The organism is Streptomyces sp. HUAS 31 (assembly GCF_028198125.1).
GTDB classification, from domain to species: domain Bacteria; phylum Actinomycetota; class Actinomycetes; order Streptomycetales; family Streptomycetaceae; genus Streptomyces; species Streptomyces chartreusis.
In genome coordinates, this window is sequence record NZ_CP116353.1 from 1,882,122 (window position 1) to 1,938,502 (window position 56,381).

Sequence of the window (56,381 nt, forward strand, 5' to 3'; positions counted from 1 at the left end):
CGAGGGCGTCGGCGGCACGCACGGCGGTCATGCGCTCGGCGGCGGCGTTGAAGCAGATGACGTGTCCGTGCTCGTCGGCGACGACGAGGCCGTCAGGCAGATCGTCGGGGTCGAAGCCGAGGCCGGCGGGGTCACCGGTCCGGGACGCGGACGGCCGCGGCACCTGTTGTGCTCCCGGTGCGCTGCTCGTGCCGACACTCATCCCCGTACCCCACCTCTCACGACGGCTGAGGGGCCCCCGAGCTGGTCACCCTACTAGCTCTCGGTGACGCTGCGGCACCCTCCGGAGGCGCGCTGTGCACGGGCCGACGCATAGAGACATACGGCGGCGGCGGTGGCGAGGTTCAGGCTCTCGGCCTTCCCGTGGATCGGGACGCGCACGACGGCGTCGGCCAGCGCGCGGGTCTCCTCCGGGAGCCCCCATGCCTCGTTCCCGAACACCCAGGCGGTCGGCCCGCCCATGCTCCCCTTGTCAAGCTCGTCGTCGAGGTCGCGGTCCCCGGCTCCGTCGGCGGCGAGGATGCGCACCCCGGCCTCCTGGAGTCCGGCAACGGCCCGCTCGACGGGCACCCCGACGGCGACGGGCAGGTGGAACAGGGAGCCGACGGAGGCCCGTACGGCCTTGGGGTTGTACAGGTCGACGGAGGCGTCGGTGAGGACGACGGCCTCGGCGCCGGCGGCGTCGGCGCAGCGCAGCACGGTCCCGGCGTTCCCGGGGTCGCGCACGTGCGCGAGCACGGCGACGAGTCCGGGCCGGGCGGCGAGGATCTCCTCGAAGGGGGTGTCGACGAACCGGCAGACGCCGACGAGGCCCTGCGGTGTGACGGTGGTGGAGATGTCGGCGATCACCTGCTCGTCGGCGAGGTGCACCCGGGCCCCGGCGGCCCGTGCCTCCGCCACGATGTCGGCGTAGCGCTCCGCGGCCTCGACGGTGGTGAACAGCTCGACGAGCGTGGCTTCGTGGGCCGCCGCCTCCCGCACGGCCTGCGGTCCCTCGGCGAGAAACAGCCGCTCCTTGCTCCGGAAGTTCCGCTTGGCGAGCCGCCGGGCGGCGGAGACGCGAGGGGAACGGGGGGAGATCAGCTCGGGGCTGACGGGGGGCATGGGCTTCACCTTGGAGTTCCGGGAGTCACGAACAACAGGACCCGCAGACCTTCTCGGCCTGCGGGTCCCTTCAGTCACGTCGGCTCAGCGCCGTCGCAGCGTCACGCCGCCTTCGGGGCGTTGACGTCGCTCGGCAGCGCCTTCTGGGCGACCTCGACGAGCGCGGCGAACGCGTTCGCGTCGTTGACGGCCAGCTCGGCGAGGATCTTGCGGTCGACCTCGACGTTGGCGGCCTTCAGACCCTGGATGAAGCGGTTGTACGTGATGCCGTTGGCGCGGGCAGCGGCGTTGATGCGCTGGATCCACAGCTGGCGGAAGTCACCCTTGCGCTTCTTGCGGTCGTTGTAGTTGTAGACCAGCGAGTGGGTGACCTGCTCCTTGGCCTTGCGGTACAGGCGCGAACGCTGACCGCGGTAGCCGGAGGCGGCTTCGAGGATCGCCCGGCGCTTCTTGTGGGCGTTGACTGCCCGCTTGACGCGTGCCACTTTTTAACTCCTTGTAGCGGGGCCGTGGTTGGACTCACACGACCCGGTATCGATTGGGTCCCGGTCGGAGGTCAGGCGCGAGGACCGATGAGATCCGGTCCGCGCCCGACGTCACTTGCCGAGAAGCTTCTTGATCTTCGCGGCGTCGCCCGGGGCCATCTCGGCGTTGCCGGTCAGGCGGCGCGTCACGCGGGACGACTTGTGCTCGAGCAGGTGGCGCTTGCCGGCGCGCTCACGGAGCACCTTGCCGGAGCCGGTGATCTTGAAGCGCTTGCTGGCACCGCTGTGCGACTTGTTCTTCGGCATAGCGCCGTTCTCTCCTCGTGGGTGGCGCTCCGGTGCCCGGTCGTGAAACCGGGCACAGGTGGAGCGTCGCTCGTATATCGATTACGTCCTGGGGACTGGATGTCCCCCGGGATCACGCCTCGGCGGAAGCCTGGGCAGGTGCCTCGGTCTCCACGGCGTCCTCGGACTCCGTGGCCACCTCGGACTCCGCGGCGTTCTGCGACTTGCCGGGGTTGGCCTTCGCTTCTGCCTTGCGGGCTTCCTGCGCCTGGCGGGCCTCGGCCATCGCCTCGGTCTTCTTCTTGTGCGGACCGAGAACCATGATCATGTTGCGGCCGTCCTGCTTCGGGTTCGACTCCACGAACCCGAGGTCCTCGACGTCCGTCGCGAGCCGCTGCAGCAGTCGGTAGCCCAGCTCGGGCCGGGACTGCTCGCGACCACGGAACATGATCGTGATCTTGACCTTGTCGCCCTGCTTGAGGAACCGGACGACGTGACCCTTCTTGGTGTCATAGTCGTGCGGGTCGATCTTCGGCCGGAGCTTCATCTCCTTGATGACCGTGTGCGCCTGGTTCTTGCGCGCCTCACGGGCCTTCATGGCCGACTCGTACTTGAACTTCCCGTAGTCCATGAGCTTGCACACAGGCGGACGGGCGTTCGCCGCGACCTCGACCAGGTCCAGGTCGTACTCCTGCGCAAGCTCCAGTGCCTTGGCCAGCGGGACGATGCCCACCTGCTCGCCACTGGGACCGACAAGTCGCACCTCGGGAACGCGAATCCGGTCGTTGATGCGGGGCTCGGCGCTGATGGATCCTCCTCGGTTAGCACCACACGGCGGTCTGGCGGACAGCCGCGTATGTCTCTTTTCGACAGACCTAACCGCGCCGAAGCACAAAAAATGCCCCGGACGATCACAGGCGGGGCTCCAAGCACTACCGGAGCACCGCCGCGATGATCGCGGGGCGCGATTTCGGACGGCTCCATCGTCCGTACGGAACGATGGTGGCCGCCTGACCGGGGTGACCCGCCGTCCCGAAGGACGATCAGGTGGGAGTTCGGAGCCTCCACTTGTGGGTCGGTACATGACCGACCGGTCGAGAACCATCGTACCAAATTTTGCAAGGACCGCTCACCGGGCGGTTAGGGTCGGCCGCATGGCCACGTCGATCTGGCTCTGGTCCGCCGAGAACGTCCCTCATCATGACGTACTCGGCGAGGAGGAGCGACGGCGGGCCGCGACGCTGCGGGAACCCCTGGGGTCGTACTTCACGGCGGCCCGGGTGGTGGTGCGGACGGTCCTCGGGGATCTGCTCGGGGTGCCGGGCGGCGACATCGTGCTGGGGAACCACCCCTGCCCCGGGTGCGGGGATCCCGGCCACGGGCCGCCGCGGGTGGTGTGGCCCGAGACGTCCCTGTGGATCAGCCTGAGCCGTGCGGAGCGCCACGGCGCCCTGGCGGTGAGCACGGCCGCCGTCGGGGTGGACATCGAGACGCACCGGCCGGTCGACCTGCCGGGCCTCGGCCGTGACGCGCTCGCCCCGGCGGAGGCCGCCTGGCTGGACGGGTTCACCGAGCCGCAGGAGCGGCTGCTCGGCTTCTACCGCTGCTGGACCCGCAAGGAGGCGGTGCTGAAGGCCGTGGGGGTGGGAATGAGCGTCGATCTGCGCCGGTGGGACACCGTGCCCGGGGCCGACCGGGGCACCGTGCGGGACACGACGTCGAGCCCGGCGCGGCTGTGGGTGGTGGAGAACCCGCCGTCCCTGCCGGACACGACCTTGGCCGTCGGCCGCCCGGCAGCGGCAGCGGAGGACGACCTCACCATCAGGGCTCTCTCCGCTTCGGAGACCGGAGGGGCGGATCTCCCGGTGACCGGTGAGACTACGCTGAAGGGGTTCCGCGCCCTGAAAGAGAAGTGAGCGATGACCGACAGTACGCAGCAGCCGTCCGACTTCGACGCCATGACCCGCGACATCGCCGAGGTCCCGGCGGTCGAGGTGATCGTGACGGTCGCCGTGAATCTGATGAGCGCCGCCGCCGTGAAGCTCGGTCTGACCGACGAGGGCGACAAGTTCAAGGACCTCGACGAGGCCCGCAAGCTGGTGCACGCCCTCGCCGGACTGCTGGACGCCAGCGCGACCGAGATCAGCTCGTTCCACGCGGCGCCGCTGCGCGACGGCCTGAAGTCGCTCCAGCTGGCCTTCCGCGAGGCGTCGATCGTCCCGGACGAGCCCGGTCAGGGGCCCGGCGAGAAGTACACGGGCCCCGTCTACGGCTAGCTCATCCGCGTACGTACAGGGGCTCGCCCGGTGGCGTCGTCCCGGCCGGCAGCACTGCCAGGTCGAGACCGCGCACCAGGCGGGCCCTCAGTGTTTCGGCGGCGGCGAGCCGCTCGGCGACCGCACGCGCGGCCTGCGCGGGGGCGGCGGAGGCGTCCAGGACGAGGGCGAGGGTGCCGTCGGCCTGGCCGGGCCCCAGATGGGCGCTGAGCACGGCGGGCACCTCGGACACGGCGGCCCGGACAGCCTCCCGCACGGCCGGGTCGGCCAGCGGATCCGTGGTCGTACGCCCCTCGGCGGCCGCGAGCAGCGCCCGCCCCGTCAGCTCGTAGGTCACCGGACCGGCCATGTCCAGCACGATCGTGTCCGCCTTCTCGTGCGCCGCGGCCTCCAGGGCCTGGTGCAGCCGTACGGCGACGGGGCGGGCCTCCGGGTCCCAGCGGGCGAGGGACTCGGTGGACGTGAAGGCGGGCAGGGCGGTGCGGTCGCCGGCCTTCAGGGTGGGGACGGCCATGTCGCTGGTCTTCTCGCGGCGCAGCCCGTTCTCGTCCTCCTCGACCTCGCCGAGCACGGCGACGACCGGGACGAGCAGCCGGGCGTCCTTGAGCGCGCCCAGAACCGGGCCCTCGGCGGTGCGGTCCTCGGCCCAGGCCGCGAGCGCGGCACTCAGCCTCGGGTCGGCGGAGCCGTCGTCGTCGGAGAAGGGGGAGTCGGGAATGTTCTTGTTCGCCACGGTCGACGACCCTATCGGGGGGATACTGCTGCGATTGTGCGGCCCCGGTAACCCGCGCGTGACGCCCGGTCGCCTGAATCTGCGAATCTCTGACACGCCTCTAACGTGCGTCTCACGGCATGCACAGACAGAGCCACGACGATCGCGTGCATGGAGTCATCCAGAGCCCGCCGCGACCGTCCGCCCCGACACCGTCCCCTGCTCCACGGCGCCCTCGCGACCGTCGTCGTCGTGTGCGGTACGGCCGCGGGCACCGCGTACGTGAACACGGCGGCGCGCCCCGGGGTGCGGGCCGTATCGTCGGCGGCGACGTCGTCGCCCTCGGCGTCGATCTCGGCCGCTGCGGGTGGGGAGGCCTCTGTGGAACCGGTGGCGGAGCCGACGGTGAATCATGAAGCGCTGCTGGCGGACGCCATGAAGGCGGTGCACGTCGAGGACGGCGCCGCGGTGTCGGTGGCGGTGCTGGACCTGGATTCCGGCGCTAGTGCCACCTACGGCGACGGCGGCTTCGACACCGCGAGCATCGTCAAGGTCGACATCCTGGCCGCGCTGCTGCTCCAGGCACAGGACGCGGGGCGTGAGCTCACGGCGGCCGAGCGGTCGTACGCCATCGACATGATCGAGTACAGCGACAACACCGCCGCCTCGGCGCTGTGGCGGACGATCGGGCGGGCGCAGGGGCTGGACTCGGCGAACGGGCGCCTCGGGCTCACGGACACCGCCGGCGGGAACGACATGTACTGGGGGCTGACCCAGACCACCGCCGCGGATCAACTCGCTCTGCTGCGGCAGGTGTTCGGGGCGGCGGACTCGGAGCTGAGCGCGGCCTCGCGGGCGTATCTCACCGGGCTCATGGGGCAGGTCGCGGCCGACCAGCGATGGGGGGTGTCGGCCGTGGCCGACGGCTCCGCGTGGGCGCTGAAGAACGGCTGGCTGCCGCGCACGGCCACCGGGCTGTGGGACATCAACAGCATCGGGCGGGTGACGGTGGACGGAACCGGCTATCTGGTGGCGGTGCTCTCCGACGGCAACTCGACCAAGCAGCAGGGTGTCGCGCTGGTCGAGGCGGCGGCGCGCGCGGCGGTGTCGGTGTTCACCGGTGGGGGCGCGTCCACCGCCCCGGGCGCCATGACACCGGCCGCCTCGTAGCGGACCCGGCCACCGGCGGACTCGGCGGCTAGCGGCCGAAGCGGCCTCGGCGGCCCCGCCACACGACGACCGCCGACACCAGCAGGAGTCCGCCGGCGGTGCCCGCCAGCCATGCGGTCCAGCTCGTCGCGTCGTCGTCCGAGGACGCCGCGTCGGGGCCCGCGCCGAAGTACTCCTCGCCGTACGACGCCGCCTTCAGGTCCTCCGGCTTCATGCCGGCGGCCTTCCTGATCGCGGCTGCCGGGTCGACGAAGCCGTAGCCGCGGGAGTCGTCGCGGCCGTCGGCCGGGGCGTTGCGGGCCGTGTCCTCCAGGAGCTTCTTGATCTGGGCCGGGGTCAGGCCGGGGTGAGCGGCCTTGACCAGGGCGACCGCGCCGGAGACGAACGCGGCGGCGGCGCTGGTGCCCCAGCCCTCGTAGTACTTGTGGTCGGGGTCGGCGATGACGACCTTGTCGCCGGGGGCGCTGACCGTGGCGTACCAGCGGCGGGTGGAGAAGGAGGCGCGGGTGCCGTAGCGGTCGACGGCGGTCGCGGCGATGACGCCGGGGTAGGCGGCCGGGTAGGAGATGTGGTCGCCCTTCTCGCCGCCGTTGCCGGCCGAGGCGACGACGACGGCGCCCTTCTTCAGGGCGTACTGCACGGCCTCGTCCTCGCCGGCCTCGGGGTGGGCGGACTTGGAGTCGTCGCCGAGGGAGAGGTTGATGACGTCGGCGCCGTGGTCGGCGGCCCAGCGGATGCCTTCGGCGAGGGCGTTGCCGCGGGTGCTGCGGGCCTTGGAACGGGCGGGGTCGCCGTCCTCCAGGATCACGCGGACGGGGAGGATCTTGGCCTCGGGGGCGATGCCCATGACGCCGTCGCCGTTGTCCGCGCCGTGTCCGTGGCCGGCGATGATGCCGGCCATCGCGGTGCCGTGCCTGGCCCAGGCGCGGTCGCCGCGGTCGGCTCCGAAGCCGACCATGTCCTTGCCCTGGAGGACGTTGCCGGCGAGGTCGGGGTGGTCGCCCTCGACGCCGGTGTCGAGGACGGCGACGGTGACGCCCTTGCCCTTGGTGGTCTGCCAGGCCTCCTGCGTGTGCATGGCCTCCAGGGCCCATTGCTGGGCGCGTATGGAGTCGGCGTGCGCGGTGGTGGGCGGCAGGAGGGCGAGGCAGGCGCCGAGGAGGGCGGCGAGGGGGCCGGTGCGTCGGGTCATGAGGCGCTTCACACCACTGGTCACGGTGGCGGGGGCCGCGTCGTTCAGGCCGGTCCGCGCACCTGGGTTCGCGCCGGGGTGCGTGCCGGGGTTCATGACGACTGCTCCGTGGACGGGCCGACGTTCTTGCGCAGGGCGCGCTCGATCCGGTCGGCGAGGCCCTTTGCCTCGTGGCCGAGGCCGGCCTGGGCGACGGCCGTGGTGGCGCCGGACTCCATGGCCTCGTCGGCGGGCTGGGGCTCGTCGACGGTGCGGTGGTCGGCCCAGCCGGAGACGGCGTAGACGACGACGGGGGCGTCGGTCAGCACCGAGACGGTCCAGGAGGCGCGCTGGTCGTTGCCGAAGCCGGCGGCCTTCGTGCCCTTGGCGGCGTACGGACGGGGCATGAGGTCCGTACGGCGGTCCAGGCCCTCCTTGGAGAAGCGGCCGTCGAGCGAGCGCATCGCGGTGGCGTCGGCGTCGGTGAACAGCAGGCCGACGGTGGTGACGTAGCTCTGGGTGGCGTCGGTGTAGGTGGCGCGCAGCAGGCGCTGGCAGCCGACGGGGGCGAGGGCTTTGCGCAGGAGCGGGTCGAAGGCGCCCGTGCAGCCGCTGTCGGGGGCGACGGCGATCCGCGTCCAGATCCGGTCGGCTCCGCCGGGGCCGGCGCCCTTCCCGATCACGGTGCGGGGGAAGAGCTGGTCGACGGGTACGCCGTGCCACAGGCTTCCGGCGGCGGCGAAGGTGTCCCGGGCACCGCCGTCACCGGGTTCCCCGACCAGCCAACTCCCGGTCACGGCACCGCCGATGAGCCCGACGCCGAGCACGACACAGGCGGCGGCGACAGCGATCCGGGGCCTGAGCCGCATCCCGAGCGGACGGGGCCGCGCCTGCTCGTCGTACCCCTCGGGCTCCCCGAACGACACGACGGGCCGCCCCGAACCGGGCGCCATGGGGGCGCTCCAGGACAGGGCCGGGTCCGGCGAGAACTGTGCGGAGGACCCATGTCCCCCTGCCGAGTACGACGAACCGACCGAGCCTCCGCCGGAGCCGGTCGCCCCGTACCCGCCACCGCCCGGGGGCGCCTGCACGGGCGGACGCATGGGCGGCAGCGGCGCGGAGGCGGAACGCCGGGGGGACTCGGAGGGGGCGGCGCCGGGGTGGTGGGGGGTGCCGAGGGAACCTTGCGCGGAAGCGGAGGCCGCTCGTGGGGGTACGCCCGGGGAACCGTGCGCCGGTGCGGCGGCGGGGCGGGCGGGGGCGCCCGGCCCGGATGCGGTGCCGGGGGAACCCTGGGCCGGGGCGCTGCCCGGACGCGAGGGTGGGCTCGCCGTGCCCGGCCGGGAACCCTGGCTGCCGGATGGGCGGTTGGTGGGGTCCGTCGCGGGGATCGGGCGGAGGCGGAACGTCATTTCCGCGGCGGTCTCGGCGGGGGCGCCCGGGCGCCGCGGGTCCGAGGGACGGTCGGCGGGGCGGGGCGGCGTGCCGCCGGGGGCTGCCGGGCCGGAGCTTCCGGAGTTACGGGAGGCGCCCGTGGCCGGGTGTCGGCCGACGCTCTCGGCGCTCGGTGACGTGCCCATGGACGGACGACGGCCGAAGTTCTCGGAATTCGGCGACTCGCCCGCGGCCGGACGACGGCCGACGCTCTCGGCGCTCGGCGACGTGCCCATGGACGGACGACGGCCGAAGTTCTCGGAATTCGGCGACTCGCCCGCGGCCGGACGACGGCCGACGCTCTCGGCGCTCGGCGACGTGCCCATGGATGGACGACGGCCGAAGTTCTCGGAGTTCGGCGACTCGCCCGCGGCCGGACGACGGCCGGAGCTCTCCGCGCTCGGTGACGTGCCCATGGATGGACGGCGGCCGAAGTTCTCGGAGTTCGGCGACTCGCCCGCGGCCGGGTCGCGGACCGTGCTGCCGGCGTTCGGGGTCGCTCCCGGGCCCGGGCGGCCCGTGTCGGGTGGGGTGTCCGGGAAGCGGGCCGAGGCTCGGGGCGGGGGTGGGGCGGTGCCGGAGCCGGGGGACGGGATGCGGGCGCCCGGGTGGGGGCGAGTGTCCGAGGGGGCGGGTGTCCGGGAGCCGGTCGGGTCGGGAGCGCGTCCGTCGCCCTTGGGGTCCGGGCTCACGTCGACACCGCCCGGCACCGATCCCTCCGTTCGCGTGTCCTCGCCGCCGTCCCTGTCCTGGCCCCTCGGGTCGCCGGTGACCGGCGGACGCGGGGGTCTCGGCGGGAGGGGCGGCACGGCGGGCGGAGGCGGGGTCGACGGGCGCGGGGGGATGGGGGCGCGACGCGCTTCCGTGCTCATGCACCCCCCGTTTCCTCGTCCCCTGGCCCGTCCCCGGGCGTGGGCCGCCGCTGTCGTTCCCGGTCTGCCCCACCCGGTACGGACTCCTCCGACCAGGCACGCATACCCGTGCCGAGGGACCGTCATCCCGGCGCGAGACGCGGCCGTGGACGTTCCCACATGCGTGCGCGTCACTCTACGGGTTGAACCTGCGCGAACGGGAACCAGTCCGCGACCCCGTACAGATCTGCCCGGAACGTCCCCCTACCCTGCGGTAATCCCGTCTGGCAGGCTTCGTTCATGACTGCGCGCGCCGCCGACCGGGCCCGTTACGACCGGGCCACCGCCCATCTCGACGCCCCCCTCGCGATCGTGGACCTGGACGCCTTCGACGCCAATGCGGAGGACATGCGCCGCCGGGCCGGCGGCAAGCCGATCCGGGTCGCCAGCAAGTCCGTGCGCTGCCGGGCGCTGCTGGAACGCGTCCTCGCGAAGGACGGCTTCGCGGGCCTGATGTCGTTCACCCTGGCCGAGTCGCTGTGGCTGGCGCGCTCCGGGTTCGACGACGTCCTGCTCGCCTATCCGTCGGCCGACCACGCCGGGTTCGCGGAGCTGGCCGGTGACCCCAAGCTCGCCGCCGCCGTCACGGTGATGATCGACGACCCGGCGCAGCTGCGGCTGATCGACGCCGCCCGCAACGGCGGCCGTGAAGTCGTGCGGGTCTGCCTGGAGTTGGACACGTCCCTGAGACTGCTGGGCGGACGGGTCCGCGTCGGTGCCCGGCGCTCGCCCCTGCACTCCCCCGCCCAGGTCGCCGACATGGCCCGGGCCGTCGCCCGGCAGCCGGGGTTCCGGCTCGTCGGGATCATGGCGTACGAGGGGCACATCGCCGGCGTCGGTGACTCGGTGGCGGGGCGCCCGCTGCGGTCGCGTGCCGTACGGCTGATGCAGGCCACCGCCCGCCGGGAGCTCGCCCTGCGCCGGGCCGAGGTGGTGCGGGCCGTGCGTGCGGTGGCGCCGGACCTGGAGTTCGTCAACGGCGGCGGCACCGGCAGTGTGCAGTTCACGGCCGCCGAGGACGCCGTGACCGAGATCGGCGCCGGGTCGGGGCTGTATGTCCCGCGGCTCTTCGACAACTACACGTCCTTCAGCGGGCGTCCCGCCGCGCTGTTCGCGCAGCCGGTCGTACGCCGGCCGGGGGTCGGGGTGGTGACCGTGCTCGGCGGCGGGTATCCGGCCTCGGGTGTGGCGGGTCCCGACCGGCTGCCGGTGCCGTATCTGCCGGAGGGGCTGCGCTACGACCCGCAGGAGGGCCCCGGCGAGGTGCAGACGCCGCTGCTCGGCTCCCCCGCCGACGATCTGCTGCTCGGCGACAAGGTGTGGTTCCGGCACGCCAAGGCCGGCGAGCTGTGCGAGCGGTTCGACGCGCTGCACCTGATCGAGGGGGACAAGGTGACGGCGACCGTGCCGACGTACCGGGGCGAGGGCCACACGTTCCTGTAGCGCCGCCCCGCGGCTCAGTCCGTGGTGGACCGGATTCCCTTGGTGAGGCGGTCCATGTCGGCCAGCGGCGGCCCGTCGTCGCCCGCGTCGAAGACGTAGCGGACGACGACCGGTGACCCGGTGCCGACGCCGGAGGGGAAAGCGAGGGACTGGACGTAGCCGCCCGGTCCCTCGGCGGTGGTGACCCGCCAGCGCACGAACCAGCCGGCGCGGCCCGCCACCGAGACCGGGCCGGACCCCATGACCTTGTGGGACTCGATGCCGCCGAAGGGGCGCCGGCCGATGAGGTCGCGGTCGTAGGCGGCGTCGGCCGCTTCCCCGATGTCGGCCTTGGCGATCGCCTCGGGGGAACTCCCGTCGTCCGCGGTCGCCGTGCGCGAGGTGACCTTGCCGTGCCGGCAGAAGCCGAAGTCGGCGGGGCAGTCGTAGGTGCCGTCCGTGGTCATGAGGATGTCGGCCTCGGTGACGTTGCGCGGTCTGACCCAGCCGTCGAGCAGCGGCAGGGTGATGCCGTTGAGCTGGTCCGTGACCACCGCCGGGCCGTCGGCGGGGGGCTCGGAGGCGGACTCGGACGGGCTCGGGCTTTCCGGGGCCGGCTCGCGGTCCACGGGCTGCGAGGTCGCGAGCGTCGGCGCGGTCTCCGCCTTCCCGCCCCCGTCGTCCTCGCCGAGGACGATCACGCCCGTGACGATCGCCGTGAGCAGCACCGCCCCGGCGGCGATCAGGGCGACGGCCTTCGGGCCCTTCCCGGAGGCACCCCCGTCCGACGGCCGCCCCGGCGTCAGCGGCACCGTCGGCTGCGACCCGTACGCCGGCGGGCCGGACACCGGCGGCGTCGGGGCCGCCGGTGCCTCGGGGGCACGCCGGTGCTCGGTCCAGGCCGTGCCGTCCCACCAGCGCTCCAGGTGCGGGGCGGAGGGGTCGCGGTACCAGCCGGGCGGGGGTGTCACGCTCATTCCGGCAACTGTAGGGCGGCCTACAGCGGCGTGACGTACGCCCCCGAGATTCCGCCGTCGACCAGGAAGTCGGTGGCGTTCACGAAGGACGAGTCGTCGCTGGCCAGGAACGCGACCGCGGCGGCGATCTCCTCGGCCTCGGCGAAACGGCCGACCGGGATGTGCACGAGCCGGCGGGCGGCGCGCTCCGGGTCCTTGGCGAACAGCTCCTGCAGCAGCGGGGTGTTGACCGGTCCCGGGCACAGGGCGTTGACCCGGATGCCGTCGCGGGCGAACTGCACGCCCAGCTCCCGGGACATGGCGAGGACGCCGCCCTTGGAGGCCGTGTAGGAGATCTGGGACGTGGCGGCGCCCATCCTCGCCACGAACGACGCCGTGTTGATGATGGAGCCCCTGCCCTGCTGCCGCATATAGGGGATGGCGGCCTTGCAGCACAGGTAGACGGAGGTGAGGTTGACCTCCTGGACGCGCTTCCACGCCTCCAGGCCGGTCTCCAGGATGGAGTCGTCGTCGGGCGGTGAGATGCCCGCGTTGTTGAAGGCGATGTCGACGCTGCCGTAGGTGTCGAACGCCGTCTTGAACAGCGCCTCTACCTGCTCGGGGTCGGTGACGTCGACCTTCACGAAGGTCCCGCCGACCTCCTCGGCGGCCGCCTTGCCGCGCTGTTCGTCGACGTCACCGCAGACGACGTGGGCACCCTCGGAGGCGAGCCGGCGGGCGGTGGCGAGACCGATGCCGCTGCCGGCGCCGGTGATGACGGCGGTACGGCCGACGAGACGCCGGCAAATGTTGTCTGCGGTCACTGTGCGGGACCCTCCGTGCTGATGAAGACGTTCTTGGTTTCGGTGAAGGCGGTCAGGGCGTCCGGACCCAGCTCGCGTCCGATGCCGGACTGCTTGAACCCGCCGAACGGGGTCCAGTAGCGGACGCTGGAGTGGGAGTTGACGGACAGGTTGCCGGCCCGCACGGCCTGGGAGACGCGCAGGGCACGCCCGACGTCCCGGGTCCAGATGGAGCCGGAGAGGCCGTAGTCGGTGGCGTTGGCGAGGGCGACCGCATCCGCCTCGTCCTCGAAGGGGAGGACGACGGCGACGGGCCCGAAGACCTCCTCGACGGCCACACGCGAGCGGGCGTCGACGCCGGTGAGGACCGTGGGCGGGAACCAGAAGCCGGGGCCCTCGGGGGCCTTGCCGCGGATGCCCTCGGTGCCCGGGTCGACGTACGAACGCACGCGTTCCAGCTGGGACCTGGAGATCAGCGGGCCCATGTCGGTCGTCTCGTCGGCCGGGTCACCGACCGTCACGGCCTCGATCGCTGGGGCCAGCAGCTCCAGGAACCGGTCGTAGGCGGAGCGCTGGACCAGGATGCGGGTGCGGGCGCAGCAGTCCTGGCCGGAGTTGTCCAGGAAGGACATGGGGGCGGCGGCCGCGGCGGCCTCGAGGTCGGCGTCGGCGAAGACGATGTTGGGGCTCTTGCCGCCGAGTTCGAGGGTGACGCGCTTCAGCAGCGCGGAGCCCTTGGCGAGGACCTGCTTGCCCACGCCCGTCGAACCGGTGAAGACGATCTTCGCGACGCCGGGGTGCTCGACGAGGGCGTTGCCGGCGACCGGGCCGTGGCCGGGGAGCACCTGGAACACCCCCTCCGGAAGACCGGCCTCCAGCGCCAGCTCCGCGAGCCGGAGTGCCGTCAGCGGGGTGGTCTCGGCGGGCTTGAGGAGGACCGCGTTGCCGGCCGCGAGCGCGGGGGCGGTGCCCCAGGCGGCGATCGGCATCGGGAAGTTCCAGGGGGCGATGACGCCCACGACGCCGAGCGGTTCGAGGATGGTGACGTTCAGGCCGCCGGGGACCGGGATCTGCTGTCCCGTCAGCCGTTCGACGCCCCCGGCCGCGTAGTCGAGCAGATCGCGGACGTTGCCCGCCTCCCAGCGGGCGTTGCCGACGGTGTGTCCGGCCTCCCGGACCTCCAACCGGGCGAGTTCCTCAAGGTGTTCGTCGACGGTGACGGCGAACCGGCGCAGCAGTCGGGCGCGTTCGCCGGGCGCGAGGGCGGACCACATCGCCTGCGCCTTCGTGGCGCGTACGACCGCCGCGTCCACGTCGGCCGCGGTGGCGGCCGGGACGGTGGCGACGACCTCTTCGGTGGCCGGATTGAGTACCTGGAGCTGGTCGGACAAGAGGTGCCTCACATGCGTTCGAAGGAGCGGCGCAGCTCCCAGTCGGTCACCGCGGCGTCGAAGGCCTCGAGTTCGACGCGGGCCATGTTGCGGTAGTGGGCGACGACCTCGTCGCCGAAGGCGGCCTTCGCGATCGGGCTGTTCTCCCAGAGCTCGGCGGCCTCGCGCAGGGTCGTGGGGACGTGCTCGAAGTCGGCGGCGTAGGCGTTGCCGGGACAGGGCTCGGGCAGCTCCAGCTTCTGCTCGATGCCGTACAGGCCGGCGGCCACCAGTCCCGCCACCGCGAGGTGCGGGTTGACGTCGCCGCCGGGGAGCCGGTTCTCGAAGCGCATCGAGCGGCCGTGGCCGACGACGCGCAGGGAGCAGGTGCGGTTGTCGTATCCCCAGGCGACGGCGGTCGGCGCGAAGGAGCCCGGCTGGAACCTCTTGTAGGAGTTGATGTTGGGCGCGTACAGCAGGGAGAAATCACGCAGGGCGGCCAGCTGGCCTGCGAGGAAGTGGCGCATGACGTCCGACATGCCGCCCTCGCCGTCCCCGGCCATGGCGTTGTTGCCGGCGGCGTCCGCGAGCGAGAGGTGGATGTGGCAGGAGTTGCCCTCGCGCTCGTTGTACTTGGCCATGAAGGTGATCGAGACGCCCTCCTGGGCGGCGATCTCCTTGGTGCCGGTCTTGTAGATCGCGTGCTGGTCGCAGGTGACCAGGGCGTCGTCGTACTTGAAGGCGATCTCGTGCTGGCCGGGGTTGCACTCGCCCTTGGCGGACTCGACGGTGAGGCCGGCGCCCGCCATCTCGTTGCGGATGCGGCGCAGCAGCGGCTCGATCCGCCCGGTGCCGAGCACCGAGTAGTCGATGTTGTACTGGTTGGCCGGGGTGAGATCGCGGTAGTTCGCGTCCCAGGCCTGCTCGTAGGTGTCCTTGAAGACGATGAACTCCAGCTCGGTGCCGACGTTCGCCGTGTAGCCGTGCTCGGCCAGGCGTTCCAGCTGGCGGCGCAGGATCTGGCGGGGCGCGGCGACCACGGGCGAGCCGTCGTTCCAGGCGAGGTCGGCGATCAGCATGGCCGTGCCGGCGTTCCACGGGACGCGGCGCAGGGTGGCCAGGTCCGGGTGCATGGCGAAGTCGCCGTAGCCGCGGTCCCAGGACGACATGGCGTAGCCCTCGACGGTGTTCATCTCGGTGTCGACGGCGAGGAGGTAGTTGCAGCCCTCGGTGCCGTGGTGGAGGACCTCGTCGAGGAAGAAGCGGGCGGCGAACCGCTTGCCCTGGAGCCGCCCTTGCATATCGGGGAACGCGAGGACGACAGTGTCGATCTCACCACTGGCGACGAGGGCGTGCAGCTCCTCGACGCTCAGCGGGGGTGTGCGGTCTGCCACGGGAGAGCCTCCATTCGGCTACTTCGGTCAGCCGGGAGCCATAAGGTATTGCGCAGGACCATTGATTGGGAAGGGGGTCCGGCCATATGTCGCAGACGGGCACGGAGCACGGGGCGCCCGAAGAGCACGGGGCGCCCGGGGCCGACGACGACCGGCTGACGTCGGTACTGCGGCCGGTGCGGGCCGGCAACGGCTTCGAGGAGGCCCTGGAGCAGATCCTCCAGGTCGTCCGGCTCGGCCTGGTGCCGGGCGGCGAACGGCTGCCCGCGGAGCGCGAGCTGGCCGACCGGCTGGGGATCAGCCGGGTGACGCTGCGCGAGGTGCTGAAGGTGCTCCAGGACCAGGGCCTGGTGGAGTCGCGGCGCGGCCGCTACGGCGGCACGTTCGTCCTGCCGCGCCCCGTCAGCCCCGGCGAGGAGGAGCTGCGCCGCCGCCTGAAGGACGTCGACGTCGAGGACACGCTGCGCTTCCGCGAGGTGCTGGAGGTGGGCGCGGCCGGGCTGTGCGCGGCGCACGGGCTGGCCGAGGAGCAGGCGAACCGGCTGCGCGAGGCGCTGGCCCGCACGCACGACGCCCCGCTCGCCGAGTACCGACGGCTGGACACCCTGCTGCACCTGACCCTGGCCGAGCTGTCCGGCTCCCCCACACTCACCGCCCAGTACGCGGCCGTGCGCGCGAACGTGAACGACCTGCTCGACTGCATCCCGCTGCTGGTGCGCAACCTGGAGCACTCGCAGCGCCAGCACACGGCTCTGGTGGAGGCCGTGATCGAGGGCAACGCGGAGTGCGCGCGGGAGATCATGCGCGAGCACTGCGGGGGCACGGCGGCACTGTTGCGGGGCTTCCTCGGCTGAGCTGCGCCCGGTCCCCCGGTGCGGGTGGATTTACCGGCGATTAACGCAAGGGTATTGCGTTCGAGCGGCCGACCCGGCAAAGGTATGCATCCATTCCATTGAACCGGAGCCCGGTCGACCACCCCACCGTGCCCGGAAACGCCCGGTGTCCACCGCACGTGGGGAGTTGGCCATGTCCCTGGAATCGAAGAACACACCACCCGCCGCCCCGGAGGCGGACGACTATCTGGAGCGCAGAGCGCTGCGCCGCGGCAGCGCCGGCTGGGTGCTGCTGACCGGACTCGGCGTCGCGTACGTCGTCTCCGGCGACTACTCGGGCTGGAACTTCGGTCTGGCCGAGGGCGGCTTCGGCGGCCTGGCGATCGCCATGGTCCTCATGGGCACCATGTACGCCTGCATGGTCTTCGCCCTCGCCGAGCTGTCCTCGATCCTGCCGACGGCGGGCGGCGGCTACGGCTTCGCCCGCCGCGCCCTCGGCCCCTGGGGCGGGTTCCTGACCGGTACGGCGATCCTCATCGAGTACGTCCTCGCGCCCGCCGCGATCGTCATCTTCATCGGCGACTACGTCGAGTCGCTGGGCCTGTTCGGCCTGGAGTCGGGCTGGCCGGTGTACCTGGTCTGCTTCGCGATCTTCCTCGGCATCCACCTCTGGGGCGTGGGCGAGGCTCTGCGCTTCAGCTTCGTGGTCACCGGCATCGCCGTCGTGGCCCTGGTCGTGTTCGCGCTGGCCGCGCTGCCCGACTTCTCCATCGGCTCGCTGGACGACATCCCGGTCGACACCTCCGCGGCGGGTTCGAACTCCTGGCTGCCCTTCGGTCTGCTCGGCATCTGGGCCGCGTTCCCGTTCGGCATGTGGTTCTTCCTGGGCGTCGAGGGCGTCCCGCTGGCAGCGGAGGAGACCAAGGAACCGGCCCGTACGCTGCCGAAGGCGATCCGCTGGTCGATGGCCATCCTGGTCGTGCTGGCAGTGGTGACCTTCTTCGCGGCGGCCGGCGCACGCGGCTCGGCGGCGATCCAGGAGGCGGGCAACCCGCTGGTGGAGGCACTCCAGCCGGACGGCGAGGCGACGACACTGAGCCGGATCGTGAACTACGCGGGCCTGGCGGGCCTGGTGGCGTCCTTCTTCTCCCTGATCTACGCCGGCTCGCGGCAGCTGTTCGCCCTGTCCCGCGCGGGCTACCTGCCCCGGTTCCTGTCCCTCACCAGCCGCCGCAAGGCGCCCTACCTGGGCCTGCTCGTGCCCGGCACCATCGGCTTCCTGCTGGCCGCGGTGTCCGGCAACGGCGCGCGGATGCTGAACATCGCCGTCTTCGGCGCGACCATCTCCTACGCCCTGATGTCCCTGTCGCACATCGTGCTGCGCCGCCGGGAGCCGGAGCTGGAGCGGCCGTACCGCACGCCGGGCGGGGTGCTGACCTCCTCGGTCGCGCTGGTCCTTGCGTGCGCGGCGCTGGTGGCCACGTTCTTGGTGGACGTGACGGCGGCGGTGATCGCGCTGGTGGTGTACGGGGTGGCGATCGCCTACTTCGGCCTCTACAGCCGTAGGCATCTGGTGGCCAAGGCTCCGGAGGAGGAGTTCGCGGCGCTGGCGGCGGCCGAGGCAGAGTTGGCACGGGACTGACGTTTCGAGAGTTGAGGGAGTTGCTGTGGCCAGGCCGCTGATCGGGGTCAGCACCTATCTGGAGTCAGGTGCGCGCTGGGGTGTGTGGGAGCTGGAGGCCGCGCTGCTGCCGGTCGGCTATCCCCGGCTGGTGCAGCGGGCGGGCGGCCTGGCCGCGATGCTGCCGCCGGACGACCCGGAGCACGCGGCCGCCGCCGTGGCCCGGCTGGACGGGCTGGTCATCGCCGGCGGACCGGACGTCGAGCCGGTCCGCTACGGCGCCGAGCGCGAGCCCCGCACGGGACCCCCGGCGCGTGAGCGGGACGCGTGGGAGCTGGCCCTGATCGACGCGGCGCTCGCCGCCGGGGTGCCACTGCTGGGCATCTGCCGGGGCATGCAACTGCTGAACGTCGCCCTCGGCGGCACGCTCCAGCAGCACATCGACGGGCACGCGGAGGTCGTCGGCGCCTTCGGCAGCCACACCGTGAAGCCGGTGCCGGGCAGTCTGTACGCCGCCGCGGTACCGGAGGAGACGTCCGTACCGGCCTACCACCACCAGGCCGTCGACCGGCTGGGCGAGGACCTGATCGCGACGGCCCACGCGGCGGACGGCACGGTCGAGGCGGTGGAACTGCCGTCGGCGGAGTGGGTGTTGGGGGTGCAGTGGCATCCGGAGATGGGCGAGGACCTGCGGGTGATGCAGGCACTGGTGCGGGCCGCCGCCCGCTGACGGGCGCCTTCTACCCCCGGGTCAGCGCCAGCAGGTCGCGCGCAGGACCCACCGGCCGGTGCCCCGTCGGCCATACCGCCCGGAGGTCGCGGGCGAGGGCGACGTCCGCGAGGGGGATGCTGACCAGTCGCCGCATCGACAGCTCCTCCCCCACCGCCAGTTCACTGAGCACCGCCGGCCCCGCCCCGCTCACCGCCGCGGCCTTCACCGCGGTCGTCGACGACAACTCGATCAGCGGCCGCGCCAGACCCCCCAGCGCCGCGTCCAGCACCTGCCGCGTCCCCGACCCCTTCTCCCGCAGGATCAGCGGAGTCGCCGCCAGCTCCGACCCCTGAAGCGGCCGCCGCCGACGCGACCACAGATGCCCCGGCGCCGTCACCACGATCAGGTTGTCGTGGGCGATCACGACGGAGTCCAGCCCCGTCGGCACGGTCAGCCCCTCCACGAACCCCAGGTCCGCCTCGTCCGCCAGCAACCGCTCCGCCACCGCCGCCGAGTTCCCGGCGAGCAGGGACACCGCGGTGTCCGGCCGTTGGGCCCGCAGGGCGAGCAGCCAGCCCGGCAGCAGATACTCCGCGATCGTCATGCTCGCCGCCACCCGCAACCGCGAGTCCCGCCGGTCCCGCAACGCCTGCGCCCCGGCGTCGAACGCCTCCGCCGCCTCCACGATCCGCCGCGCCCAGTCCGTCACCAGCGCACCGGCGTCCGTGAGACGGGAGCCCCGGGGCGACCGGTCCACCAGGGCCACCCCGAGCTGACGCTCCATCGACCGGATCCGGCTGCTCGCCGCGGGCTGGGTGATCCCCAGCTCACGCGCCGCCCCGCCGAGAGAGCCGAGCCGCGCCACCGCCAGCAACAGCTCCAACCCGCCGAGATCCGGGACGCGGTGCGCCAGGGTTCCCGCGCGAAACTGCCCCTCCGCCGCCTCAGTCATAAGCCCAGTTTATGTCGCCATAGAGGCAACCTCCCTGGTGGGAGGCGACCGGCGCGACCACCCTGAGCACATGGTCACCGTCGCCCGTCACCTCGGGCCCATTCCTCGCCTCGGCACGGTCCGTCACCTCGGACCCAACTGGTACTCCGCCGTCATGGGTACCGCCGCCGTCGCCACCGCGGGAGCCGGACTGCCGTTCCAGGTACCCGGTCTGCGCCCCCTGTGCACAGCGGTCTGGGTGTTCTCCCTCCTCCTGCTGCTCGCTCTGCTCGGCGCCCGCGCCCGGCACTGGACCCGCCACCGCGACCAGGCCCGCGCCCACCTCCTCGACCCGGCCATGGCGCCCTTCTACGGCTGCCTGTCCATGGCGCTGCTCGCGGTCGGCGGCGGCGCCCTCGCCGTCGGCCGGGACTGGATCGGCTCCGCGGCGGCGGTGGCACTCGACGCCGTGCTGTTCGTCGCCGGTACGGCGATCGGTCTCGCGGCCTCCGTCGCCGTCCCGTACCTCATGGCCGTACGCCATCGGATCGAACCGTCGCAGGCCACGCCCGTGTGGCTGCTGCCGCTCGTCGCGCCGATGGTGTCCGCCGCGCTCGGGCCGCTGCTGGTGCCGCATCTGCCGCCGGGGCAGGCCCGGGAGACGCTGCTGCTCGCCTGCGTCGCGATGTTCGGGCTCAGCCTGCTCGCCACCTTGCTGATGCTGCCGCTGGTCTTCGCCCGGCTGATCACCGGCGGTCCGCTGCCCCTCGCGCTCACCCCGACCCTGTTCCTGGTGCTGGGCCCGCTCGGGCAGTCCACCACCGCCGTCGGCGCGTTCGCCGACGTCGCCCCGGGGGTGGTCCCGGCGCCGTACAGCGAGGGCTTCGGGATTCTCGCCGTCCTGTACGGCGTGCCGGTGATGGGCTTCGCGCTGCTGTGGTTCGGGCTGGCCACCGCCCATGTGGTGCGCGCCAGGCGGCACGGCATGGGCTTCGCGATGACCTGGTGGGCCTTCACCTTCCCGGTCGGCACCTGTGTCACCGGCGCCGCGGCGCTGGCCCGACACACCGGGCTCGTGGTCTACGAAGGGCTGGCCGTCGGGCTGTACGCCGTGCTCGTCGTGGCCTGGGCCGCGGCAGCCGTCCACACCGCCCGCGGGCTGCTCAGCGGCGCGCTGCTCGCAGCGCCTCGGACAGTACTCGTGGCGCCTCGGCCAGTGACGGGCCGTACCACGTCAGGTGCCGTCCGCTGACGAGCGCGCAGGGCAGGCCGGGGAACGCCTCCGGGCCGTCGTCGGCGGTGAAGCGGTAGGGCTCGTCGGGCAGCACGACGACGTCCGGGGCCGCCGCGAGCAGGTCGTGCAGGGGGATGCGCGGGTAGCGGTCCTCGTGGGCCGCATACAGGTGGTCCACGCCGAGGCGGGCCAGGACGTCGCCCGCGAAGGTGTCGCGGCCCAGCACCATCCAGGGCCGCCGCCAGATCGGCACCACGGCCGTCGTACGGCGGTCCGGGGCCGGCGGTGACGACCAGGTCCGCTCCGCCTCCTCCAGCCAGCGCGGGCGGGCCGGCACTCCGCAGGCGTCCAGGACGCGCGCCAGCTCGCGGAAGGCCTGCGGGACGTCCCGCACCTCGGTCACCAGGACCTCGACGCCGGCCGTGCGCAGGGCGTCGAGGTCGGGGGCGCGGTTCTCCTCCTCGTTGGCGATCACCAGGTCGGGCGCGAGGGCGACGATCCGGTCCACCTTCGGGTTCTTGGTGCCGCCGACGCGGGTGACGTCCAGGCCGACGGGGTGGCTGCACCAGTCCGTGGCGCCGACGAGGGCACCCGGGGCCGAGACGGCCACGGCCTCCGTCAGGGACGGCACCAGGGAGACGACGCGCATCAGCGTCCCGGCCGGTCCCGGACCGCCTCGATGTGCTCCGCCACCGCGACGACGACCACACGGGTGTCCGGCACGGTCGCGCGCCAGCGGTGGCGCACCCCGCCGGTGAGGTAGAGGGTGTCGCCGCGGCCGAGGCGATAGGCGCGGCCCTCGGCCTCGATCTCGACGGCGCCGTCGGCGACGTACATCAACTGGTCGTTGCGGTACTGGAATTCACGGCCCGCGTCATGGTCGCCGGTGAACTCCGAGGCGTGCATCTGGTGGTGACCGCGCACCAGGGACCGCGTCCGGGGCTCCGGCGCCAGTTCGGTGGTGTCGGCCCGCACGACGTCGACGCTGCACGCGGGGTCGGCGGCGGCGAGGAGTTCGACGGCGGTCGTCCGCAGCGCGTCGGCGACCTTCTCCAGGGAGCTTCGGCTGGGGCGCGCCCGGTCGTTCTCGACCTGGCTCAGGAAGGGCACCGACAGACCGCTGCGCTCGGCCACGACGGCGAGCGTGAGGTCCAGCGCGCGGCGTCGCCGCCGTACGGCCGCGCCCACCCGAAGGGGCTGTTCTTTGTGGTCGCCCATCGCTCCGGCTCCCTCCTTCGCTCGTCGGTCCACTGTCCTCGCGCCCGACTTCCGGCGCACACCTTCTGTTGAGTTCTCTGCACCCTACGCATGTTCGGCAAACCGTTTCACGCGGCCGTCACATCGACGACACATCGGGTGAGGTACGACCCACAGGTTCGCGCCAGCCGATCCGCTCGTGCGACCCGCCGGGCGCCCCCGTGGCGCCCCTGACTGCCGCTCAGTACGCGAGCGCCGCTGTTCTGTTCAATGCGTCCGCACACTCCCATCTTCCCTCTTCCTCGCCGATGGGCGAGCCTGGGGAAAGAGGCGGTGAGGGGGATCGCGCGGCGGCGGGAAGTCGGTGCCGGTCAGAGGGAGTTCGTACGGCCCGGCTCAGGTGGTGGGATAGCGCTGCGTGGTTGGCCGGATCCTTTTCGTAGCATGCCGGGTGACTATGCGGAGATGCCGCGAGGGGTGGGTCAGCCGTACGGAGGGGAAAACGTACGGCGTGACCCACCCCTCGGGTGGCGGTCGGGCCCGTCAGGTCACCCGGCCGCCTGGCTCTTCTCCTGGGACCCGGCGACCGGGGCCCACTTGTCCAGCAGGCCCGGGTTCCGGTTCAGCCAGGTGCGCACCGCGTCCTGCTCCTTGCCCTTGCCTGCCTTGGTGATCTGCGACTCCAGGCTCGTGAGCTGCTTCTCGGTCATGGAGAAGTCCTTCAGCCACTTGCCGACCTCGGGGTTGTCCCCCGCGAAGCCCTTGCGGGCCAGCGTGTGCACGCCGTCGCCCTTGCCCCAGGCGCCCTTGGGGTCCTTGAGCTTGGTCAGGTCGTAGTCGCTGTACGCCCAGTGCGGCGACCAGAGCGTGACGAGGACGGGCTCCTTCTTGGCGTACGCGCGCTTGAGCTCGGCGAGCATCGCGGGCGTGGAGCCGTCGACGACCTCGTACGTGCCCTCAAGGCCGTACTTCTTGAGGACCGTGTCCTTGAGCATGCCCATCATTCCGGCGCTCGGCTCGATGCCGATGATCTTGCCCTTGAACTTGGAGGCGTTGTTCTTGAGGTCCTCCAGCGAGTTCACGCCCTTGACGTACGAGGGGACGCTGAGCTCCAGGGAGGTGGGGCCGTACCAGGAGCCGAGGTCCTCCAGCTGCTTCCCGTACTTCTTCCAGTACTCGGCGTGCGTGGTGGGCAGCCAGGAGTCCGTCTCGAAGTCGATCTGGCCGGTGGCGAGGCCGGTGTAGAGGGGCCCGGCGGCGTACTGGCTGGTGGTGACCTTGAAGCCGCGCCGCTCCAGCAGTTCCTTCCAGAGGTACGTGGAGGCGATGCCCTCGTCCCACGGGATGTAGCCGATCTTGAGCTCCTTGCCCTTGCCGACGTCCGTGGCGGAGGCCGCGGCGGTGCCGGAGGTGGGGCCGAACACGCCCATGCCGCCCGCGACGAGGGCCAGGGCGGCCACGCCGGCGACGGCGACGACCGGGCGAGGACGGTGGTTCCAGACCTTGATGCCGCCCGCGGCACGCGCCTTGGCGGCGGCACGGCGGCCGAGCGGGGAGATCTGCGCGCCGAGCGCGCCCGTGATGCGGTCCAGGTAGATGGCGAGGACGACGATGCCGACGCCCGCCTCGAAGCCGAAGCCGATGTCGAGCTGGCCGATGGCCTGGTTGACCGCGCCACCCAGGCCGCCGGTGCCGACCATGCCGGCGATGACCACCATCGACAGGCTCAGCATGATGACCTGGTTGATGCCCGCCATGATCGTCGGCAGGGCGAGCGGCAGCTGGACGCGCAGCAGGGTGTCACGGGGTGTGGTGCCGAACGCCTCGGCCGCCTCGACCAGCTCGGCGTCGACCTGGCGGATGCCGAGCTCGGTCATGCGGACGCCGGGGGCGAGCGCGAAGATCAGGGTGGCGATGACACCGGCGGCGGTGCCCAGGCCGAAGAAGAGGATGGCCGGGATCAGCAGCACCATCGACGGCATCGTCTGGAGCAGGTCCAGGACGGGCCGGACGGTCGCGCTGACCGTCTTGGAGCGGGCCGCCCAGATGCCCAGCGGGACCGAGAGCACCAGGGCGATGGCGGTGGCGACCAGGACGAGGGCGAGCGTGGACATGGCCCGGTCCCACAGTTCGAGCGAGTCGATCAGCGCGAACCCGCCGAAGGCGAGGACGCCCGCGACCACACCGCGCAGCCACCAGGCCAGCACGGCGAGGATGCCGGCGAGGAGCAGCGGCTCGGGGGCCGTCAGGACGGCGTTGACGCCGTCGTACATGCCCTCCACGACCGCCTTGATCGCGTCGAAGAGCCAGCCCATGTGGGCGACCAGCCAGTCCACGCCGGAGTCGACCCAGTCGCCGAGATGCAGCCTAGGCATGGGCGATCACCTTCCCCTCCGGGTTGTCGCAGGGCGAGGGATCGGCGCTCTCGTCGCCGAGGAACCCGACCAGCCGCTGGCGCGGTACGACGCCGATGACCCGGTTCTCCTCGTCCACGACCGTCACGCGGTGCGACAGGCGGGCGCTGATCGCGCACAGCTCCACGAACGACGTCTCGCTGGTCGCGGTCTCGCAGGTGCACAGCGGGGCGTCGGCGGTGACCGAGGTGTCCATGAGGGCGCCCGCGGTCAGTACGCGCGAGCGGTCGACGTCCTGGATGAAGGAGGCGACGTAGTCGTCGGCCGGGCGCAGGAGGATGTCCTCGGCGCTGCCGGTCTGCACGATGCGGCCGTCGCGCATGACGGCGATGCGGTCGCCGAGGCGCATGGCCTCGTTGAGGTCGTGGGTGATGAAGACGATCGTCTTCTTCAGGGTCTTCTGGAGCTGGAGCAGCTGGTCCTGCATGTCGCGGCGGATCAGCGGGTCGAGCGCGCTGAAGGACTCGTCCATCAGCAGCAGGTCGGCGTCGGTGGCGAGGGCGCGGGCGAGGCCCACACGCTGCTGCATGCCGCCGGACAGCTCGTCGGGCCAGGACTTCTCCCAGCCGCCAAGGCCGCACAGCTGAAGGGCCTCGGCGGCGCGCTTCTCGCGCTCGGCGCGGGGCACGCCCTGGACGGCGAGGCCGTAGGCGGCGTTCTCCAGCACGCTGCGGTGCGGGAACAGCGCGAAGTGCTGGAACACCATGCTGATCTTCTTGGCGCGGACCTCGCGCAGCTCGCGGTCGCTGATCGCGGTCAGGTCCCGGCCGTCGAAGCGGACCTGGCCCGCGGTCGGCTCGAGGAGCCCGTTGAGCAGGCGCAGCAAGGTGGACTTGCCGGACCCGGACAGGCCCATGACGACGAAGATCTGGCCGGGTTCGACGGTGAAGGAGGCGTCGATCACGGCGGCGGTGGTGCCGTCGGCGCGCAGCTCCTCACGGTCGGCTCCCTGGCGGAGCCGCTCGACGGCCTTCTCCGGTCGTCTGCCGAACACCTTGTACAGATGGTCGGCCTCAAGCCTGGATGACACGGGTACCTCTTGTCTCGACGGCAGATGAACGGAGCGACTGGCGCAACAGTTGCGCAGGGGGCGTCGCTCCGGGCTGGCGCCTGCCCTGGTTACCCGCACACAAACGCACAAGTGGTCCAGGCCACAGGGTGGGTACGCAGCGCGACGCGGCGCTCACCGAACGGCTCGACGTCGATGCAGTACGGCGTGAAGGCTCGACGTCGGCGCCGTACGGCGTGAAGGCTCGATGTCAGTGCCGTACGGCATGATGCGTGGCGTGACCGGACGACTGATGCTCCTCGACACCGCCTCGCTGTACTTCCGCGCCTACTTCGGCGTCCCGGACTCCGTGAAGGCGCCGGACGGTTCCCCGGTGAACGCCGTGCGCGGGCTCCTCGACTTCATCGACCGCCTGGTCAAGGACCACCGGCCGGACGCGCTGGTGGCCTGCATGGACGCCGACTGGCGGCCCGAGTGGCGGGTCGAGCTGATCCCCTCCTACAAGGCGCACCGGGTCGCCGAGGAGCGCGAGGTGGGCCCTGACGAGGAGGAGGTACCGGACACGCTGTCGCCGCAGGTGCCGGTCATCGAGGCCGTCCTGGACGCGCTCGGCATCGCGCGCGTGGGCGTCACCGGGTACGAGGCGGACGACGTGATCGGCACGTTCACGGCACGCGCGAAGGGCCCGGTCGACATCGTCACCGGCGACCGCGACCTGTACCAGCTGGTGGACGACGAGCGCGGGGTGCGGGTGCTGTACCCCCTCAAGGGCGTCGGCACCCTCCAGCTCACCGACGAGAGCTGGCTGCGCGAGAAGTACGGCGTCGACGGCGGCGGGTACGCCGATCTGGCGCTGCTGCGCGGCGACCCGAGCGACGGCCTGCCGGGCGTGCCCGGGATCGGCGAGAAGACGGCCGCGAAGCTGCTGGCCGAGTTCGGCGACCTGGCCGGGATCATGGCGGCGGTCGACGACCCGAAGGCCAGGCTGACGCCCTCGCAGCGCAAGCGGCTGGACGAGTCGCGGCCGTATGTCGCCGTCGCCCCGAAGGTCGTACGGGTCGCGCAGGACGTCCCGCTGCCCGACGTCGACACCACACTGCCGCGCACACCCCGGGATCCGGCGGGCCTTGACGAGCTGGCGGTGCGCTGGGGGCTGGGCGGGTCGCTCCAGCGGCTTCTGGTGACGCTGGGGGCGTGAGACGACGGGGCGTGAAAGCGCGTCCCGGTCGCGCGCTTGGGGCTCGTGACACGGGGAATTCGTTCCGTAGATGAGCGACATGCACCGATCCATGAACGTTCATAGCGGCATTCGCCAGGCGGAGGTGCTAACTTAGGTAAACCTAAGCTTGGAACGAGGGAGGCCAGTGATGGCGCTACGCCCTGCCCGCAAGCCGCGGAAGCCCCACTGCGCGCAGGTCATCCGTACCGAACGGCTGACCCCGCACATGCAGCGTGTGGTGCTGGGCGGTGAGGGGCTCGCCGATTTCGCGGCCGACACCTGCACGGACCATTACGTGAAGATGCTGTTCTCCCCCGACGGCGCGAGCTACCCCGAGCCGTTCGACCTGGAGCGCATCCGCGAGGAGCTGCCGCGCGAGCAGTGGCCGGTGACGCGGACGTACACCGTGCGGGCCTGGGATCCCGAGCATCGTGAACTGACCCTGGACTTCGTGCTGCACGGCGACGAGGGCCTGGCCGGCCCCTGGGCGATGCGCGCCGAGCCGGGCGAGACCGTGCATTTCATGGGCCCCGGCGGCGCCTACGCCCCCGACCCGGACGCCGACTGGCATCTGCTGGTCGGCGACGAGAGCGCGCTGCCCGCGATCGCCCGCTCCCTGGAGTCACTGCCGGAAGGTGCCACGGCGTACGCCTTCGTGGAGATCTCCGGCCCCGAGGAGGAGCAGAAGATCGACTCCGACGTGGAGGTCATCTGGCTGCACCGCGGCTCGCGGCCGGTCGGCGAGGCTCTGGTCGAGGCCGTGCGCACGCTCGCCTTCCCCGAGGGCCGGGCGCACGCGTTCGTGCACGGCGAGGCCCACTTCGTGAAGGAGCTGCGCCAACTGCTGCGCGTCGACCGCGGCATCCCCCGCGAGGACCTCTCCATCTCCGGCTACTGGCGCCTCGGCCACAACGAGGACGGCTGGCAGGCGTCGAAGCGGGACTGGAACGCCCGGATCGAGGCGGAGCAGGAGGGGGCGGCGCCGGCGGCGTAGCCCTGATCGGACGTTCGGAAGGGGCGGCACCCTCGCGGGGTGCCGCCCCTTTTTGGTGCCCTCAGACCGAGCGCTGGTAGGAGCGGAACGTCCGGATGGACAGCCACACCGCGGCGACCGCCAGCGCCAGCAGCCCGCCGCCCCGGGTGAGGACGTCGCCCCAGTCGGGGTGGTCGGACATCGCCGAACGGCCCGCGACCATGGCCCAGTCGAGCGGGTTGAAGTCGGCGATGTGCCGCATCCAGCCCGGCATCTGTGACGGCGCCATGAAGGCGGAGGAGAGGAAGGTCAGCGGCAGCAGCAGGAACGTGTTGATGCCGATGATCGACTCACGCTCCCGCACCAGCATGCCAAGTGCGTTGGACAGCGCCCCGAAGACCGTGCCGAGCAGGACCGCGGCGACGACCAGGACGGCGATGCCGACGATGCCGCCCGGGTAGTCGGCGCCGCCCAGCAGGCCGAGCAGCACGATGACGACCGACTGGAGGGCGGTGACCAGGCCGTTGTTGACGACGTTGCCGTTCATCAGCGCGGCCCGGCTGACCGGGGTGGTCAGGAACCGGTCGAGGGTGCCGCGCTGGATCTCGTCCAGCGTGGTCATCCCGGCCCACATGTTGGAGCTGAGGGCGCTCATCACGACGACGCCCGGTACCAGGTAGTCGAGGTAGGAGGTGGTGCCGAAGCCGCCGAGCTCGACGACCTTCCTGAAGAGACTGCCGAACAGGAAGAGCCAGATGACCGGTTGGATCAGGGTGATGACCGCGTAGGCAGGCTGCCGTACGAACACCATGAGTTGACGCTGCGTCATGTACCAGGTCTGGGAGATCGCGGCGCTCATCGCGCACCACCGGTCCCGGCGAGGTTCGCGGTGGTCATCGCGCACCTCCGGTCCGTCCCGGCGGAAATCGCTGTGCTCATCGGGCACCTCCGGTCCGTCCCGGCGGAAATCGCTGTGCTCATCGGGCACCTCCGGTCCCGGCGAGGACGAGGTCCTCGGAGCGGTCTGCCTCGGCCTCGGCGTAACGGCGGCCCGCGTAGCGGAGGTAGACGTCGTCGAGGGACGGACGGGCGACGGTCGCGGTGGCGACTCCGACCCCGGCGCGTTCCAGCGCGGCGAGCAGCGCGGGCATCGCCGCGGCGCCCTCGTCGGCCCGCACGCTGACGCGGCGCCCGTCGACCAGCACCTCGTGCACGCCCGGCAGCCCGTCGAGCGCACCGACGAGGAGCGTTCGCCCCGCGTCCCCGACCGACTGGCGCAGCTCCACATGGACGGCGTCACCACGAAGTTCGCCCTTGAGGGCGTCCGGGGTGCCGGCGACGACGATCCGGCCGCGGTCGACGATCGCGATGCGCTCGGCGAGCCGGTCGGCCTCCTCCAGATAGTGCGTGGTGAGCAGGACGGTCATGCCGTCCTCGACGGCCAGCCGCCCGATCTCGTCCCACATCGCGGCGCGGGTCTCGGGGTCGAGTCCGGTGGTGGGCTCGTCCAGGAACAGCACCTCGGGACGGTGCACAAGCCCGAGGGCGACGTCGAGTCGGCGGCGCATTCCGCCGGAGTACCCCTTGACGGGGCGGTCGGCGGCGTCGGTGAGCCGGAAGCGGTCGAGCAGCTCGGCGACCCGGCGGCCGAGATCGGCGCGGCCCAAGCCGTACAGCCTGCCCTGCAGTTGCAGGTTCTCGCGCCCGGTGGCGACCGGGTCCGCGCCGGAGCTCTGGGCGACCACACCGATCGCGCGGCGCACCCGGTCAGGGTGGCGCAGCACGTCGTGGCCGGCGACGGTGGCCGAGCCCGAGTCGGGGCGGGCCAGAGTGGTGAGGATCTTGACGGTCGTGGACTTGCCGGCGCCGTTGGGCCCGAGGAGGCCGAAGACGGTGCCGGGCTCGACGGTGATGTCCATGCCGTTGAGTGCGGTGACCTCGCCGTAGGTCTTGATCAGTTGGCGCGCCTCGACCGCGGGCGCACGGGTGCCTGGGCTGGTACTGCTCATGACGACTGCTCTCCTGGTGAGCGGATGCGTGATCGATCCGCGTGAGGAGCGCCGGGCTATCCTGGGTGTGCCGCACCTCGATCGCCCGGTCGCGCCTCAGGGCGGACTCGGTTCGGGGTTCGAGACCCTGGCGGGGCTGCTGCAACAGCACCGCCGGGGTCTGTTTTCTCGGAGTCGCTGGGTGACTCCTGTATCTGGAGCTGCTAGGTGAACTCCTGCGGCATCTCCCCCGTCTCGTGATACCGCCGCCACGGCTCGACGCCGGGCAGGGTGCCCTTCCTGATCTCCTCAAGAAAGCCGCGGACCCACTCGGCCTGCGCCTCGACCATGTGCAACTGGTACTCGGTCTCGACCAGGAAGAGCCTCGGCAGCGTCTCGTAGAGCTTCTCCAGCGCTCCACGGCCGCTCGCCGCCTGCACCTCCAGGGCCTTGACGCGCTCCTCCAGCAGCCGCACCACCTCGTCGGGCGGCAGCGCGCCCATCAGCGAGAGCGCGGTCTCGAAGATCGGGTACTCCTTCGCGGGCACGGCCATGAGGTCCGACAACCACTCGGTCATCTCCTCACGGCCGGCCTCGGTGAGCCCGTACACCGTGCGCTCGGGCCGGTTTCCCTGCTTCTGCACGTCCGTGACCTCGACGAATCCATGCTTCTCGAGGTTCTGCACGACGGTGTACAGCGAGCCGTAGTTGATCTTCGTACTGGCGTCCTTGCCCTGCTGCCGCAGGGTCTGCGCGATCTCGTACGGATGCATCGGCTTCTGCCACAGCGTCGTCAGCACGGCGAGCGCGAGCGGATTGCTGAGCTTGCGGCGCCTCAGGGCCATGATCTCTACCTCGCATCCGAATATCCGTGGCCGAACATATCGCGAGCTGACTCAATGAGTCAATAGACACGATGTATCGCGTTTGAGGCAGCGCGACCAAGCGATGCCGGCCGCGCACGCGAGTGGCGACTTGTCCGCAGACCATGAGTATTGGCCGCGATCCGCAGGGCACTTCAGCAGATCCACGGCAATCTGCGCAGATCCCACCCCTGGCGGGCCGGCACACAGGTCCGCTCGATCTTCGTCTCAACACTGCGGCCAGCGGTGGTGCTGCGTGCGCCGATTCGTGCGCCCTGCCGTGCGGGGTACGCGCGCTCTTACCATAGGATTGAAGTCGGCCATAATTTCGAGTGGGAGGTCCCGTTAGCCGATTTGTCAGGTCCGGATGCACGCCCAAGCAGCCACGAGCTCAAGGCGGACGACAGCGGGACCATCGTGCTGATTTGACGCCGCTTCAGGAGCGGGTGGCCCACTGCCGAGCCGATTGTCGTCAGCTCCATATGCACAGGTTGAAGGTGCCGCATGCCCCTTGACGAACAACCCGTGAACATAGAGATCCGCTACCCCGTCTCCTGGATGAAACCGGCCCGCGAAGGTCTCGCCGAGAAGCTCGACGGCGCCGCGTTGGCCTGGCTGGACAAGCACGGTCTGTTGACGGACCCGGAGAACCGGCGCAACGCTGAGACCTGCGACTTGGGACAGGCTGTCGCGCTAAGTAACCCCACCGCGCAATCGGAAGACCGGCTGACCTTCTATGCCAGGTTCCTGGGCCTGTGGTTCCTCTACGAGGACAGCATCGAAGGAATCGGCACCCAGGACGGCTATCCCGGCTTGATCTCGAAGGCCCTCACCACGGGGTTCAGCTCTGAGTCACTGTCGGCCACGCCGACACTGACCCCATGGCTGGCACTTGGCAGCGAGATGACCGAGAACATGAGCCCCCAGTGGTGCCGACGCTTCACCGCTCGGTTCGAAGCGTGGCAGTACTCCGTCGCTGACGAGGCGATTCTCTTCCGTCGCGAGGGACTGGCAGCCGATCTCGACACATACCTGACGGTTCGCCTGCACACACTGGGGATGTACGTCGCCACCGACATGATCGAGTACACCCTGGGGCGAGAACTGCCGCCAGAAGTCTTCGCCGACCCGGATGTCACCGAGATCTACCGCCTCATCTCAGCTCTGTGCCTCGTCGACAACGATCTGCACTGCATCACCAAGGACCGGGTCGCAGGGTTTCCCAACCTCGTCTCGGCCACCGCGCGGGACCGGGGCCTGAGCGAGGTCCAGAGTTGCGCACGACTGCTGGACTGGCACGATCAGCTCGTGAGCCGATTCATGTCGGTGGAGCGCCGGCTTCGCAGCAGCCGGACAGACATCGATATCGGGTGGTGGCTGGACTGCGTGCACTTCATGATCACTGGTCTGTGCCTCTGGCACCGAAACGCGCCCAGGTACCAGGTGGAGCACAGGACCGCCGAGGGCCGACGTATAAGGCTCGTCCTCGGGTCCTGACTCGGTCGGCTGTCGGCCCCGAGTGCTTCGAGTTCACTGCCCGTTGGGGTGATCATCGTGCCGATCACTGCCGCTGGTCCCTGGATGCGAGGCCGGACGACCAATCCGAAACTGGCTACCGACGACGCCGGGATCCTGCCCGGCTATGAGGGGCAGTCTCTGGCGTCGGCCGCCGAACAATCTCTCGTACGCTTGATCGTGATGAGACGCCGTACTCCGCCCCCGTCCTCTCCCCTGCCGCAGCGCGACGGGGTGGATCCGGTGCGGGTGCGGTTGCCTGTCGGGGACGGGTGGGCCACCGTACGCGATCATCTCGTGACGCGGCTCGCGGCCGGGGCCGGAGCGATCGACGGGATGCTCGACGCGGGGCTGATCGTGGACGCCGCGGGGCGCCCGGTGACGCGGGACACGGCCTACGTGCCGGGGATGTACGTGTGGTTCCATCGGCAGCTGCCCGATGAGGAGCGGGTGCCGTTCGCAATCGACGTTCTCTACCGGGACGACCACCTTGTGGTGGCCGACAAGCCACACTTCCTTGCCACCACACCACGCGGCAGCCATGTCGCCGAGACTGCCCTGGCACGACTGCGGCGGCAGCTGGGCGTCCCGACGCTGGGCGCGGCGCATCGGTTGGACAGGCTGACGGCCGGCCTGGTGCTGTTCACCGTGCGGCCCGAGGAACGCGGCTCCTACCAGTCACTGTTCCGCGACAAGCGGGTGGCGAAGGAGTACGAGGCCGTGGCCCGGTACGAACCCGCACTGGACCTGCCACGCACTGTGCGCAGCCGGATCGTCAAGGAACGCGGGGTGATGGCGGCCCGGGAGGTCGAGGGCGAGCCCAACGCCGTCAGCCGGGTCGAGTTGCTGGAGCACCACAACGGGCTCGCCCGGTACCGGCTGATGCCGAGTACCGGGCAGACGCACCAACTTCGGGTGCACATGAGCACGCTGGGGGTACCTATCCTCGGCGATCCCCTCTATCCCGTGGTGACCGGGCCTGTGGCGGACGGTGACTTCCGACGCCCGCTCCAACTGCTGGCGCGGGTGCTGGAGTTCACTGATCCGGTGACGGGGCGCGAGCACAGGTTCGTCAGCTCGCGCCTGCTACAGGCCTGGTCGTCGTACGACGAGTGGGCCGGGTAGCCCCGTTGGCCGATCGGCTCAGTCGCCGCGCCACCAGCGCAGGAGACGCCGGAACACACCTGGCCGGCTGACCGGTTCGTGCGTGGCCGCCGGTGTCGGAACGGCGTGCTCCGAACCAGGCTGCGGCGGCACCGCACCGACCGGCCGGCTCCACGGTGGCACCGGGTTGCCGGAGGACCGCTCTGTGACGCCCTGCTGGGGCTTCGGCGCGAACTTCACCGGCAGCTGCACCAGGTGCCGGCTGGAGACCGATGAGCGCCAGCTCAGCTCGTCCTCGTCACAGGCGAGTTGGACGTCCGGCAGGCGGGTCAGCAGCGCGTCGACGCCGACGTCGGCGATGGCGCGGCCGATGTCCTGGCCCGGGCACTCATGAGGGCCGCCACCGAAGGCAAGGTGGGAGCGGTTGCCCTGCATGTTGGCCTTGAGGTCGGGTCGGACGCGCGGGTCGACGTTGCCCGGCGCGATGCCGAAGAGGAGGCCGTCGCCCTTGCGGATGCGCTGGGTGCCCAGCTCGGTGTCCTGCTTCGCGATGTACGGCAGGACGATGCTGAACGGCGGCTCGTCCCACAGGGACTGCTCGACAGCCTGGGGCACCGTCATCTGGCCGCCCTTGAGCTGGGCTCGGAACCGTGGGTCGGTGAGCACCACCCGCAGTACGTTGGCGAGCAGGTTGGCGGTGTTCTCGTACGCCGCCATCAGGACGATGCGCAGGTGCTGGCCGACCTCGTCGTCGGTGAGCCGGGCCGGGTGGTTGATGAGGTGGCTGGTGAAGTCATCCTGGGGTTCGGCTCGGAGGCGGGCGGTGAGCCGCATCAGGACGTCCATGACGTACGCGTTGCTGGCGATCGAGGTCTCGGTGCCCTTGGGCAGGTCGCGGGCGGCCTGCACGAGCCGGTCGTTGTACTCGTCCGGCATGCCGAGGATCTCGCACATCACTGCCATGGGAAGGTGCTCGGCGAACTGGCTGACCAGATCGGCCCTGCCCTGCTCACAGAACTTGTTGACGAGCTGTTGGGTCGCTCGGTTGATGTGGCGGCGGATGCCCCGATGGTCAATGGTCGACATGGCGCCCGTTACGGCGCCGCGCAACCGCAGGTGCTCATCACCCTCGGCGTGGCTGCAGACGGGCTGCCAGGCGAAGACCGGCATGAGCGGATGGTCGGGTTTGACCGTGCCGTCCTGCAAGGCGCTCCACAACCGGCTGTCACGGCAGTACTGCGAGGGGGTGCTCACCATGTGCAGGTTCTCGGCGTGGCCGAGCACCACCCAGACCGGCACGTCCTGGTGCAGCAGCGCGGGCGCCACGGAGCCGTGCTCGGCACGGAGCTTCTCGTAGACCGCTCCCAGGTCCTCTGCCTCGGGACCGTGCAGGCGACGCAGGCCGCCGGGGCCGATGTCATGTGCGGGGCAGCCGGGAGGCGGGGCGGCAGTGGGCTCGTCCGTACCGATCGGGGAGTGAGATTCAGGCGTCACGATGGTCGCTCCGAAGCTGAAGTGTGTACAGGAGGTAATGAGATCCGCCGGTTCGGGCGGTTGAACAAAGCCGAGGCCGAGGGGTAGTCGTATGCGCGCGGCTCAGGCAACGCGTATGCGGCTCATGGGACATGAGCGGGCCGTACGGCTCCGGGACGGGGGGAGGCAGCCGTACGGCTCGATCAATACGTGGCTCACACAGGCGCCTTCGCCGTAGCCAGCGCGTGCAGGAAGTGCATCAGCGTCATCAGGACGTCGCGGCTGGACGCCCGGCGGCGGACGTCGCATTCCACGATGGGGATCTCCTCGGACACGTCGAGCGCCGTACGGAGTTCGGAGACGGGGTAACGAGGCGCGTCCGGGAAGGTGTTGACGGCCACCACGAAGGGCACCCCGCGCTCCTCGAGTCGCCCGATGACGTCGAAGCTGACCTCGAGGCGGCGAGTGTCGACCAGCACGACCGCGCCCAGCGCGCCTTCGAACAACCCGTTCCACAGGAACCAGAAGCGCTCCTGGCCGGGAGTACCGAAGAGGTACAGCACGAGTTGCTCGGTGATGCTGATACGGCCGAAGTCCATCGCGACCGTCGTGGCCGTCTTGGTCGGCGAGCCGAAGTTGTCGTCGACGCCGATGCCGGCCTGCGTCATCGTCTCTTCGGTGGTCAGTGGCCTGATCTCGCTGACCGAGCCGACCATCGTCGTCTTGCCGACGCCGAAGCCGCCCACGATCACGATCTTGACCGCGGCCTCGGCCGTCTGCGGCAACTGGTCCTCGGTCCGGGGGCCGGGGACGGTGTCAGAGCCTTTGAAGTCCATGCATCACCGCTTCGAGGATTGAACGGTCGGCGACGGTCTGACGCACGATCGGGGCGCGTGCCGTCACCAGCCCGGCCGCCAGCATGTCGGTGAGCAGGACCGTGATCACGCTGAACGGAAGGTTGAGATAGGCCGAGAGTTCGGCCACGGACAGGGGGGTGGTGGTGAGCCGGAGTAACGCCGACTGCTCGGGCGTCGCGGCAGGCGGGGGGTCTGCGCGCGCCACGATCAGGGCGACGAGGTCGAGGTCGCCGTCGCGCTCGCCACCGTCCGGCCCGGCCACCACGAAGAGCCGCTCGGGGTTCTTCTGCTTCCCGGGCCCGGGAGGGGGAGGCGGGGAGGGCGGTTGCTCCTTGGGGTATCGCCGCCGGCGTTGCGGAGGAGTCATACGGTCTGGCCGTTGCGCCTGGGCGGACTGGTGAGATGGGCGCCGATACGGGCGACGAGGTCGGACATGCGGTTGCTCATCCGGCCGGGTTCGGCGAACGTGTCGGACAGCACGGCGAGATAGGCGTTGGCGCCGGCGGCCATCAGATAGAAATAGCCGCCGTTGATCTCGATGAGGACCATCTTCATCTTGCCGTCGCTCTTCGGGATCTCCGAGGCGACCGCGCTCGCCAGGCTCTGAAGTCCGGCGCAGGCCGCGGCGACTCGGTCGGCGGTGTCCGGGTCGCCGCCGTAGCGGGCGATGCGCAGTCCGTCCGCGGACAGCACCACGATCATCTGGATGCCCGGTACGCCGTCGTGGAGCTCCTTGAGCATCCAGTCGAAGTTGGCGCGCTGCTGGATCACTTGAGGTCCCCCTCGTCTTCGGCCTCGGCGCCGGCCGGTTGAGTTCGCGGTTGGAGTGTGAGCGGGTCGGGCTTGTCCTTGAGTCCGTCCCAGAACGCCTCGACCCAGGCTCCAGGCGCAGGCTCGTCCTTCATCGGCTCGGGCTCGGGCTCGGACGTGGGCGTCGACCAGATGGTCGGCCGTCCCTCTCGCTCGGCCTGCTCGATGGCCGCCTGCTCGGCGATGCGCTTGCTGAGCGGGGTCTTGACCCGGCTGCGGCGCTGGGGCAGCCCGCCCGGAGTCCATTCGGTGACGACCGGGACGTCGTCCTCCATGGAAGCCGCGGCGGCGATCTTCGGGCTGGTCGGGCGCCTCTTCTTGGGAGCGCGCTTGGGACCTTCGAGCGCATCGGGGTCGTCGGCCTTGGGCGCCGCCCCCGCTCCGATGCCATGGGCGAGTCCGGGCGCGGGCTCGCTGGTCATCATCTCGCGCGGCACGACGAGGACGGCGCGGACGCCGCCGTACGCGGACGACCGCAGCGAGACCTGCATCTTGTAGGCCGTGCAGAGGCGACCGACGACAGCCAGGCCCAGGCGTGGGGACTCCCCGAGGTCCTGGAGGTCGGTGCCCTGCTTGGCACGTTCGAGCATGCCCTCGACTCTGGCGCGGGCCTCCTCGCTCAGGCTGACACCGGCGTCCTCGATCTCGATCGCGACGCCGGTCTGCACCTCGGTCGCGGTGACGTGCACCTTGGTCTGCGGCGGCGAGTATCGGGTGGCGTTGTCGAGGAGTTCGGCCGCCGCGTGAATGATCGGTTCGACGGAGATGCCGGCGATGTTGACCTGGACGATGGAGTCCAGGCTGATGCGGCGGTACTCCAGGATCCGGGACATCGCGCCGCGCAGCACGCTGTACAGCGGGACGGGGTCGGGCCACTGGCGTCCGGGTCGGCCGCCGCCGAGCACGGAGATGGAGTCGGCGAGGCGGCCGATCAGCATGGTGCCGTGGTCGATGCGCAGGAGGTCGTCGAAGACCTCGGGGTTGCGCCCGTGGTCCTCCTCCATCTCGCGGAGTTCCACGGCCTGTTGGTGGACGATCGACTGGACGCGGCGGGCGATGTTGACGAAGGAGCGCTGGGCCGAGTCGCGCAGGGCTTCCTCGTGGTCGACGATGTCGAGCATCGACTTCACCAACTCGACCTGGGACGGGGCAAGTTGGTCGTAGGACGGGTCGAGCTCGGCTAGGTCTCGAATCACTTCGTGGGGTGAATTGCCACAGCGCAGCGAGTAGATCGCGGCGGGCGTGATCTCCGTGGCGAGGCGGGCCATCTCCTCGCCGTGGGCGGCTACGCGGCGTTCCAGATACGCGGTGTGACGGGCGTGCTCGGCCCGCGTGTCCCGCAGTGCGCGACCGCGGCGTACCGCTTCGGCCGCCGAGGCCAGCACCAGCAGCATGGCCACGGCACCGCACACACCGACGGCCGTCCGGGCCGGGTCCGCCACCAGGGCGACGGCGGCTCCGATCGCCGCGGCCATCACTATGGCCGGCAGCAACAGCACACGTGCGTAGGGGAGTTCACGGCGTCGGGGCGGGGATTGAACGCTCACCATGTGGGCCCTCTGAAACTGATCGGGTGGGTGTAGGGGGAGCTTGCAGCGGGGTACGTCATGGGTATGTCGGAATCTTCTGCGCGTTTGGGAACAAGCGCACGATTACACCTCAACTCGGTGCGCTGCGGGCGAGCTTAGTCCGACCGGATCATCGCTGTGTCATATTCAGCAAGCACCTGAAACGGGGTGTGCGGCAGCGGTACGCTCAGCCTCATTTATACGCTCAGATAACATTCGAACACGATCGGTAATGGCGTGAGAATGTTCGAAGGTCACTCGCCGTGAGGGGTGAAGATCGGGTTCCGCACCCGGGATCAAGTGATCAGCGAGCGATCAGCAGGCGATCAGCGGGAGATGTGACGCCGGTCCGGCGAAGGCCGACGAGAGGCGCGGCGCGCCTGGACCGCGGCGGGAGCCGCAAAGGGCGGCGGAAACAACAAGGGCAAGGAGCTTCTCCGCTCCCTGCCACTCTCAACTTATAGCGCACTGGGGGGCTTGCGGCAAGGCCCCCTCCATGCCGCAGAATCTCCGGCCGTAGGCCCACGACCTGCGGAAACGGGAGGCATACCAGTGCGTGCGTGTGATGTGGCTGCGGGCGCCGGGAGCGTCGCCGCACACGAGGTCCGCCGACGAGCGACTTACGGAGCCATAGCTTTGAACCCCCTCACCACCAGTGCCTTCGCCCTGCCCGAACGCCTCTCCCCCAAGGCCGATCCGGCGCTCGTCGCCGCCGACGAGCGGCACTTCGCCGCCATCGCCGAGTGCCTCGAACAGTCCATCGCCGAGCTGTCCGACCGTCTCGCCGCCGCACGCAAGGAACCGGGTGGCACCGGCCGGGAGGCGATGGACCGCGACAACGAGATCCACCGGCTCAGCGCCCGTCTGCGCACCCTGCGCCGCTTCGGCCTTGACCTGTGCCTGGGACACATGGTCGGCGCGGACAACCCCGAGCCGGTCTACGTGGGCCGCCTCGGCCTGACCGACAGCACGGGCCGCCGGCTGCTCGTCGACTGGCGCTCCCCCGCGGCCGAGCCGTTCTTCGGCGCCACCCACGGCAACCCGATGGGCCTGGCCGGCCGCCGCCGGTACCGCTGGACCGAGGGCCGGATCAGCGACTACTGGGACGAGGTGTTCACCCCGGACGGCTTCGCCGGGCATGCCGCGCTCGACGACCAGTCCGCGTTCATCGCGAGCCTGGCCGGCGACCGCTCCCCCAGGATGCGGGACGTGCTCGGCACGATCCAGGCCGACCAGGACGCCATCATCCGCGCCGGATCCCGCGGCGCACTCGTCGTCGACGGCGGCCCCGGCACGGGCAAGACCGTCGTCGCCCTGCACCGCTCCGCCTACCTGCTGTACTCCGACCCACGGCTCGACCAGCGCCGGGGCGGCGTCCTGTTCGTCGGTCCGCACCGGCCGTATCTGAGTTACGTCTCCGACGTCCTGCCGAGCCTCGGCGAGGAGGGCGTGCAGACCTGCATCCTGCGGGACCTGGTCCCCGAGGGGGCCGCGGCGACCGTCGAGCCCGACCCGGAGGTGGCCCGCCTGAAGTCGTCCGCGGACCTGGTGCGGGCGATCGAGAAGGCCGTCCGCTTCTACGAGGAGCCGCCCACCGAGACCATGACGGTCACGACCCACTGGTCCGACGTACGGCTGACCGCCCGCGACTGGGCCGTGGCGTTCGACGCGGCCGAGCCCGGTGTGCCGCACAACGAGGCCCGCGACCAGGTCTGGGAGGAACTGCTGACGATCCTGGTCGAGCAGCACGAGGAGGACGCCTCCGGCGACGACGGCGAGGTCTCCCCCGACCTGATCCGCAGGTCCCTGTCGCAGAACCGTGAGCTGCGCGGCGCCTTCGACCGCTCCTGGCCGTTGCTGGAGGCGACCGACCTGGTCGGGGACCTGTGGTCGGTGCCGGCATATCTGCGGATGTGCGCTCCCTGGCTCGACCGCGAGAAGGTGCGGCGGCTCCAGCGCGCGGACGCCCGGGCGTGGACGGTGTCCGACCTGCCGCTGCTGGACGCGGCACGGCAACGGCTCGGCGATCCGGAGGCCGCCCGCCGCAGGCGTCGGCACGCGGGCATCCTCGCCGCCCAGCGCGAGCGGATGACGCAGGTCGTCGACAACCTCATCGAGGCCACGGCGAACTCCGGTGCCGACGGCGACGAGGGCGAGGGCCTGGTGATCATGTTGCGCGGCCAGGACGCCCAGGTCAGTCTGGTCGACGAGGCCGAGCTGACCGACATCGCCCCGGACCGGCTCGCCGGCCCGTTCGCGCACATCGTCGTCGACGAGGCGCAGGAACTGACCGACGCGGAATGGCAGATGCTGCTCCAGCGCTGCCCGTCGCGCAGCTTCACCATCGTCGGCGACCGTGCCCAGGCCAGGCACGGTTTCACGGAGTCCTGGCAGGACCGCCTGGCCCGCATCGGCCTCGACCGGATCGAACTGGCCTCCCTCAACGTCAACTACCGCACCCCGGCGGAGATCATGACGGAGGCCGAACCTGTCATCCGAGCCGCGCTGCCGGACGCCAATGTACCGACGTCGATCCGCAGCGGAGGGCTCCCCGTCGTCCACGGATCGGTTTCGGAGCGGGACTCGATCCTCGACACCTGGCTCGCCGAACACACCGAGGGAATCGCCTGCGTCATCGGCGACCCCACGTTCCGCCCGACGGACCGGGTGCGGTCACTGACCCCCGAGCTGTCCAAGGGCCTGGAATTCGACCTGGTCGTCCTCATGAACCCGGAGAGGTTCGGCGAGGGCATCGAAGGAGCGGTGGACCACTATGTGGCGATGACCCGGGCAACCCGGCAACTGATCATCCTGACAGGCGCCGAGTGCACGGCCTAGGGGCGCGGGGCCGCATCGATATGCGGCCCCGCCGCGCGGGCGCGACCAGCCACAACGAACCCCGCGCCCGCCGGCAAACCCCTCACCCCACCGACGAGTAGGCGACAACCCCTCGCAGCAGCCCCTCAACAGCCTTACGCGCGCTCTTCCCCACGGTCGAGTCCGAAGGAGACGCCGCCGAGATCTGACCCAGCACATCGATCACCTGCTTGCACCACCGCACGAAGTCCCCGGCCGGCATCTCCGCCTCCCGCAGCACCTCGTCCAGCCCCTTGCCGCTGGCCCACATATAGGCGGCCCAGGCAAAGCCCAGATCCGGTTCACGCTGCCCGACGCCCTCGGTCTGGGTGATCCGGAAGTCCTCCTCCAGAGCATCCAGCCGGCCCCAGATCCGCACCATCTCACCCAGCGCGGCCTTGGCCTTGCCCGACGGCAGCTTCGGAGCCATCGCGTCGTCCCCGACCCGTGCCTCGTACACCAACGCCGAGACACAGGCGGCCAGTTCGGCAGGACCGAGGCCCTCCCACACCCGCTCGCGCAGGCACTCGCTGGCCAGCAGGTCGAGTTCGCCGTACAGCCGCGCGAGGCGCTTGCCGTGCTCGGTCACCTCGTCGCCGCGCAGATAGTCCAGCTCGGTCAGCAGCGCGACGATGCGGTCGAAGGTGCGCGCGATCGTGTTCGTGCGGCCTTCGATACGGCGCTCCAGCTGCGAGGTGTCCCGCAGCAGCCGGTGGTAGCGCTCGGCCCAACGGGCGTGGTCCTCACGGTCGTTGCAGCCGTGGCAGGGGTGCGCCCGCAGGGCCTTGCGCAGTCGGTCGATCTCCCGGTCGTCCGCGGCCTGGGAGCGCCGCTTGCGGTGCCGGTCGGGTGAGATGTGCCCGGCCTTGGTGCGCAGCGCGGACGCCAGGTCCCGACGGGACTGCGGGGAGCGCGGGTTGAAGGACTTCGGGATGCGCATCCGCTCCAGCGCCTCCACGGGCACCGGGAAGTCCATCGACGCCAGCCGCTTGACCTGCCGCTCGGCGGTCAGGACCAGCGGGCGCGGCCCGTCATGGTGCTCGAAGCCGCGGTGGCCGTTGGAACGGCCGGCCGGCAGACCCGGGTCGAGCACCAGCGCGAGCCCGGCGTACTTGCCGGTCGGCACATGGATGACGTCGCCCGGCTTGAGCTTCTCCAGCGCGACGGCGGCCTCCGCGCGGCGCTCCACCGCGCCCTGGCGGGCCAACTCGTTCTCGCGGTCCTTCAGTTCGCGGCGCAGCTGCGCGTACTCCTCGAAGTTCCCGAGGTGGCAGGTCATGGACTCCTTGTAGCCCTCCAGCCCCTCCTCGTTGCGCTGCACCTGGCGCGAGATCCCGACGACCGACTTGTCGGCCTGGAACTGCGCGAAGGACGTCTCCAGCAGTTCGCGCGAGCGGTGCCGCCCGAACTGCTCGACGAGGTTGACCGCCATGTTGTACGACGGCTTGAAGCTGGACCGCAGCGGATAGGTGCGCGTGCCGGCCAGACCCGCGAGGTGGTCCGGGCTCATGCCGCGCTGCCACAGCACGACGGCGTGTCCCTCGACATCGATGCCGCGGCGGCCCGCACGGCCGGTCAGCTGGGTGTACTCGCCCGGGGTGATGTCGGCGTGCTGCTCGCCGTTCCACTTGACGAGCTTCTCCAACACCACCGAACGCGCGGGCATGTTGATTCCGAGGGCGAGGGTCTCGGTGGCGAACACGGCCTTGACCAGGCCGCGGACGAACAGCTCCTCGACGACCTCCTTGAAGGTCGGCAGCATGCCCGCGTGGTGGGCGGCTATACCGCGCTCGAGACCCTCCAGCCACTCGTAATACCCGAGGACGTGCAGGTCCTCCGTCGGGATGGACGCGGTGCGCTCCTCGACGAGGGCACGCACCTTCTCCCGGGCCTCGTCGTCGTTCAGCCGCAGCCCCGCGTGCAGGCACTGCTGGACGGCGGCCTCGCAGGCGGCACGGCTGAAGATGAAGGTGATGGCGGGCAGCAGGCCCTCGGCGTCGAGGCGTTCGATGACTTCGGGCCGCCCGGGCGTCCACACCCGGGAGCGCTGTCTGCGCTCGCGCTCCCGGTCGGCCTCGCGCATGGCGCGGCCGCGTCTGCGGTCCTGGTAGGACGGCCGGGTCGCCTCCATGCGGGCCAGCCGTGTGAGGTCGGGGTTGACGGCCTTCTTGCTGCCCTCGCCCTCCTCGAACAGGTCGTACATCCGGCGTCCGGCGAGCACGTGCTGGAACAGCGGCACCGGCCGGTGCTCGGAGACGATGACCTCGGTGTCACCGCGGACGGTGTCGAGCCAGTCGCCGAACTCCTCGGCGTTGGACACGGTCGCCGACAGCGAGACGAGGGTGACCGACTCGGGAAGGTGAATGATCACCTCTTCCCATACTGCGCCGCGGAAGCGGTCGGAGAGGTAGTGCACCTCGTCCATGACCACGTAGCCGAGGCCGAGGAGGGTCTGGGACCCGGCGTACAGCATGTTCCGCAGCACCTCGGTGGTCATCACGACCACCGCGGCGTCGGGGTTGACGCTGTTGTCGCCGGTCAGCAGGCCGACCATGCCGTTGCCGTAACGGCGGCACAGGTCGGCGTACTTCTGGTTCGAGAGCGCCTTGATGGGGGTGGTGTAGAAGCACTTCTTGCCCTGCATCAGGGCGAGGTGGACGGCGAACTCGCCGACGATCGTCTTGCCGGAGCCGGTGGGCGCGGCCACCAGCACGCCCTTCCCCGTCTCGAGCGCCTGGCATGCCTCGATCTGGAAGGGGTCGAGGCCGAAGTCGTACATCTCGCGGAAGGAGGCGAGCGCGGTGGCCTGCTCGGCGGCGCGCCTGTGTGCTGCCGCATACCGCTCGGCCGGTGAGAGGTCCTCTGTCATCGTGCTTTCGAGCGTACCGGGCGCCACTGACAACAGGACGATCATTATCCGGATCGGCATCCGGCAAACCCGGGATCCGCGCAGCTCACGACCGCGAAGCGGAAGCGGCCGGGTGCGCCCCGTAGGCGTCCCGGCCGCTTCCCGCTGAGAGGCGTCTCTCAGGTGACGTCGTCGTAGCCGTTGACCCGCTCCGTGGTCGCCTGTTCGGGCAGCGCCCGGCTCGCGGAGACGGACTCGACCTCACCGATGTCCTCGGGGGTCAGATCGAGGTCGGAGGCCTCGTCGTCGTCGGGGCCCATGGCATCCCGGCGGCGCCTGCGGCGGTCGTTGAGCATGGAGACGGTGACGGCGGCGAAGTACAGGACCCAGATCGGTCCGGCGAGGGCCATCATCGTCAGCGGGTCGGTGCTCGGCGTGGCGATCGCCGCGAACACGGTGATGCCCATGATCATGCCGCGCCACCAGCCGAGCATGCGCTTGCCGGTGATCGCGCCCGTGAAGTTGAGCATCACGAGCAGCAGCGGCAGCTCGAAGGAGAGACCGAAGACGATCACCATGCGCGTGACGAGGTCGAGCAGATCGTCGAGCGGCAGCAGGTTGTCGACGCCGAACGGGGTGAACTCGATCAGCACGTCGGCGGTCTTCGGCAGCACCTTGTAGGCGAAGAAGGCGCCGGCGAGGAAGAGCGGGAAGCCGGTGCCGACGAAGGCGTAGGCGTACTTCCGCTCGTGCTTGTGCAGGCCGGGGGCGACGAAGGCCCACAGCTGGTACAACCAGACCGGTGCGGCGAGCACGACACCGGCCATCAGGGACACCTTGAGGGCCAGCGTGAACGGCGCGAGCAGGCCGTTGATGGTGATCTGCGCGCACGGATTCTCGTCGCGCGCCGTCTTGGCCAGTTCCTCGAACGACTTCGGGCAGCCGACCGACTCCAGGACCGGCTTGGTGAAGAAGTTGATGATCTCCTGATAGAAGAAGGCGGCGACGATCGTGATGATGACGATCGCGAGCAGCGCCTTCGCGAGCCGGTTGCGGAGCTCACGAAGGTGTTCCGCGAGGGGCATCCGCCCCTCGGGATCCTTCTCCTCTTTGCGGGCAGACTTCAGCAACCCACGTTCCCATCTCGTGCGGCGGGCCGGAGGTCACCGGCCCTGCGTCAGCGCTTGGTGGTGTCCGTCGGCTCGTTGACCGGGCGCGAGCTGGTCACGTCACCGGGGGAGGCCTGGATGATGCGCTGAGCCGGGGGCTGCTGGTCGTCACCGGCGTTGTTCGGCGGGTCGGCCGGGGCGGCGGACTTGTTGTCGTCCTTCATCGCCTTGGCCTCGCTCTTCAGGATCCGGGCGGACTTGCCGAGCGAGCGCGCCATGTCCGGAAGCTTCTTCGCGCCGAACAGCAGGATGATGACGACGAGGATGAGAATGATCTCGGGGGCTCCGAGCCTTCCGAACATAAGTCTTTACCTTCTCACCGAGGCGGCTGGGGTGGGATGCTGTCCGATCGGTCGGACATGTGTCCGAACGATCGTGTTGACAGCGATCGTAACGCTCAGGGGTAAACGAGAGGCAATCCCCGTGCGTACTACTCCCTGTCCGCGGTCCGGGCCTCGTTCTCCGACCCGCGACCAGCAGCGTACCTTTCCCCGATGCCAAGTTGACAGGGCGAAGTGGCCCAAAACGCATGCGGCACTGCACTCACACCCATTCCTTGGGGTGACTACAGGGAGTCCACGGCGCGGGCCGCGCTCATGCTCGCCCGCTCCAGGTCCTCGGCGGCCCTGCTGATGCGCTGTGCCGAGTCCGTCACCTGCCGGCCGAGTCGCTGAGCCTCCAGGAAGACCCGCACGGCGAGCACACCGAGGACGGCGAGACCCAGGAAACCCACAGCTACCGCGAACATCGGCCAGAACATGAGGGCGAGCCTAGACCGTCCTAGACCGTGGAGTGCAGCCGCAGGGTGCTGACACCGCCGCCGGTCAGCAGCTCGATGATCCGCTCGCCGGCGGGCTTGCGGACGGCGACGCCGCAGTCGGGGCAGGTGAAGGAGTAGAACGTCGTACGGCTGGTGGCGCCGATGGCGAGGCGCAGGGCGCTCGCGCCGAGCTCGAAGCGGCCTCGGCAGTCCGGGCAGCCGGCCCTGAACACCACCGGAGCCACGCTTCTCATCCCGGCGAACGCTGACGCCACCGTGATTCCCCGCACACCGGACCCGGACGTAGCCGACTCGCTCAAAGCCCTTGCTCCTGCCTGTCGCCCTGCCGCTCCTGAACCACACGCGTCCCGTGGGACTCCTGCACCTCGACCCCGTCGTACGCCGCGAGTGCCTCGCGGGCCGCCTGGCGGGCGCTGTCGGCCAGCTCGGGCGGCGACACGATGCGGCCGTCGCGGCCCAGCCGGAGCGCCAGGCGCCGCAGCGACGCCGGGTCGGGGGTACGCAAGGTGATACGCAGCCCGCCGTCCGCAAGCTCATCCGCGCTGTCGTGCGGGTAGTACTCGGCGACCCAGCGCCCGCCCGGACCGACCTCCACGACGACCTCCGGGTCCTCGGCCGCGGGCTGCACCAGCCCCTCGGACAGGTCCCGCAGCTCCACCTCGGGCGGCGCGGACGGCTCGTCGAGGATCTTGATCTCGGCGACCCGGTCGAGGCGGAAGGTGCGCCGGGCCTCGGAGCGCCGGCACCAGGCCTCGACGTAGGTGTGGCCGACGCTGACCAGGCGGATGGGGTCGATCTCGCGCTCGGTGACCTCGTCGCGGGCCGGTGAGTAGTAGCGGATCCAGAGCCGGCGCCGCTCGGAGATCGCCCGGTCGACGTCCGCGAAGACACCGCCCTCGGCCTCGAAGGTCACCGACAGCCGGGCACTCGCGCCGGCGGCCTCGCCCGAGGCGGTCTCCACCTTGGCGGTCGCCCGCAGCAGCGCCTGCCGGTCGCTCTCGCGCAGGCCGGGCAGTGTGGCCACCGCGCGGGCGGCCACCAGCAGCGCGGTCGCCTCGTCGGCGGCGATCCGCAGCGGCTCGGCCACGTCGTCGGGGTTGTGCCACCAGATGCGCTCGCCGTCGGTGTCGATGTCGAGGAGATCGCCGCCGCGGAAGCTGGTGCCGCACATGGGCAGCACATCGAGGTCGGAGACCAGTTCGTCCTCGGAGATCCCGAAGGCGCGCGCGACGTCCTCGACGCGGGCACCGGGACGCTCCTTCAGATACGTCACCAGCGAGAGCATCCGCCGGGTCTGGTCGATGGCGTTGACGGGCCTGACCGGTTTGCCTGCCACTGTCTCGCTCCGCTCCCCCTCAGCCCTTGGCCACGGCACGCAGCCGGTCCACGACGTCGGCCCGCAGTTCGGCGGGCTCCAGCACCACCACGTCCGGCCCGAACTCCACCAGCCAGGCATCCAGCCCGTGGCCGTACGGAATCTCCAACTCGTCCCATCCGTCGCCGAGTTCCCGAACCGCCGTGGCCTTCGCCCGAAGGGGGTACCCGGCGTCCGTGCGCAGCCGGATCAGCGCGGAGCGGTCGGCGTTCTCCCCCGCCCAGCTCGCGACGGTCTCCCGCACGGTGACGACGTCGGGGATCTCGGCGGTGAAGCGTCCGCTGCGGCTGCGCACCTTGCCGGTGATCCGGGACAGCCGGAACACCCGCTCCGCGCCGCGGTCGCGGTCCCAGCCCGCCAGATACCAGTGGCCGCGCCAGCACTCCAGCGCCCACGGCTCGACATGGCGCTGCTCGGGGCGGGCGGCGGTGGCCTTGCGGTAGTCGAAGACGACCGGCCGGCGGTCCCGGCAGGCGAGCATCAGCGGCTCGAACGCCGCTTCGTGCACGGGGATACGGGGCTCCAGCGCACCGTGCGCCTCGTACGGGTCGACGTCCTCCGGCAGTCCCGCGGCGCGCAGTTTCTGCAGGGCGCCGCTGGCCGCCCCCGCGAGCCGGGCCTGCTGCCACACCTTGGCGGCCAGGCCGAGCGCCGCGGCCTCCTCGGCGTCCAGGGTGATCGGCGGCAGCCGGTTGCTGTCGCGGCGGGCCAGGTAGCCGACCTCGCCGTCGAGGTTCTCCACGGTCTCGATGACCAGACCGAGTTCGCGCAGATCGTCCTTGTCGCGCTCGAACATGCGGTTGAAGGAGTCGTCGCTGCCCGCTTCGAGATAGGCCTCGATGGACTCACGCAGCTCACGCTTGCTCAGTGGCCGCCGCGTCCCGAGCAGACACAGCGCCAGGTTCATGAGCCGCTCGGCCTTGGCAATGGCCATCGACGCCCTTCGTCTTCCCTATGGTGCTTACGAGCGATGACCGTACCGCTCCGCAGTGGCGTGACAAAAGCCGAGGCCCATGCCCGCGCAGGCATGGGCCCCAGGTTGTCGGCTCCGGTCGTCCGCCGATCACAGGCGGCGATCGGATGCGACGATCAGACGCCGAGCAGGTCGACCACGAAGATCAGGGTCTCGCCGGGCTTGATCGCCGGGGTGGGGCTCTGGTTGCCGTAGGCGAGGTGCGCCGGGATGGTCAGCTGGCGACGGCCGCCGACCTTCATGCCCTGCACGCCCTGGTCCCAGCCCTTGATGACGCGGCCGCCGCCGAGCGGGAAGCGGAACGGCGTACCGCGGTTCCAGCTGGCGTCGAACTCCTCACCGGTGCTGAAGGCCACGCCCACGTAGTGGACGGTGACGGTCTGGCCCGCCTGCGCAACCTCGCCGTCGCCCTCCCAGAGGTCCTTGATCTCCAGGTCCTTCGGCGGCTCGCCGCCCGGGAAGTCGATCTCGGGCTTGTCGATGCTCACGTCTTACGCTCCATGCTCGTTGTGGAAAGGCAACGCACTCAGTCTTTCATCACGACCGCCGGACTCACATCTTGGCCAGGATGTCCACGGTGAAGACCAGCGTGGCGCCCTTCTCGATACCGCTGCCCTGCGGCGGGTTGTCGCCGTAGCCCAGGTCCGGCGGGATGACGATCAGCACGCGGCTGCCGACCTTCTTGCCCGTCAGACCCTGCGACCAGCCCTTGACGACCTGTGCGAGCGCGAACGACACCAGCTGCTTGTTGGCGTACGTCGAGTCGAATTCCTTGCCGTTGGACCACTGCACGCCCTTGTACTGCACGAGCACCGTGTTCTCGGCGGCCACCGCGTCGCCGTCGCCCTCGATGACGTAGTTCGCCACCAGCTTCTTCGGCGGATCCGTCTTGGGGATCTCGATGGAGGGGGCCTTGCCGTCGGTGTTGGTACCGGCCTTGGGCAGGTCCGCGTCGTTCTGGGCGACGGTCTTGCCCTTGGCGGAGCTCTTGGAGTTGAAGGAGTCCTCGATGTCGACCACGAACACCAGCGTGTCGGTGCCCTTGATCCCGGCCTGGGCGTTGCCCTCCTTGCCGTAACCCAGGTCCGGCGGGACGGCCATCTCGACGCGGCTGCCGACCTTCTTGCCGGCCAGGCCGTACCGCCAGCCGTCGATGATGCGGCCCTGGGAGAGCTGGATGAGCAGCGGGGTCTTACGGTCGTAGGAGTTGTCGAAGACCTTGGCCGTGGCCCAGATCTGGCCCAGGTAGTTCGCCTGGAGGTAGTCGTTCTCGGCGACCACCTTGCCGTTGCCCGCGATGACCGTCTTCACCGCGAGGTCCTTCGACGGCTCGCCCTCGCCCTTGGCGACCGTGGGCTTCTCGCCGAACTTCGTGCCCGCGGTGATCGCCGGCAGCGGACCGTCCACGATCTTCGGCGAGGGCGCGGCCGAGCCGTCCGGGTTCGACGGCGACGCGCTGTCGCTTCCCTGTCCGGAGTCCGATCCGTCGTCGTCACCGCATCCGGCGAGCGTGACCAGTCCTGCGGGAACAGCGATGAGAAGTGAGCGTCGGCGCACGGTGGGGGCCTCGTAATCGGTCGATCTTGTGGATGGCGTGCGCGCAACTCTACGGCGTGAGAAGGGCGCCGTACGGGAAACGTACGGCGCCCGTGTTGCGTTCCGGCCGGATGTGACCGCTGTGCGATGTCAGGCCGGTCGCAGCGAATGCCTCACATTCCGGCGATGAGTTTCTCCACCCGGTCGTCCACCGAACGGAACGGGTCCTTGCACAGGACGGTGCGCTGCGCCTGGTCGTTGAGCTTGAGGTGGACCCAGTCGACGGTGAAGTCGCGGCGCTGTTCCTGGGCCCTGCGGATGAAATCGCCGCGCAGCCGGGCCCGAGTGGTCTGCGGCGGGACGGACTTGCCTTCGAAGATCTTCAAGTCGTTGCAGATGCGCGCCGCTTGACCCTTTTTCTCCAGCAGGTAGTAGAGGCCACGACGCCGGTGGATGTCGTGGTAGGCGAGGTCTATCTGAGCGACCCGCGGATGCGACATGGTCATGTTGTGCTTGGCCCGGTACCGCTCGATGAGCTTGTACTTCATGACCCAGTCGATCTCGGTGCCGATGCGGTCGAGGTCCTCGGACTCGATCGAGTCCAGGGTGCGGCCCCACAGCTCCAGGACCTGCTCGACGGTGCCGGTGCGGATGCCTCGGCGCTCGCAGAAGTCCACGGCCTTCTCGTAGTACTCGCGCTGCACCTCGAGCGCGGAGGCCTCGCGGCCACTGGCCAGGCGCACCTTGCGCCGCCCTGTGATGTCGTGGCTGACCTCGCGGATCGCCCGGATGGGGTTCTCCAGGGTCAGGTCGCGCATCACGGTGCCCGCCTCGATCATGCGCAGCACCAGGTCGGTGGCGCCGACCTTGAGGAGCATGGTCGTCTCGGACATGTTCGAGTCGCCCACGATGACGTGGAGACGGCGGTAGCGCTCCGCGTCCGCGTGCGGTTCGTCGCGCGTGTTGATGATCGGCCGGGAGCGGGTCGTCGCCGAGGAGACGCCCTCCCAGATGTGCTCGGCCCGCTGGCTGACGCAGTACACCGCGCCCCGCGGGGTCTGCAGCACCTTGCCGGCGCCGCAGAGAAGCTGCCTGGTGACCAGGAACGGAATGAGGATGTCCGCGAGCCGGGAGAACTCTCCGTGGCGCGCCACGAGATAGTTCTCGTGGCAACCGTAGGAGTTGCCGGCCGAGTCGGTGTTGTTCTTGAAGAGGTAGACGTCGCCCGCGATTCCCTCCTCGTGCAGGCGTCGTTCGGCGTCCACCAGGAGTCCTTCGAGAATGCGCTCGCCCGCTTTGTCGTGGGTGACCAGTTCGGTCACGTTGTCACATTCCGGTGTGGCGTATTCCGGATGCGATCCCACGTCGAGATAGAGGCGGGCGCCGTTTCGCAGAAAGACATTGCTGCTGCGGCCCCATGACACGACACGGCGGAAGAGGTACCGCGCCACCTCGTCGGGAGACAGGCGGCGCTGTCCCCTGAACGTACATGTGACGCCGTACTCGTTCTCCAGCCCGAAAATGCGGCGGTCCATGACTGAACATTACGCCCGATCCCCCGAGCTGAAACGGGGTTCGACGGCACGGTTTGGATCATTTTCCGATGAAGCCGCAACCACCGCACCCCTGCCGGGAGCTGCGAGGACCCTTCCGGTGGCCAGCAGGACCAGCAATGACACCACCCCCGCGCCACCCGGCACGGCGAACCCCCAGAAGGCCCCGCCGGCCTCGACCACCGGCCCCGCGAGGCCCGTTCCGACGGACGCGCCCACGGTGAACGTGGTCACAAGCCAGGAGAACGCCTCGGTGACCGTGCCCTGCGGCGCGTGCCGGTCGACGAGCACGAAGGCGCACGCGATGCACGGCGCCAGGAACACCCCGGCGAGCACCGCGAGGAAGGTCATGGCGACCGCTCCCGGCATCAGCATCAGCGGCAGGTAACACACCGCCAGAAGGGCCACCAGCACCCGCAGTCGCCGCGCCGGCTCGCCGCCCCACTGCCGCGCCCCGTACGCCGTGCCGCCGATCAGGGCACCCAGCCCCAGCCCCGCCATCAGCCAGCCGTACACCACGTCGCCGCCGTGGTCGTCCGCGTACGACACCGCCGCCACCGCGATGGACCCCATGGCCACGCCGACGAACAGGAAGGCCCCGAGCAGCGCCAGCAGGCCCGGCGAGCGCAGTGCTCCCAGCCAGTGCGCCTCGCGCGGTGCCGAGCGCCACGCGCGCGAGGGCGGCGACACGACCACCGACAGGGCGCCCAGCACCCCGATGACGTTCAGCACGAGCAGCGCGGCCTGGGCCGACCACAGCGAGGCACACAGGGTCAGCAGCAACGGTCCCACGGTGAACATGACTTCCTGGGCCACCGCGTCCATGGCGTACGCGGTGTGCACCTGGCCCTCCTTGTGCAGGACCGAGCCCCACAGGGCCCGCAGACCGCCCTCCAGGGGCGGCGTGAAGAGTCCGGCCGCGGCCACCGCCGCGTAGGCGAGCGGCAGCGGGGATATACCCACGAAGGCGAACACGGCCATCGCCAGCGCCGAGGCGATCGCGGCGGGCAGCTGCACCCGCGGCTGGCCGTGCAGGTCCACGATGCGCCCCAGCACCGGCTGGCCGATCGCGTTGGCGACGCCGTACACGGCGGCCAGCGCGCCGGCGAGGCTGTAGGAGCCGCCCTCGGCGCGCACGAACAGCAGGATCGCGAGCGCGGCGACGGCGTTCGGCAGCCGCCCTATGAGGGTGCCGACGAGCAGCCGGGCGGCATGCCTCGCCCTGAGGATCTCCACGTATGCGCCGGTCATCGGCCGCGCCGCCCTCCGCTGAAGTTTTACGTATAACGTTCTTCGTCATACGTACCATGTGCGCTGTTCACGAGTCCAGGTGAAGGAGTAGGCGGACGGTGGCAAACGGCAGCACGCGCCCCACCAGCCGGGACGTCGCCCAGGCCGCGGGCGTCTCCCAGGCCGCGGTCTCCCTCGTCCTCGGCGACAAATGGCGCGGCCGCGTCTCCGCGGCCACGGCCGAACGCGTACGCGAGGCAGCCCGCGAGCTCGGCTACCGGCCCAACCTCGCGGCCCGCAACCTGCGCCTCGGCCACACCCGCACGGTACTCCTGGTGGTCCCGGCCCTCACCACGGAATTCTTCGCCGGCGTCTACACCGGCGCCGCCCGCGTGGCCGCCAGGCACGGCTTCGGCGTGGTCCTCTACCCCTCCCCCGAAGGCATCGGCCCCGCCCGCAACCCCTTCGCCTCCGCCCAGGCCGCCCTGGACGGCGTCATCGCCTCCTCCATGGCCGCCGACGCCCTCACCGCCATCCGCGGCGACCAGCTGCCCCTCGTCATGCTCGACAGCGACCCTGCGGGCAGCCTCGGCGGCGCGACCGTGAACCTGGACATCGCCGACGGCGTCCGTCAGGTCACCGAGCACCTGCTGGGCCTCGGCCACCGCCGCTTCCTGCACCTGGCGGCCGACATCGCGTCCTGGACGTTCGAAGTGCGCGCACACGAACTGGCCACCCGGCTCGCCGGGACGCCCGGCACCTCACTGCGGACCGTGCGCGCCCCCATCTCCATCGACGCGGCCCGCACCGCGGCCGAAACCGCGCTCGCCGCTCGGAGCCCCCGCCCCACCGCGATCATCTGCGACGACGACAAGCTCGCCGCCGGCGCCTACAAGGCCGTACGGCGCCTGGGCCTGCGCATCCCCGACGACATCTCCGTCACCGGCCTCGACGACCTCGCCCTCGCCACCGCCATCGACCCCGAACTCACCACCGTCCGGCTGGACGCGGAACTGTTCGGCGAGCGCGGTATGCAGGCCCTCCTGGCGGTCCTGGAAGGCCGCGAGCCGGAAGAGGGCGACATTCCGGTCCAGCTCGTCGTACGAGGCTCCACAGCGCCGCCCAGCGTCTTCTGACGGCCCCCGGACACGCCCTGTGCCCCGGCCGAGGGTCGGCCGGGGCACAGTACGGGCGGGGTTGAGCGGGTCGGGCTACTCCTCGGAAGTGCCGGACTCCTCGGAGGACTCGTCGTCGGCGGCGCTCTCGGCCTCGGTGGCCGCTCCGCCGGCCTCGAGGAGCCGGTCGAGCTGACGCCCGACGATGCGCTTGAACTTGCGCGACTGCGGACGCGTACGGTCCAGCACCGCGACCTCCAGGCGCTCCGCGGGGATCTCCCGCTGAGTGCCGTTCGACTCGCGTGACAGTGCCTGCACGGCCAGCTTCAGCGCCTCGGCGAGGGTCATGCCGTCCTGATGGCGCTGGTCCAGGTAGTTGCTGATCAGTTCCGCGTTGCCGCCGACCGCGACCGAGCCGTGCTCGTCCACGATCGATCCGTCGTGCGGCAGCCGGTAGATCTGGTCGCCCTCGGGCGTCGCGCCGACCTCGGCGACGACCAGCTCCACCTCGTACGGCTTCTCGGCCGCGGAGGAGAAGATCGTGCCCAGCGTCTGGGCGTAGACGTTGGCCAGACCGCGGGCGGTCACGTCGTCACGGTCATAGGTGTAACCACGGAGGTCGGCGTACCGCACGCCGCCGATCCGCAGGTTCTCGTACTCGTTGTACTTGCCGGCCGCCGCGAAGCCGATGCGGTCGTAGATCTCGCTGAACTTGTGCAGCGCACGGGACGGGTTCTCGCCGACGAACACGATGCCGTCGGCGTACTGGAGCACGACCAGGCTGCGACCACGCGCGATGCCCTTGCGGGCGTACTCCGCCCGGTCGGCCATGGCCTGCTGGGGTGAGACATAGAACGGCGTCGACACCGGTTATCCGTCCCTTTCTGTCGAAGTCACAGGATCACCTTGATAAGACGGAACCCGCGCCTACAGCAGCGCGGCCCGCGGGCCGTCGGGCTGCTCCAGACGCCGCTCCAGGATCGAGCGGGCGATCTCGGAGGACTCGTCGTCGCCCAGCCGGCGGAAGCCGTCCTCGGTGATCACGGTGACGATCGGGTAGATCCGGCGGGCGACATCGGGACCACCGGTCGCCGAGTCGTCGTCGGCCGCGTCGTACAGGGCCTGCACCACGAGCGTCGTGGCGTCGGCCTCGCTCAGATCATCACGGAAGAGCTTCTTCATGGCGCCACGCGCGAAGATCGAACCGGAGCCGGTGGCGGCGAAGCCGTGCTCCTCGGAACGGCCACCGGTGACGTCGTAGGAGAAGATCCGGCCCCTCTCCCGGTCCACGTCGTACCCGGCGAAGAGCGGCACCACGGCCAGCCCCTGCATGGCCATGCCGAGGTTGGACCGGATCATGGTCGACAGCCGGTTCGCCTTGCCCTCCAGCGACAGCTGGGCGCCCTCGACCTTCTCGAAGTGCTCCAGCTCCAGCTGGAAGAGCTTGACCATCTCGACGGCCAGACCGGCCGTACCGGCGATGCCGACGGCCGAGTACTCGTCGGCGGGGAACACCTTCTCGATGTCGCGCTGCGCGATGACGTTGCCCATGGTGGCGCGGCGGTCACCGGCGAGGACGACGCCTCCGGGGAACGTGACGGCGACGATGGTCGTGCCGTGCGGCGCCTCGATCACGCCCTGCGTGGGCGGGAGTTGACGCTTGCCGGGCAGCAGCTCCGGCTGGTGGTCGGAGAGAAAGTCCATGAAGGAGGACGACCCAGGCGTCAGGAAGGCAGCTGGTAGACGCCCGGTGCTACGAGTGTTGGCTTCCACGCGATTCCTTCCACGTAAGCAGCAGCCCGCCTTATGACGTCGGGCCGATCCTTGAATTGCCCCAGTGCAGCGTTGCAGCTGAAGCACAGTACGCCACGGACCCTACCCGTCTCGTGGCAGTGATCCACGTGCTCAGGCAAAGCTGCCAAACATATGCAGCAGACGCCTCCTTGAGAGGCAACCAACTCGTCGCGATCGGCTTCGGTGATGCCGTACTGGCGCTTCAGGTGGCCCTGCCGCCCCTGGACAGCACGGCAGGCCTTGCACCGTGTCGACAGACCGTCGGACGCACTGGCGTTGCGATGCCACTCGCTGTGCGGCTTGACCTCACCACACGTCCGACAGATCTTGTGCCCGGCCGGGACGTCCACCTTCTCCCGTACCGACTTGCCCAGGGCCTCTCGGCGGTGCCGGTAGTGCGCTGCGCTGTACTCCGCCACGCACTCCCGACACCTCACCTGAAGGCCATCACACCGGTTCTTGTCCCGTGCGAATGCCTCAAGAGACAAGTCGCGCTTGCAACCCCTGCACTGCTTCGCGTTCGGATCCCCAGCCACCCTCACCCCCCGCGACCTTCGATCCGAAGGCAAAAGCGGCCAGAATTCCTTTACTGGCCACCTTTTTGCACGAATGAGCGCACGAAATCCTCGGCATTTTCCTCGAGTACGTCGTCGATCTCGTCCAGAACCGAGTCCACGTCGTCGCTCAGCTTCTCCTGGCGCTCCTTGAGGTCCTCGGAGGCCTGCGTCTCCGCAGCCTGCTCCTCGACCTCCTCCGTGGAGCGCGTGGCCTTCTGCTGTCCGCCGCCGGTGTCCTTGGTTGCCATATCCCTCACCCCGCTCGTGTCGCCCGACATGTTCGGCAGGTCGGCTTTCCTGCCGATCGGTGATGATCAGACCCTACAAGCCGGGTCTGACATCGGCCCCGCAGTTTCTCCAACGTACGGGGGCCACCTCGATGATTCCCGGACGCCGGGTTTTCCACCCTGCCCGGCCGACCCCCGGCCGGGCGGGCCCGGAGGCCGATCAGCTGCCTGACAGGACCCTGACCAGGTCTTCTGCGGTCCGGCAGCGGTCCAGAAGCTCCTTGACGTGATTTCGCGTTCCGCGAAGCGGTTCGAGGGTTGGAACCCGCTGGAGGGAGTCGCGGCCCGGGAGATCGAAGATGACCGAGTCCCAGGAGGCCGCGGCGACGTCGTCGGCGTATTGCTCCAGGCAGCGGCCCCGGAAGTAGGCCCGGGTGTCCTCCGGAGGCTTCACCTGCGCCCGCTCCACGGTCTCCTCGTCCAGGAGGCGCTTGATGCGTCCGCGGGCCACCAGACGGTTGTAGAGGCCCTTCTCGGGGCGTACGTCGGCGTA

The 56,381-nt window shown here is 70.6% G+C and carries 54 protein-coding genes and 1 pseudogene (2 of these 55 cut by a window edge); 14 read left to right on the forward strand and 41 right to left on the reverse strand.

What is annotated here, in order from left to right; translation table 11 throughout:
- The 5 genes and pseudogenes from PGH47_RS08185 to infC all read right to left on the reverse strand — a co-directional run.
- Positions 1 to 202, reverse strand: partial view of a sensor histidine kinase gene (locus PGH47_RS08185; protein ID WP_271662866.1) — the 5' portion only. Its footprint begins 935 nt before the window's first position; 202 of the gene's 1,137 nt are visible here — the first part of the coding sequence; the start codon lies at positions 200 to 202; the stop codon falls past the left edge of the window.
- A 53-nt stretch (positions 203 to 255) separates the two neighbouring features.
- Positions 256 to 1,104, reverse strand: coding sequence for a TrmH family RNA methyltransferase (locus tag PGH47_RS08190; RefSeq protein ID WP_271662867.1), 849 nt, complete (start codon positions 1,102 to 1,104; stop codon positions 256 to 258).
- Between the two features lie 101 nt (positions 1,105 to 1,205).
- On the reverse strand, positions 1,206 to 1,589 hold the full coding sequence (gene rplT, locus PGH47_RS08195; RefSeq protein ID WP_020938960.1) for a 50S ribosomal protein L20: 384 nt from the start codon (positions 1,587 to 1,589) through the stop codon (positions 1,206 to 1,208).
- Positions 1,590 to 1,700: 111 nt separating this feature from the next.
- Positions 1,701 to 1,895, reverse strand: a complete 195-nt coding sequence (rpmI, locus tag PGH47_RS08200) for a 50S ribosomal protein L35 (RefSeq protein ID WP_003977225.1) — start codon at positions 1,893 to 1,895, stop codon at positions 1,701 to 1,703.
- A 112-nt stretch (positions 1,896 to 2,007) separates the two neighbouring features.
- Positions 2,008 to 2,707, reverse strand: a pseudogene (infC, locus tag PGH47_RS08205) (translation initiation factor IF-3).
- 321 nt (positions 2,708 to 3,028) lie between these two features.
- Between infC and PGH47_RS08210 the strand changes: the two are divergent.
- Positions 3,029 to 3,790, forward strand: coding sequence for a 4'-phosphopantetheinyl transferase family protein (locus PGH47_RS08210; protein ID WP_271662868.1), 762 nt, complete (start codon positions 3,029 to 3,031; stop codon positions 3,788 to 3,790).
- Between the two features lie 3 nt (positions 3,791 to 3,793).
- Positions 3,794 to 4,150, forward strand: coding sequence for a DUF1844 domain-containing protein (locus PGH47_RS08215; RefSeq protein WP_030963780.1), 357 nt, complete (start codon positions 3,794 to 3,796; stop codon positions 4,148 to 4,150).
- 1 nt (position 4,151) lies between these two features.
- On the opposite strand, the gene PGH47_RS08220 is transcribed toward PGH47_RS08215, so the two are convergent.
- Complete coding sequence (locus tag PGH47_RS08220; RefSeq protein WP_271662869.1) at positions 4,152 to 4,883, reverse strand: SseB family protein; 732 nt, start codon at positions 4,881 to 4,883, stop codon at positions 4,152 to 4,154.
- 150 nt (positions 4,884 to 5,033) lie between these two features.
- Here PGH47_RS08220 and PGH47_RS08225 point away from each other — a divergent pair, with 150 nt between their 5' ends.
- Complete coding sequence (locus tag PGH47_RS08225; RefSeq protein ID WP_271662870.1) at positions 5,034 to 6,032, forward strand: serine hydrolase; 999 nt, start codon at positions 5,034 to 5,036, stop codon at positions 6,030 to 6,032.
- 28 nt (positions 6,033 to 6,060) lie between these two features.
- Here PGH47_RS08225 and mycP read toward each other — a convergent pair whose 3' ends face one another.
- Both mycP and PGH47_RS08235 read right to left on the reverse strand, forming a co-directional pair.
- The gene (mycP, locus tag PGH47_RS08230; protein WP_271668007.1) at positions 6,061 to 7,224 is read right to left on the reverse strand and encodes a type VII secretion-associated serine protease mycosin; all 1,164 of its coding nucleotides are present in this window, start codon (positions 7,222 to 7,224) and stop codon (positions 6,061 to 6,063) included.
- Between the two features lie 92 nt (positions 7,225 to 7,316).
- A complete protein-coding gene (locus tag PGH47_RS08235; protein ID WP_271662871.1) occupies positions 7,317 to 9,509 on the reverse strand; it encodes a hypothetical protein in 2,193 nt (730 codons plus the stop codon).
- Positions 9,510 to 9,788: 279 nt separating this feature from the next.
- Here PGH47_RS08235 and PGH47_RS08240 point away from each other — a divergent pair, with 279 nt between their 5' ends.
- Positions 9,789 to 10,991 (forward strand): amino acid deaminase/aldolase, encoded by a 1,203-nt coding sequence (locus tag PGH47_RS08240; RefSeq protein ID WP_271662872.1) that lies wholly within the window; start codon positions 9,789 to 9,791, stop codon positions 10,989 to 10,991.
- A gap of 14 nt (positions 10,992 to 11,005) precedes the next feature.
- On the opposite strand, the gene PGH47_RS08245 is transcribed toward PGH47_RS08240, so the two are convergent.
- The 4 genes from PGH47_RS08245 to PGH47_RS08260 are packed head-to-tail and all read right to left on the reverse strand — an operon-like array spanning position 11,006 to position 15,493.
- Entirely contained in the window at positions 11,006 to 11,947 is a 942-nt protein-coding gene (locus PGH47_RS08245; RefSeq protein WP_271662873.1) for a DUF2510 domain-containing protein, read from the reverse strand.
- A gap of 20 nt (positions 11,948 to 11,967) precedes the next feature.
- Positions 11,968 to 12,750, reverse strand: a complete 783-nt coding sequence (locus tag PGH47_RS08250; RefSeq protein WP_214335039.1) for a 3-oxoacyl-ACP reductase — start codon at positions 12,748 to 12,750, stop codon at positions 11,968 to 11,970.
- Positions 12,747 to 14,120 (reverse strand): aldehyde dehydrogenase family protein, encoded by a 1,374-nt coding sequence (locus tag PGH47_RS08255; RefSeq protein WP_271662874.1) that lies wholly within the window; start codon positions 14,118 to 14,120, stop codon positions 12,747 to 12,749. Before PGH47_RS08255 ends, PGH47_RS08250 begins: the two co-directional genes overlap by 4 nt.
- 8 nt (positions 14,121 to 14,128) lie before the next feature.
- The gene (locus tag PGH47_RS08260; protein ID WP_030953866.1) at positions 14,129 to 15,493 is read right to left on the reverse strand and encodes a glutamine synthetase family protein; all 1,365 of its coding nucleotides are present in this window, start codon (positions 15,491 to 15,493) and stop codon (positions 14,129 to 14,131) included.
- Between the two features lie 86 nt (positions 15,494 to 15,579).
- Between PGH47_RS08260 and PGH47_RS08265 the strand changes: the two genes are divergently transcribed.
- From PGH47_RS08265 to PGH47_RS08275, 3 genes are all read left to right on the forward strand, one after another.
- Entirely contained in the window at positions 15,580 to 16,347 is a 768-nt protein-coding gene (locus PGH47_RS08265; RefSeq protein WP_271662875.1) for a FadR/GntR family transcriptional regulator, read from the forward strand.
- Between the two features lie 172 nt (positions 16,348 to 16,519).
- The gene (eat, locus tag PGH47_RS08270) at positions 16,520 to 17,968 is read left to right on the forward strand and encodes an ethanolamine permease (protein ID WP_271662876.1); all 1,449 of its coding nucleotides are present in this window, start codon (positions 16,520 to 16,522) and stop codon (positions 17,966 to 17,968) included.
- Between the two features lie 37 nt (positions 17,969 to 18,005).
- A complete protein-coding gene (locus PGH47_RS08275) occupies positions 18,006 to 18,677 on the forward strand; it encodes a gamma-glutamyl-gamma-aminobutyrate hydrolase family protein (protein WP_271668008.1) in 672 nt (223 codons plus the stop codon).
- 10 nt (positions 18,678 to 18,687) lie between these two features.
- Here PGH47_RS08275 and PGH47_RS08280 read toward each other — a convergent pair whose 3' ends face one another.
- Positions 18,688 to 19,611: a LysR family transcriptional regulator gene (locus PGH47_RS08280; RefSeq protein WP_271662877.1), complete on the reverse strand. Its 924-nt coding sequence runs from the start codon at positions 19,609 to 19,611 to the stop codon at positions 18,688 to 18,690.
- A 70-nt stretch (positions 19,612 to 19,681) separates the two neighbouring features.
- Between PGH47_RS08280 and PGH47_RS08285 the strand changes: the two genes are divergently transcribed.
- Positions 19,682 to 20,842, forward strand: a complete 1,161-nt coding sequence (locus PGH47_RS08285) for a TDT family transporter (RefSeq protein ID WP_271662878.1) — start codon at positions 19,682 to 19,684, stop codon at positions 20,840 to 20,842.
- Here PGH47_RS08285 and PGH47_RS08290 read toward each other — a convergent pair.
- The 4 genes from PGH47_RS08290 to PGH47_RS08305 form a co-directional block, all read right to left on the reverse strand.
- Entirely contained in the window at positions 20,754 to 21,473 is a 720-nt protein-coding gene (locus tag PGH47_RS08290; RefSeq protein WP_271662879.1) for a helical backbone metal receptor, read from the reverse strand. The two genes, PGH47_RS08285 and PGH47_RS08290, sit on opposite strands and share 89 nt — an antisense overlap.
- On the reverse strand, positions 21,473 to 22,042 hold the full coding sequence (locus PGH47_RS08295; protein WP_019759881.1) for a helix-turn-helix domain-containing protein: 570 nt from the start codon (positions 22,040 to 22,042) through the stop codon (positions 21,473 to 21,475). The genes PGH47_RS08290 and PGH47_RS08295 overlap by 1 nt, the downstream gene beginning before the upstream one ends.
- A gap of 527 nt (positions 22,043 to 22,569) precedes the next feature.
- Positions 22,570 to 24,396, reverse strand: coding sequence for an ABC transporter permease/substrate binding protein (locus PGH47_RS08300; protein ID WP_271662880.1), 1,827 nt, complete (start codon positions 24,394 to 24,396; stop codon positions 22,570 to 22,572).
- Positions 24,389 to 25,465 carry a quaternary amine ABC transporter ATP-binding protein gene (locus PGH47_RS08305; RefSeq protein ID WP_271662881.1) on the reverse strand — a complete coding sequence of 359 codons (1,077 nt, stop codon included), beginning with the start codon at positions 25,463 to 25,465 and terminating at the stop codon, positions 24,389 to 24,391. Before PGH47_RS08305 ends, PGH47_RS08300 begins: the two co-directional genes overlap by 8 nt.
- A gap of 226 nt (positions 25,466 to 25,691) precedes the next feature.
- On the opposite strand from PGH47_RS08305, the gene PGH47_RS08310 reads away from it, so the two are divergent.
- Positions 25,692 to 26,642, forward strand: coding sequence for a 5'-3' exonuclease (locus tag PGH47_RS08310; protein ID WP_271662882.1), 951 nt, complete (start codon positions 25,692 to 25,694; stop codon positions 26,640 to 26,642).
- A 169-nt stretch (positions 26,643 to 26,811) separates the two neighbouring features.
- The gene (locus tag PGH47_RS08315; RefSeq protein WP_271662883.1) at positions 26,812 to 27,657 is read left to right on the forward strand and encodes a siderophore-interacting protein; all 846 of its coding nucleotides are present in this window, start codon (positions 26,812 to 26,814) and stop codon (positions 27,655 to 27,657) included.
- A gap of 61 nt (positions 27,658 to 27,718) precedes the next feature.
- On the opposite strand, the gene PGH47_RS08320 is transcribed toward PGH47_RS08315, so the two are convergent.
- From PGH47_RS08320 to PGH47_RS08330, 3 genes are all read right to left on the reverse strand, one after another.
- The gene (locus tag PGH47_RS08320) at positions 27,719 to 28,495 is read right to left on the reverse strand and encodes an ABC transporter permease (RefSeq protein ID WP_271662884.1); all 777 of its coding nucleotides are present in this window, start codon (positions 28,493 to 28,495) and stop codon (positions 27,719 to 27,721) included.
- 118 nt (positions 28,496 to 28,613) lie between these two features.
- Complete coding sequence (locus PGH47_RS08325) at positions 28,614 to 29,645, reverse strand: ATP-binding cassette domain-containing protein (RefSeq protein WP_271662885.1); 1,032 nt, start codon at positions 29,643 to 29,645, stop codon at positions 28,614 to 28,616.
- Positions 29,646 to 29,848: 203 nt separating this feature from the next.
- Positions 29,849 to 30,469, reverse strand: a complete 621-nt coding sequence (locus tag PGH47_RS08330) for a PadR family transcriptional regulator (protein WP_271662886.1) — start codon at positions 30,467 to 30,469, stop codon at positions 29,849 to 29,851.
- Between the two features lie 522 nt (positions 30,470 to 30,991).
- Here PGH47_RS08330 and PGH47_RS08335 point away from each other — a divergent pair.
- On the forward strand, positions 30,992 to 31,984 hold the full coding sequence (locus tag PGH47_RS08335; RefSeq protein WP_271662887.1) for a terpene synthase family protein: 993 nt from the start codon (positions 30,992 to 30,994) through the stop codon (positions 31,982 to 31,984).
- A gap of 201 nt (positions 31,985 to 32,185) precedes the next feature.
- The gene (locus PGH47_RS08340; protein ID WP_271662888.1) at positions 32,186 to 33,127 is read left to right on the forward strand and encodes an RluA family pseudouridine synthase; all 942 of its coding nucleotides are present in this window, start codon (positions 32,186 to 32,188) and stop codon (positions 33,125 to 33,127) included.
- Positions 33,128 to 33,145: 18 nt separating this feature from the next.
- Here PGH47_RS08340 and PGH47_RS08345 read toward each other — a convergent pair whose 3' ends face one another.
- The 5 genes from PGH47_RS08345 to PGH47_RS08365 all read right to left on the reverse strand — a co-directional run bounded on the left by PGH47_RS08345 (position 33,146) and on the right by PGH47_RS08365 (position 37,796).
- A complete protein-coding gene (locus PGH47_RS08345) occupies positions 33,146 to 34,600 on the reverse strand; it encodes a cytochrome P450 (protein WP_271662889.1) in 1,455 nt (484 codons plus the stop codon).
- A gap of 194 nt (positions 34,601 to 34,794) precedes the next feature.
- The gene (locus tag PGH47_RS08350; RefSeq protein ID WP_271662890.1) at positions 34,795 to 35,415 is read right to left on the reverse strand and encodes a GTP-binding protein; all 621 of its coding nucleotides are present in this window, start codon (positions 35,413 to 35,415) and stop codon (positions 34,795 to 34,797) included.
- Positions 35,396 to 35,803 (reverse strand): DUF742 domain-containing protein, encoded by a 408-nt coding sequence (locus PGH47_RS08355; protein ID WP_271662891.1) that lies wholly within the window; start codon positions 35,801 to 35,803, stop codon positions 35,396 to 35,398. The genes PGH47_RS08350 and PGH47_RS08355 overlap by 20 nt, the downstream gene beginning before the upstream one ends.
- Positions 35,800 to 36,207, reverse strand: a complete 408-nt coding sequence (locus PGH47_RS08360) for a roadblock/LC7 domain-containing protein (RefSeq protein ID WP_030946521.1) — start codon at positions 36,205 to 36,207, stop codon at positions 35,800 to 35,802. The genes PGH47_RS08355 and PGH47_RS08360 overlap by 4 nt, the downstream gene beginning before the upstream one ends.
- The gene (locus tag PGH47_RS08365; protein WP_271662892.1) at positions 36,204 to 37,796 is read right to left on the reverse strand and encodes a sensor histidine kinase; all 1,593 of its coding nucleotides are present in this window, start codon (positions 37,794 to 37,796) and stop codon (positions 36,204 to 36,206) included. Before PGH47_RS08365 ends, PGH47_RS08360 begins: the two co-directional genes overlap by 4 nt.
- A gap of 654 nt (positions 37,797 to 38,450) precedes the next feature.
- On the opposite strand from PGH47_RS08365, the gene helR reads away from it, so the two are divergent.
- On the forward strand, positions 38,451 to 40,652 hold the full coding sequence (helR, locus tag PGH47_RS08370; protein ID WP_271662893.1) for an RNA polymerase recycling motor ATPase HelR: 2,202 nt from the start codon (positions 38,451 to 38,453) through the stop codon (positions 40,650 to 40,652).
- Positions 40,653 to 40,734: 82 nt separating this feature from the next.
- On the opposite strand, the gene PGH47_RS08375 is transcribed toward helR, so the two are convergent.
- From PGH47_RS08375 to PGH47_RS08425, 11 genes are all read right to left on the reverse strand, one after another.
- Complete coding sequence (locus PGH47_RS08375; protein WP_271668009.1) at positions 40,735 to 43,584, reverse strand: DEAD/DEAH box helicase; 2,850 nt, start codon at positions 43,582 to 43,584, stop codon at positions 40,735 to 40,737.
- Between the two features lie 113 nt (positions 43,585 to 43,697).
- On the reverse strand, positions 43,698 to 44,648 hold the full coding sequence (gene tatC / locus PGH47_RS08380) for a twin-arginine translocase subunit TatC (protein WP_271662894.1): 951 nt from the start codon (positions 44,646 to 44,648) through the stop codon (positions 43,698 to 43,700).
- Positions 44,649 to 44,695: 47 nt separating this feature from the next.
- The gene (gene tatA, locus PGH47_RS08385; protein ID WP_030956493.1) at positions 44,696 to 44,989 is read right to left on the reverse strand and encodes a Sec-independent protein translocase subunit TatA; all 294 of its coding nucleotides are present in this window, start codon (positions 44,987 to 44,989) and stop codon (positions 44,696 to 44,698) included.
- Between the two features lie 263 nt (positions 44,990 to 45,252).
- Positions 45,253 to 45,447 (reverse strand): hypothetical protein, encoded by a 195-nt coding sequence (locus tag PGH47_RS08390; protein WP_030956492.1) that lies wholly within the window; start codon positions 45,445 to 45,447, stop codon positions 45,253 to 45,255.
- A 20-nt stretch (positions 45,448 to 45,467) separates the two neighbouring features.
- Positions 45,468 to 45,767 carry a hypothetical protein gene (locus tag PGH47_RS08395; RefSeq protein WP_271662895.1) on the reverse strand — a complete coding sequence of 100 codons (300 nt, stop codon included), beginning with the start codon at positions 45,765 to 45,767 and terminating at the stop codon, positions 45,468 to 45,470.
- Entirely contained in the window at positions 45,764 to 46,804 is a 1,041-nt protein-coding gene (locus PGH47_RS08400) for a helix-turn-helix transcriptional regulator (protein ID WP_271662896.1), read from the reverse strand. Before PGH47_RS08400 ends, PGH47_RS08395 begins: the two co-directional genes overlap by 4 nt.
- Before the next feature lie 19 nt (positions 46,805 to 46,823).
- On the reverse strand, positions 46,824 to 47,777 hold the full coding sequence (locus tag PGH47_RS08405; RefSeq protein ID WP_093745397.1) for a helix-turn-helix transcriptional regulator: 954 nt from the start codon (positions 47,775 to 47,777) through the stop codon (positions 46,824 to 46,826).
- Between the two features lie 155 nt (positions 47,778 to 47,932).
- A complete protein-coding gene (locus PGH47_RS08410; protein ID WP_126897226.1) occupies positions 47,933 to 48,304 on the reverse strand; it encodes an FKBP-type peptidyl-prolyl cis-trans isomerase in 372 nt (123 codons plus the stop codon).
- Between the two features lie 64 nt (positions 48,305 to 48,368).
- Complete coding sequence (locus PGH47_RS08415) at positions 48,369 to 49,373, reverse strand: FKBP-type peptidyl-prolyl cis-trans isomerase (RefSeq protein WP_271662897.1); 1,005 nt, start codon at positions 49,371 to 49,373, stop codon at positions 48,369 to 48,371.
- A gap of 152 nt (positions 49,374 to 49,525) precedes the next feature.
- Positions 49,526 to 50,887: a Pup--protein ligase gene (gene pafA / locus PGH47_RS08420; RefSeq protein WP_030955459.1), complete on the reverse strand. Its 1,362-nt coding sequence runs from the start codon at positions 50,885 to 50,887 to the stop codon at positions 49,526 to 49,528.
- Between the two features lie 9 nt (positions 50,888 to 50,896).
- A complete protein-coding gene (locus PGH47_RS08425) occupies positions 50,897 to 52,156 on the reverse strand; it encodes an MFS transporter (RefSeq protein ID WP_271662898.1) in 1,260 nt (419 codons plus the stop codon).
- Between the two features lie 98 nt (positions 52,157 to 52,254).
- On the opposite strand from PGH47_RS08425, the gene PGH47_RS08430 reads away from it, so the two are divergent.
- Positions 52,255 to 53,271, forward strand: coding sequence for a LacI family DNA-binding transcriptional regulator (locus tag PGH47_RS08430; RefSeq protein WP_271662899.1), 1,017 nt, complete (start codon positions 52,255 to 52,257; stop codon positions 53,269 to 53,271).
- Between the two features lie 75 nt (positions 53,272 to 53,346).
- On the opposite strand, the gene prcA is transcribed toward PGH47_RS08430, so the two are convergent.
- The 5 genes from prcA to dop form a co-directional block, all read right to left on the reverse strand.
- Positions 53,347 to 54,117, reverse strand: a complete 771-nt coding sequence (prcA, locus tag PGH47_RS08435; protein WP_271662900.1) for a proteasome subunit alpha — start codon at positions 54,115 to 54,117, stop codon at positions 53,347 to 53,349.
- A gap of 60 nt (positions 54,118 to 54,177) precedes the next feature.
- Positions 54,178 to 55,023, reverse strand: coding sequence for a proteasome subunit beta (gene prcB / locus PGH47_RS08440; RefSeq protein ID WP_037867770.1), 846 nt, complete (start codon positions 55,021 to 55,023; stop codon positions 54,178 to 54,180).
- Positions 54,975 to 55,580, reverse strand: coding sequence for an endonuclease VII domain-containing protein (locus PGH47_RS08445; protein ID WP_271668010.1), 606 nt, complete (start codon positions 55,578 to 55,580; stop codon positions 54,975 to 54,977). The genes prcB and PGH47_RS08445 overlap by 49 nt, the downstream gene beginning before the upstream one ends.
- A gap of 50 nt (positions 55,581 to 55,630) precedes the next feature.
- Positions 55,631 to 55,849, reverse strand: a complete 219-nt coding sequence (locus PGH47_RS08450) for a ubiquitin-like protein Pup (protein WP_019757212.1) — start codon at positions 55,847 to 55,849, stop codon at positions 55,631 to 55,633.
- A gap of 199 nt (positions 55,850 to 56,048) precedes the next feature.
- Positions 56,049 to 56,381, reverse strand: partial view of a depupylase/deamidase Dop gene (dop, locus tag PGH47_RS08455; protein WP_365100936.1) — the 3' portion only. 1,179 nt of this gene lie beyond the right edge of the window; 333 of the gene's 1,512 nt are visible here — the last part of the coding sequence; its start codon lies off the right edge, out of view; the stop codon is at positions 56,049 to 56,051.

Bases quoted from the DNA above. Each gene is read 5' to 3' on its own strand.
- PGH47_RS08190 (WP_271662867.1), bottom strand. From the start codon at position 1,104: ATGCCCCCCGTCAGCCCCGAGCTGATCTCCCCCCGTTCCCCTCGCGTC.
- rpmI (WP_003977225.1), bottom strand. From the start codon at position 1,895: ATGCCGAAGAACAAGTCGCACAGCGGTGCCAGCAAGCGCTTCAAGATC.
- PGH47_RS08210 (WP_271662868.1), top strand. From the start codon at position 3,029: ATGGCCACGTCGATCTGGCTCTGGTCCGCCGAGAACGTCCCTCATCAT.
- PGH47_RS08215 (WP_030963780.1), top strand. From the start codon at position 3,794: ATGACCGACAGTACGCAGCAGCCGTCCGACTTCGACGCCATGACCCGC.
- PGH47_RS08225 (WP_271662870.1), top strand. From the start codon at position 5,034: ATGGAGTCATCCAGAGCCCGCCGCGACCGTCCGCCCCGACACCGTCCC.
- mycP (WP_271668007.1), bottom strand. From the start codon at position 7,224: ATGACCCGACGCACCGGCCCCCTCGCCGCCCTCCTCGGCGCCTGCCTC.
- PGH47_RS08235 (WP_271662871.1), bottom strand. From the start codon at position 9,509: ATGAGCACGGAAGCGCGTCGCGCCCCCATCCCCCCGCGCCCGTCGACC.
- PGH47_RS08240 (WP_271662872.1), top strand. From the start codon at position 9,789: ATGACTGCGCGCGCCGCCGACCGGGCCCGTTACGACCGGGCCACCGCC.
- PGH47_RS08245 (WP_271662873.1), bottom strand. From the start codon at position 11,947: ATGAGCGTGACACCCCCGCCCGGCTGGTACCGCGACCCCTCCGCCCCG.
- PGH47_RS08265 (WP_271662875.1), top strand. From the start codon at position 15,580: ATGTCGCAGACGGGCACGGAGCACGGGGCGCCCGAAGAGCACGGGGCG.
- eat (WP_271662876.1), top strand. From the start codon at position 16,520: ATGTCCCTGGAATCGAAGAACACACCACCCGCCGCCCCGGAGGCGGAC.
- PGH47_RS08280 (WP_271662877.1), bottom strand. From the start codon at position 19,611: ATGACTGAGGCGGCGGAGGGGCAGTTTCGCGCGGGAACCCTGGCGCAC.
- PGH47_RS08285 (WP_271662878.1), top strand. From the start codon at position 19,682: ATGGTCACCGTCGCCCGTCACCTCGGGCCCATTCCTCGCCTCGGCACG.
- PGH47_RS08290 (WP_271662879.1), bottom strand. From the start codon at position 21,473: ATGCGCGTCGTCTCCCTGGTGCCGTCCCTGACGGAGGCCGTGGCCGTC.
- PGH47_RS08295 (WP_019759881.1), bottom strand. From the start codon at position 22,042: ATGGGCGACCACAAAGAACAGCCCCTTCGGGTGGGCGCGGCCGTACGG.
- PGH47_RS08300 (WP_271662880.1), bottom strand. From the start codon at position 24,396: ATGCCTAGGCTGCATCTCGGCGACTGGGTCGACTCCGGCGTGGACTGG.
- PGH47_RS08310 (WP_271662882.1), top strand. From the start codon at position 25,692: ATGTCAGTGCCGTACGGCATGATGCGTGGCGTGACCGGACGACTGATG.
- PGH47_RS08315 (WP_271662883.1), top strand. From the start codon at position 26,812: ATGGCGCTACGCCCTGCCCGCAAGCCGCGGAAGCCCCACTGCGCGCAG.
- PGH47_RS08320 (WP_271662884.1), bottom strand. From the start codon at position 28,495: ATGAGCGCCGCGATCTCCCAGACCTGGTACATGACGCAGCGTCAACTC.
- PGH47_RS08325 (WP_271662885.1), bottom strand. From the start codon at position 29,645: ATGAGCAGTACCAGCCCAGGCACCCGTGCGCCCGCGGTCGAGGCGCGC.
- PGH47_RS08330 (WP_271662886.1), bottom strand. From the start codon at position 30,469: ATGGCCCTGAGGCGCCGCAAGCTCAGCAATCCGCTCGCGCTCGCCGTG.
- PGH47_RS08335 (WP_271662887.1), top strand. From the start codon at position 30,992: ATGCCCCTTGACGAACAACCCGTGAACATAGAGATCCGCTACCCCGTC.
- PGH47_RS08340 (WP_271662888.1), top strand. From the start codon at position 32,186: ATGAGACGCCGTACTCCGCCCCCGTCCTCTCCCCTGCCGCAGCGCGAC.
- PGH47_RS08350 (WP_271662890.1), bottom strand. From the start codon at position 35,415: ATGGACTTCAAAGGCTCTGACACCGTCCCCGGCCCCCGGACCGAGGAC.
- PGH47_RS08355 (WP_271662891.1), bottom strand. From the start codon at position 35,803: ATGACTCCTCCGCAACGCCGGCGGCGATACCCCAAGGAGCAACCGCCC.
- PGH47_RS08365 (WP_271662892.1), bottom strand. From the start codon at position 37,796: ATGGTGAGCGTTCAATCCCCGCCCCGACGCCGTGAACTCCCCTACGCA.
- PGH47_RS08375 (WP_271668009.1), bottom strand. From the start codon at position 43,584: ATGATCGTCCTGTTGTCAGTGGCGCCCGGTACGCTCGAAAGCACGATG.
- tatA (WP_030956493.1), bottom strand. From the start codon at position 44,989: ATGTTCGGAAGGCTCGGAGCCCCCGAGATCATTCTCATCCTCGTCGTC.
- PGH47_RS08390 (WP_030956492.1), bottom strand. From the start codon at position 45,447: ATGTTCTGGCCGATGTTCGCGGTAGCTGTGGGTTTCCTGGGTCTCGCC.
- PGH47_RS08405 (WP_093745397.1), bottom strand. From the start codon at position 47,777: ATGGCCATTGCCAAGGCCGAGCGGCTCATGAACCTGGCGCTGTGTCTG.
- pafA (WP_030955459.1), bottom strand. From the start codon at position 50,887: ATGGACCGCCGCATTTTCGGGCTGGAGAACGAGTACGGCGTCACATGT.
- PGH47_RS08425 (WP_271662898.1), bottom strand. From the start codon at position 52,156: ATGACCGGCGCATACGTGGAGATCCTCAGGGCGAGGCATGCCGCCCGG.
- PGH47_RS08450 (WP_019757212.1), bottom strand. From the start codon at position 55,849: ATGGCAACCAAGGACACCGGCGGCGGACAGCAGAAGGCCACGCGCTCC.